A 56,598-nucleotide genomic window follows, 5' to 3' on the forward strand; every position below is an offset into this window, starting at 1 on the left:
CCAGGCGCTCCGCCGCGCCGTCCGTCCCCGCCCAGGCGCTCCGCCGCGCCGTCCGTCCCCGCCCAGGCGCTCCGCCGCGCCGTCCGTCCCCGCCCAGGCGCTCCGCCGCGCCGTCCGTCCCCGCCCAGCCGTGATCAACGCCCAGGAGTACCACGTGAGTCAGACCGGCACGCTGTCCCCCGACGACCTTCAGGAGGAAACCACCCCCGACCGTCGGCCCTGGCTGGTGCAACGAGGGTTACTCCTCGAGTCCGGCCCCCAGCGCAGGCTGGCACTCGGGGGCTTCATCAACCAGCTCGGCACCGCGGCCTTCCTGGCCACGGCGCCGCTGTACGCGCTGCGGGTGATCGGCCTGCCGATCGGTCAGGTCGGCCTCGGCCTCGGGGTCGCCGGCGTGGTCGGCCTGCTCGCCGGCCCGCCCGTCGGGCACCTCGCCGACCGGCGCGGCCCGGACGGCGTCTTCCTGGTCACGCTGTTGATCCAGGCCGTGGCCATGGTGTCGCTGCTGTTCGCCCACTCGTTCGTGGCGTTCATGGTGGCGGTGGCGGTGACCGACCTGGCCGGCGCCTCGGGGGGTGCGGCGCGCGGCCCGATGATCCGCCGGTTCGGCGGTGACGAGGTGCCGAAGTTCCGTTCCTACCTGCGCTCGGTCGCCTTCCTGGCCAGCACCTTCGGCGCGCTGGCCGCCGGTGCGGTGATCCAGCTCGACTCCGGCTCCGCCTACCGGGCGCTCATCCTCGCCAACGCCCTGACCTTCGTCGGCTGCGCGGCCGTCGTGCTCCGGCTGCCCAGGCTGGAGCCGCTGCCGGCCTCGACCGGGTCGGACCGGTGGCTCGCGCTGAAGGACAGGCCGTACATGGCGTTCGTCGTGCTGGACGGCATCCTGTGGATCCAGGGCGAGGTGGTGACCTACGCGCTGCCGCTGTGGGTGGTCCTGCACACCCACGCACCGCGCTGGTTCACCGGCGTCGCGCTCGCCGTCAACACCGTGATGGTGGTCCTCCTGCAGATCCGCACCAGCCGCGGGATCAAGGGCGGCCAGGTCGCCGGCCGGGCCACCCGGCGCGCCGGGCTGGCGTTCCTGGTCGGCATGGCGGTCATCGCGATGGCCCCGGGCCTGCCCGGCTGGGCCGCCGCGGCGATCATGACGGCCGGCGTCGCCGTCCATACCGTGGGTTCGCTGTGGCACGCGGCCGGGTCGATGGAGCTGCGGTTCCGGCTGGCCCCCGCACACGCGCAGGGACAGTACTCCGGCGTGTTCGGCATCGGCATGGGTCTCTGCTACACCGTCGCCCCCGGTCTGCTCGGCCTGCTCTGCCTGAGCTGGGGCGCCCCCGGCTGGCTGGTCATGGGCGGCGTCTTCGTCGCAGCCGGCCTGGCCATGCCGTTCGTGGTCCGGTGGGCCGGACAGTCCCGGGAACTCAACAGCTGACCTCGCGCACTCGGGCCCGGTCAGGGGCGGACGGCGCCCATGTACGGCATCACGTCCATGTCGACGATCTCGATGTTCTTGCCGGTGCGGGGGGCGTGCAGGAGCTTGCCGTTGCCGATGTAGATGCCGACGTGGTGCAGGTCGTTGTAGTAGAAGAGCAGGTCGCCGGGCTGGATGTCGGCCTTCGCGATGCGCTTGCCCACGTTCCACTGGTCCTGCGAGACGCGGGGGAGGCCGACGCCGCCGGCCCGGAAGGCGGCCTGGGTGAGGCCCGAGCAGTCGAAGGAGTTGGGGCCGGTGGCGCCCCAGCCGTAGGGCTTGCCGATCTGGGCGTACGCGAAGTCCAGGATCGCCTTGACCTGGCCGGTGGCGGGGCCGGTGTAGGTCTGGCCGCGGGCCGAACTGCGGGACGCCGCCTGGTTGTTGTCGCCGAGGACGCGGGCCCGGTCGGCGGCCTTGAGGCCGGCCAGGACGCGGCTCGCCTCGGCCAGGTTCTTCTGCACCTCGGTCTTCTTCGCCGCCATGGCGCTGCGGGCCTGCTCCAACTCGGCCAGCTTGTCGGCGGTTTCGGCCCGGTCCTGGTTGATCGACTGCTGGAGCCGCAGCGCGCTGCGCAGCGCGTCGGCCTGCTGTTCGCCGGCCATGTCCTGGAGTCCGGCCCGGCTCAGGTACTCGTCGGGGGAGGAGCTGAGCATCAGCTGCATGCTCGGGTCGATGCCGCCGCCGCGGTACTGGTCGGCGGCCAACGCGCCCAGGGTTTCCTGGAATTTCAGGATCTTCTCCTGCTGTTCGGCCAGCCGGTCCTGCAACTTCCCGGCCTGGTCCTGGAGTTGCTTGGCCCGCTCGTCCACCTTGTTGTACTGCTCGGTGGCCGCCTCGGCGTCCTCGTACAGGGCGTCGACCTTCGCCTTGACCTGGTCGGTGTTGCCGGTGCCGGGTTCGGCCCAGGCCGTGGTGGTGGGCAGCAGGACGGCGGCGCCGGCCGCCGCGCCGAGGACGGCCGTCCTGGTGCGTCCGGCGGGCCGGGGGCGGCGGTGCGTTCCCATCGCTGCGTCTCTCCTCAGAACTCCGGGGGCTGAACTACGAGACAACTTAGTAGTTCAGTAGAACGAGCGGCAAGCCACCCCGCGCCCACTACGATGAGCCGGACCACCCGGTGACCCGAAAAGGACGGAACGGCAGTGCGCAGACTCGGCGACCTGGAGGCGGAGATCATGGACCGCCTGTGGACCTGGGACCGCCCCGCCACCGTCCGCGAGATCGTCGACGACCTCAACCGCTCCCGGCCGCTCGCGTACACCACCGTGATGACGGTCGCCGACATCCTGTACCGCAAGGGCATGCTGCGCCGCGAGAAGTCCGGCCGGGCCTGGAACTACCGGCCCACCTGCACCCGCGAGGCGTACAGCGCCGCCCTGATGCGCGACGTCCTCGGCGAAAGCCCCAACCCCACCGGTGCCCTCGCCCACCTGGTCGAACAGCTCACCCCGGCCGAACTCGACGCGCTGCGCGCCGCCATCGACTCCGTCGACCGCGACCAGCCGGGCGCCAACGGCGCACCCGGGAGCGGCCGGTGACCGCCGCGTTCGCGCTGTTCGGGTACGCGCTGCTGGTCGGCGTGCTCGCCCCGCTGCCACTGGCCAGGGCGCGCTGGACGCACCGCGCGCCCCGGCTGGCCGTCGCGCTCTGGCAGGGGCTGGCGCTGTCCTTCCTCACCGCGCTGGTGCTGGCCGTCCACCACGTGGCCGTCCCGGGCGGCCACCTGCACCTCGGGCTGGTCGGCCTGATGCACCTGTGCGGCGTCGACCACCCCGCCGGGCCGACGCTCGACAGCGGCTGGCGGCTGCTGCTGCCCGCCGCGGCCGCGCTGTGGCCGCTCGGCCGGTTCGCCGCCGTGCTGGCCCGCGCCGCCCGGCACCGGCGCCGCCACCGCACGGTGCTCGACCTGGTCGCCGCCCGCGACCCGCGGCTCGGCGCGCACGTCCTCGACCACCACATCCCCGCCGCGTACTGCCTGCCCGGCCGCCGCTCCCGGATCGTGCTCACCCGCGGCGCCCTCGACGTCCTGACGGACGCTCAACTCGCCGCCGTCCTCGCCCACGAGCGCGCCCACGTCACCGGCCGCCACCACCTGGCCCGCACCGCCGCGGACGCGCTCGCCGCCGCGTTCCCGTTCCTCCCGCTGGCCCGCCTCGCCGCCCGGGAGACCCCGCTGCTGCTGGAGATGGCCGCCGACGACCGGGCCGTGCGCCGCCACCCGCGCGCCGTGCTCGCCGCCGCCATGTACCGGGTGGCCGGCGGCCAGGTCCCGCAGGCCGCGTTCGCCGCCGGCGGCCCCGCCGCGCTGCTCCGGGTCCGCCGCCTGCTCGCCCCCGCCACCGCCCCGCACCCCGCGCTGCGCGCCGCCGCCGCGCTCACCACGGCTGCCGCGCCCGTCCTGCCGCTGCTGTTCACCTGCGGCCCGGTGCTGCCCTGAACGCGGGAAAGCCGCCCGCCCCGGACGGACCGGGACGGGCGGCTTCCGGTGAGCGCGTCAGGACTGCATCGGCTTCGGCTTGATCATCGCGAACGGCGCGCCCTGCGGGTCGGCGACCACCGTCATCCGGCCGGCCATCATGTCGAACGGCGGGACCAGCACGGTGCCCTTGCGCTTGACCAGCGCGTCCACGGTGGAGTCGACGTCGTCCACCGCGAAGTACGTCAGCCAGTGCGCCGGAGTGCCGGGCGGGTCGTTCTTGAGCAGCGTGGCACCGCCGACCGCGCGGCCGCCGACCTCCAGCGCCCAGTAGTCCTTCGCGCCTTCCATCGGCTTGATCTCGATGCCGAACGCCTCGCCGTAGAAGGCGGTGGCCGCCGGGATGTCGCTGGTGTGCAGCTCGTTCCAGACCACCGCGCCGGCCTCGTTGACCACCTTGGCGCCGGCGAACTCGAGGGCCTGCCACACGCCGAACACCGCGCCCTGCGGGTCCTGGGCGATCAGCATCCGGCCGAGCTTGCCGACATCCATCACCGGGGCCACCAGCGTGCCGCCGGCCCGGACGATCGCGTCCTGGGTGGCCTGCGCGTCATTGGTGGCCAGGTAGCCGGTCCACACGGTGGGCGGCTCCGGCTGGCCCTCGGGCGCCATCGCCGGGCCGATCCCGGCGACGGCCCTGCCGTCCAGCTCGCAGACCGCGTACCCGCCGAACTCGGCCGGGCCGGGCTTGCCCTGCCAGCCGAACAGGTCGCGGTAGAAGTCCAGCGCCGCCTGCTGGTCCTTCGCCATCAGATCGACCCAGCACGGGGTGCCGGTCTTGTACGGTTCGGTGACTTCTGGCATCTCTCGCTCTTTCCGGTGAGGCGTTCCGGTGCTCCCCCGCAAGTCACCCTCGCCGCGCGGCCCGCGATCCGCCACCGGAGGGCGCGCCCGCCGGGCGGGTGCGGCGGCGGGGCCGTGCCGGGGATGGGCCGTCCGGGGGAGTGCCGGGCGTGGGGGCCGGACCGGCTGATCGCGCCGGTGCCTACCGTGGCGGGCATGTGGCAAGACATGTTCCAGGCGGGGATCTCGTACGGCGAGAAGACGCTGCGCACCGTGCTGGTGTACCTGGCGCTGCTCGCGCTGCTGCGGGTGGTCGGCAAGCGCGGGCTCGCCCAGCTGAACACCTTCGACCTGGTGGTCATGCTGCTGCTGTCGAACGTGGTGCAGAACGCGGTGATCGGGAACGACAACTCGCTGATCGGCGGCCTGTACGGGGCGCTGGTGCTGCTGGTCACGGACTGGGTGCTGGTGAAGCAGGCGGCCCGCTGGGACTGGTTCAACCGGCTGCTGGACGGGACGCCGACGGTGCTGGGCCAGGACGGCGGGTACGACCTGCGGGCGATCACCCGGGAGGGCATCCGGGTGCCCGATCTGGACGTGGCGATCCGGCACCAGGGCGGCGACGGGGTGGAGGAGACCTCGCTGATCGTGCTGGAGCCGGGCGGCACCCTGCTGGTGAAGCTGAAGGACGGCGACCAGGTCGCCGACAAGAACGACGTGGCGGCGATCAGGGCTGCGCTGGCCGCCATCGAGTCCCGGTTGCCGGCCGCGCGGTGAGTGTTTTGTCCCGGTTTGTGGCGGTACCGGCGAGACATTGACGAATCCTTAACGGCAGCCTTTACGGCCGAAATGCCTTCGATTCGATCATCTGCACGGCCTCTGGCCTGCGGAAATGCGGGAAATCCAGTCATCGGACAGGCTGCTTGTCTTAACGGCAGGGGCGCATACGCTCCCGTGCTGTGTTCAACCTCCCCCAGGCGCTCAAGCGCCTTGTGATCGGCCGGGCCATGCGCAGCGAGGAGCTCGGCGAGACGCTGCTCCCCAAGCGGCTCGCGCTGCCGATCTTCGCGTCCGACCCGCTCTCCTCGGTCGCCTACGCGACCGGCGAGATCCTGCTCGTCCTCACCGTCGGCGGCACCGCCTTCCTCTACCTCACCCCGTGGGTCGCCGCCGGCGTGGTCGGACTGATGGCCGTGGTGGTGATGTCCTACCGGCAGGTGGTGCACGCCTACCCGAGCGGCGGCGGCTCGTACGAGGTGGTCTCCCGCAACCTCGGCGCCAACTCCGGCCTGGTGGTGGCCGCTTCACTGCTGGTCGACTACGTGATGACGGTCGCCGTCTCGGTGGCGTCCGGCGTCGACAACATCATCTCCGCGTTCGGCTCGCTCGCCGACCACCGGGTGGCGCTGGCCGTCGGCTTCGTGGCACTGCTGACCGCGATGAACCTGCGCGGCGTCCGCGAATCCGGGCGGGCGTTCGCCGCCCCCACCTACCTGTTCATCGGCGGCATCCTGCTGATGGTCGTCACCGGCCTGATCCGGCTCGCCTTCGGCGACAGCCCGCAGGCCCCCACCGCGGCCCTCGGCGTCACCGCCGTGGACGGCAAGGACACCCTGCAAGGGCTCGGCCTGCTGATGCTCGGCCTGCGCGCCTTCGCCTCCGGCTGCACCGCGCTCACCGGCGTCGAGGCGATCTCCAACGGCGTGCCCGCGTTCCGCGCCCCCAAGTCCCGCAACGCCGCCGCCACCATGGCCGTGATGGGCATCGTCGCGGTGGTGATGTTCGCCGGCGTCACGCTGCTCGCCCTCACCTCGCACGTCCACTACGTCGAGGACGCCTGCCAGCTGACCGGCCTCGCCGGGGACTGCCACACGTACACCCAGCAGACCGTGATCGCCCAGCTCGCCGCGACCGTCTTCGGCGGCTCCGACACGCTGCTGTTCTACTTCATCCAGGCAGTGACGGCACTGGTGCTGATCCTGGCCGCGAACACCGCGTTCAACGGGTTCCCGCTGCTCGCCTCGATCCTCGCCCAGCACCGCTACCTGCCCCGGCAGATGCACACCCGCGGCGACCGGCTGGCCTTCTCCAACGGCATCATCGCGCTCGCGGTGGTGGCCGGCGGGCTGCTCTGGTTCTACAAGGCGGACGTCACCAGCCTGATCCACCTGTACATCCTCGGCGTGTTCACCTCCTTCACGCTCTCCCAGATCGGCATGGTCCGGCACTGGAACCGGGCGCTGGCCGAGGAACGCGACCCGGCGGTCCGGGCCGCCGCGCAGCGCTCCCGGCTGATCAACGGGCTGGGCGCCGTCACCACCGCGCTGGTGCTGGTCATCGTCCTGATCACCAAGTTCACCCAGGGCGCGTGGCTGGCCGTGGTCGCCGCACTGCTGCTCTGGCTCACCATGCGGGGCATCCGCCGGCACTACGACCACGTCGCGGCGGAACTCGCCGTCGAGGACGTCGCCGCGGAGAGCTCCCGCCCCCGGCAGGTGCACGCCGTGGTGCTGGTCTCCAAGCTCCACAAGCCGACGCTGCGGGCCCTGGGCTACGCGGAGGCGTTCCGGCCGGACACCGTCGAGGCGGTCACGGTGGACGTCGAACCCGAGGCGACGGCGGAACTGCGCGGGCAGTGGGAGACGAGCGGTCTGGACGTTCCGCTGCGGGTCCTGGAGTCGCCGTTCCGCGAGATCACCAAGCCGGTGGTCACGCACGTGCGGGAGCTCAAGGAGGCGTGGCCGGGGGACGCGGTGGCCGTGTTCATCCCCGAGTACGTGGTGGGCCGGTGGTGGGAGAACCTGCTGCACAACCAGTCCGCGCTGTGGCTGAAGAGCCGCCTGCTGTTCACGCCCGGCGTGATGGTCATATCGGTGCCGTGGCAGCTGACCTCGGCGAACCGGCGCGGCGACCGCCCGGCCGTCAGCGCGCCGGGCGCGGTGCGCCGGGGCGAGGGGCGGTAGTACACGCGGAGGAGCCCCCGTACCGCCGGGGGCTCGACTCGCGCGCGGGGATCAGGCCCCGCCGGGCCCGGTCGCCAGGTCGGCGATCAGCGACAGCGCGTCGTACTGGGCCAGTTCGGAGCGCAGGGCGTGCGCCCGCTCGCGGAAGGCCGGGTCGTCCAGCACCTTGTCCACGGCGGCGCTCAGCTGCTCGGCGCTCGGGCGGGCGGTGCGCAGGTTGACGCCGGTGCCGCTCCACTCGACGCGGGCCGCGACCTCCGGCTTGTCCTCGGTCTCCCCGGCGACCACCAGCGGGACGCCGTGCCCGAGTGCCGCCTGGACACCGCCGTAGCCGCCGTTGGTGACCAGCAGGTCGGCGAACGGCAGCAGGGCGTCGAAGGGGATGTAGCCGGTGGCGATGGCATTGGCGGGAATCCCCGGCAGATCGGACATCGCGCCGCGCAGCGCCTGCGCACCGTCCGGACGCGCGGTGGCGGCCACCACCAGGAGGTCCCGGCGTTCGGCGAGGGCCCGCACGGTGGGGGCGGCCAGTTCGGTGAGGTCGACGTTGGCCAGGGTGCCCTGGGTGACCACGACGATCCGGCGGCCCGCGGCGCGGGCGAAGGACAGGGCGGACCACCACTCGGGCTGCCACGGGTCGCGGCCGGCCGGCAGCGGAAGGGCGCCGACGAAGGAGACGTTGGCCGGCAGATCGCTGCGCGGGTACTCGAAACCGGGAACGGTCAGCTGGAGGTAGTGGTCGGCGGCCTCGGTCCGGACCCGCCCGCTCGGCCCCGCGGGCAGCCGCACCCCGGCCGCCGCGAAGACGCCGGACAGGTATTCATGGACCGGCCGGGTGCGCTCCTCCAGACCCTCCGCCAGCGCGGCGTACCGGGCACGCTCCTCCTCGTCGACGGGCGGCAGCAGGCCGAGCAGGTGCGGGGCGGTGTCCCTGCTCGGCACGCCGAGCGGGGAGACGCCGATGCTCAGGACGGTGGGCCGGTCGGCGGCGGGTGCGGAGAGGGCCAGTGCCACGCCGCCCAGGAAGAGGTTGTCGTGGATGACGGCACTGGCCGGGAATTCCGCCAACAACTGGCGCAGAGATCGGAGTTGGTCGGGCAGCGGGTCACCGAAGACATGCATGACATCCCAGGCCACCCGCGCAGGACCGGGCGGCACGGACCGGCGGGCCGGGAAACTCGCGTCGAAGTCCCGCTCGTCGTAGTCGGCCTCGGGCGGCAGCGGATGGAACACCGCACCGGCGGCGCCGGCCCGCTCGGCGAAACGCGCGCCACCGAGGAAGACCACCTCGTGACCGATCCCGACGAGGTGGGCGGCTATCCGCAGCAACGGGCCGGTGTGCCCGGTCACGGGCGTGGCGGCAACGAGGATCCTGCTCATCGGGTTTCAGCTCCTGGCAGTCGGAGTGGACATGGAAAGCGAGGCCGGGCCCGCCCCCGGAGGGCGCAGACCACGGCAGGGCCGGGCGAGGGACAGCCAGTCTCGGAGGCAGGACTCGACACTTGGTGAACACGGCGGGGCAGGGCCCGGAAGGCTCTGCCATCCTGGAACATGGCGAGTACGGTGCCTTGTATGGCATCCAAGAAGGTCACCGTCACCCTCCCCGAAGAGCTGCTGGACGAGATCCGCGCGGACACTGCGGAGCGCGGCCTTTCCGCGTACGTTGCCGACGCGCTCCGCGCCAAGCGTGACCGCGACCGGTTGGTGGAACTGGTCGCATGGCTGGAGGAGGAGCACGGGCCGGTTGGCGGTGACGAACGGGCTGCCGCCTATGCGGAGCTGGACGACCTGGATGCGGAGCACGACCGGCGCCGGCTCGCCCGCAGCGAGAGCGGCGGGGCGGCCGCGTGAAGAAGCGGGGTGAGGAAGCCCGGCGGCTGCGGGTCTTCGTGCTGGACTGTGAGGCCCTGTCGCTCGCGGTCCGTGGTGATCGCATGATGATCGCCCGGTTCGATCTCGCTGCCCGCGGCGAGGCGGAGATCGTCACCTCGCCCATGACTCTGGTCGAGGCGTACGACGCGCGGACCACGGAACAGCGCTGGGACTGGGTGCTGTCCCGGGTGAACGTCGCCGAACTGGGCCGGGACGAGGCGCGGCAGGCACGTCGGCTGCTCGCGGGCGCCGGCCTGCACGGGCACGAGTACACGATCGACGCCATGCTCGCGGTGGTGGCGCTGGGGCAGCGAGGCCAGGTGACGGTGTTCACGTCCGACCCGGAGGATCTGGAGAGGCTGCTGCCCGACCACGTCGTGGTGGTAAAGGTCTGACAAGTCCCCGCGCCCCTGGTGTCGCTTCCCCGTTTGCTCAGATTTTCCCGGGTTGTCACGTTCCCGATGCTTATGGTTGACCGCCGGGGAACCCAGGACGAGGACCGTATGGCCATGATCACCGATTCCGAGCCCGCATTGTTCCGTGCCCGCCCTGCGGGCCCGCCTCGGACGTTGGTGGATGTGTTGGCGGCGACGGCGGCCGCGTTTCCGCAGGAGCCCGCGTTGGACGACGGGCGGCAGGTGTTGAGTTATGCCGCGTTGCTGGGCGAAGTGGAGCGGGTGCGGGGGCAGTTGGCGGGGGCCGGGGTCGGGTCGGGGGACCGGGTCGGGGTGCGGGTGCCGTCGGGTGGGAACGAGCTGTACGTGGCGATCCTGGGGGTGCTCGCTGCGGGGGCGGCGTATGTGCCGGTGGACTTCGAGGATCCGGACGAGCGGGCCGAGCTGGTGTTCGGCGAGGCGGACGTCAACGCGGTGATCGGGGCGGACGGGCGGCTGGAGAAGGTGAAGCCGTCCGGTCACGAGGCCGTCCCGCCGGGGCCGGAGCACGACGCGTGGATCATTTTCACGTCCGGTTCGACGGGGAAGCCCAAGGGCGTGGCGGTGACGCACCGCAGTGCGGCGGCGTTCGTGGACGCCGAGGCGGCGATGTTCCTGCAGGAGGAGCCGATCGGGCCGGGGGACCGGGTGATGGCGGGGCTGTCGGTGGCGTTCGACGCGTCCTGCGAGGAGATGTGGCTGGCGTGGCGGCACGGCGCGTGCCTGGTGCCGGTGCCGCGCGCGCAGGTGCGCAGCGGCGCGGACCTGGGGCCGTGGCTGGCCGAGCAGGAGATCACCGTCATCTCCACGGTGCCGACGCTGGCCGCGCTGTGGCCGGCCGAGGCGTTGAACGAGGTGCGGCTGCTGATCTTCGGCGGTGAGGCGTGCCCGCCGGAGCTGGCGGAGCGGCTGGTCACCGAGGGCCGCGAGGTGTGGAACACCTACGGCCCGACCGAGGCGACCGTCGTCGCGTGCGGGGCGCTGCTGAGCGGTGCGGCCCCGATCCGGATCGGACTGCCGCTGGACGGCTGGGAGTTGGCGGTCGTCGACGAGGCGGGCGTGCCGGTGCCGATGGGTGGCAGCGGGCAGCTGGTGATCGGCGGGGTCGGCCTGGCCCGGTACCTGGACCCGGTGAAGGACGCCGAGAAGTACGCGCCTCTCACCTCGCTGGGCTGGGAGCGGGCGTACCGCAGCGGCGACCTGGTGCGGGCGGAACCCGAGGGGCTGGTGTTCCTCGGGCGGGCCGACGAGCAGATCAAGCTGGGCGGCCGGCGGATCGAACTGGGCGAGGTGGACGCGGCGTTGCAGGCGCTGCCCGCCGTGTCCGGTGCGGCGGCGGCCGTGCGGACGGCGCGCGGCGGCAATCAGCTGCTGGTCGGGTACCTGGTGGCTCAGGAGGGCTTCGACCGCGAGGCTGCGGTGGCGCGGCTGCGGGCCGAGCTGCCCGCCGCGCTGGTGCCGCTGCTGGCCACCGTCGAGCACCTGCCGACCCGGACGTCCGGCAAGGTCGACCGGGACGCGCTGCCCTGGCCGCTGCCGGATCTGGAGACGTCCGGTCCGGCCGAGGAGCTGTACGGCACGGAGGCGTGGCTGGCCGAGCAGTGGGCGCAGATCCTCGGCACGCCGGTGCGAAGTGCAGGCGACGACTTCTTCGCCATCGGCGGTGGTTCGCTCGCCGCCGCCCAGCTCACGACGCTGCTGCGCGGCCGCTACCCGGCGGTGTCGGTGCTCGACATCTACCAGCAGCCGACGCTGCGCAAGCTGGCCCGGCTGCTGGAGAAGTCCGCGCAGTCCGGGGGAGCGGTGCGCACCGTCGAGCCGACGCCGCGCCGCGCCCAGGCCCTGCAACTGCTGCTGATGCTGCCGCCGGTCACCCTGATCGGCCTGCGCTGGTCGCTGCTGCTGGCCGTGCTCGGCACCGTGCTGCACCTGGTCGGCGACTACCCGTGGGCCCCGACCGCGCCGTGGTGGCTGCTGGTGGCCGGTGTGGCGCTGCTGTACTCGGCGCCCGGCCGGCTGGCGATCGCCGCCGGCAGCGCACGGCTGCTGCTGCGCGGCGTCCGCCCCGGCACGTACCCGCGCGGCGGCAGCGTGCACCTGCGGCTGTGGGCCGCCGAGCGGATCGCCGAGGCGTCGGGGGCGGTGCAGCTGTCCGGGTCCTGGCTGGTGCGGTACGCCCGGGCGCTGGGCTGCCGGGTCGCCGCGGACGCGGACCTGCACTCGCTGCCGCCGGTGACGGGCCTGCTGCGGCTCGGCAAGGGCTGCGCGATCGAGAACGAGGTCGACCTGTCCGGCTACTGGCTGGACGGCGACCGGCTGGAGATCGGTGCGCTGCGGATCGGCGCGGGCGCGGTGGTCGGCACCCGGTCGACGCTGCTGCCCGGCGCGAAGATCGGCAAGCGGGCGGAGGTCGCGCCCGGCTCCGGCGTCACCGGGCACGTTCCGACCGGCCAGCGCTGGGCCGGCGCGCCCGCCGTGAAGACCGGCAAGGCCGAACGCGGCTGGCCGAAGGAACGCCCCCGCCGTTCGGCCCGCTGGGCGGCCGTGTACGGCGCGACCGGGTTCGTGCTGTCCGCGCTGCCGCTGCTGTCGGCACTGCCCGCGCTGCTGATCGCGAGCCGGTTCGTCCACCCCGGCGACGGTCTGGCGGAGGCCCTCAAGGGCGCGCTGCTCGCTCTCGTCCCGGCCACGCTCGCCTACGGGCTGGCGTACGCCGCGAAGGTGCTGATCGGGGTCCGCCTGCTGTCGCGGGGGCTGCGCACCGGGTACCACCCGCTGCACGGCCGGGTCGGCTGGCAGGCGTGGACGGTCAGCCAGTTGATGGACCTGGCCCGGGAGACGCTGTTCCCGCTGTACGCGGCGCTGATCACCCCGGTGTGGCTGCGGCTGCTCGGGATGCGGATCGGCAAGGGCGCCGAGGTGTCCACCGTCCTCGCCCTGCCCAGCCTGACCACGGTCGGCGACGGGGCGTTCCTCGCCGACGACACCCTGATCGCCCCGTACGAGCTGGGCGGCGGCTGGGTGCGGATCGGGCGGGCCGAGATCGGCGAGCGGGCGTTCCTCGGCAACTCCGGGATGACCGCGCCCGGGCGGGCCGTCCCCGACCGGGGGCTGGTCGGGGTGCTGTCGGCGACGCCGAAGAAGGCCAAGCGCGGCAGCTCCTACCTGGGCATGCCGCCGGTCAAACTGCCCCGGGCCGCCGACACCGCCGACCTGGCGCTCACCTACGAACCGCCGGCCCGGCTGCGCTGGGCGCGCGGCCTGACCGAACTGGGCCGGATCGTCCCGGTGTTCGCCTCCGCCGCCCTGGCCGTGCTGACCGCCGCCGCGCTGTGCGCGCTGGACCAGCCGCTGCTGTCCGGGCTGGTGCTGCTGGCCGCCGGGCTGGTGGCCTGCGTGGTCTCCGCCGCCGCGAAGTGGCTGCTGGTGGGCCGGTTCCGGGCGGTCGAGCACCCGCTGTGGTCCGGGTTCGTCTGGCGCAACGAGCTGGCCGACACCTTCACCGAGGTGCTCGCCGTGCCCTGGCTGATCGGCCGGGCCGCCGGCACACCGGTGATGACGCTGTGGCTGCGCTCGATCGGCGCGCGGATCGGACGCGGCGTGTGGTGCGAGACGTACTGGCTGCCCGAGGCCGACCTGGTCACCCTCGGGGACGGGGTGAGCGTCAACCGGGGCTGCGTGCTGCAGACGCACCTCTTCCACGACCGGATCATGCGGCTGGATACTGTGGAGCTCCGCGCGGGCTCCACGCTCGGCCCGGGCGGGATCGTGCTGCCCGGCAGCACCGTCGGCGAACGCACCACCCTCGGCCCGGCCTCGCTGGTGATGCGCGCCGAGACGGTACCCGCCGACACCCGCTGGCTCGGCAACCCGATCGAAGCGTGGCACTCAAGCCAGGAGGAACAGCACCGGTGAGCGGCGATCCCTACTTCCCCCGCCACGGGGACCCGCGCTACCGCGCCCACCGCTACGAACTCGCCCTCGACTACCGGCCCGGCCCCAACCGGCTGGCCGCCTCCGCCCGGATCTCCGCCATAGCGGGCCCGGAACCGCTGCGCGAGTTCACCCTCGACCTGGCCGCGTTCCGGATCGGAAAGGTGCTGGTCGACGGCAGGGCCGCGCACTACGCGCACCGCGAGGGCAAACTGCGGATCAAACCCGCCAAGGCCCTCGCCGCCGGTGCGCACTTCACCTGCGAGGTGCAGTGGTCCGGCAACCCGCGCCCGGTCCGCAGCCCCTGGGGCGGCCTCGGCTTCGAGGAGATCGAGGACGGCGCGCTGGTCGCCTCCCAGCCGATCGGCGCACCGTCCTGGTTCCCCTGCAACGACCGGCCCGCCGACAAGGCGGCCTACCAGCTGACCGTCACCACCGCGACGCCGTACACCGTGGTCACCGGCGGCCGGCTGCTCAGCCGCACCACCCGCTCCTCCGCCACCACCTGGGTGTACGAGCAGCCCGCGCCCACCGCGTCCTACCTGGTCGGGCTGGCCATCGCCCCGCTGCGCGAGTTCCCGCTGACCGAACGCGTCCCCGGCACCGTCCCGCAGATCGCCTGGGTGCCGCTCGCCCTGCAGACCGCGTTCGAGCACGACTTCGCCCGGCAGCCGCAGATGATGCGGCTGTTCGAGGAACTGTTCGGCCCGTACCCGTTCGGCGAGTACACCGTCGCCGTGGTGGACGAGGAACTCGACGTCCCCGTCGAGGCGCAGGGCATGGCCACCTTCGGCCGCAACCACGTCGACGGGCAGCGCGGCTGGGAACGCCTGGTCGCCCACGAACTCGCCCACCAGTGGTTCGGCAACAGCGTCACCATCGCCGACTGGCGGCACATCTGGCTGAACGAGGGCCTCGCCAAGTACGCCGAATGGCTGTGGTCCGAGCGCACCGGCGGCCCCACCACGCAGGCCAAGGCCGCCGAGGCCCACCGCCAACTGCGCGGCCTGCCACAGGACCTGGCCATCGGCGACCCCGGCAAGGCGCAGATGTTCGACGACCGGGTGTACGAACGCGGCGGCCTCACCGTGCACGCGCTGCGCCGCGCCCTCGGCGACGCCGCGTTCTTCCGCCTGCTGCGCGACTGGGCCACCGGGCACCGGCACGGCGTCGTCACCACCGACGACTTCGCCGCGCACGCCGCCCACTACACCGACCGCCCGCTGCGCCCGCTGCTGGACGACTGGCTGCACGTCCGCGCGCTGCCCGACCTCCCCGAGCTCTGACGGTTCGCGACCTGATCTACTGATCCCATGGCCGCGAAGCCAACGTGGTCTTCGAAGTCACCGGAGGAACGAGGAACATGAGCACGCACTACGACGTGGTCGTCCTGGGCGCCGGCCCCGGCGGCTACACCGCCGCTGTCCGCTCCGCCCAGCTCGGTCTGCGCGCCGCCGTGATCGAGGCCAAGTACTGGGGCGGCGTCTGCCTGAACGTCGGCTGCATTCCCTCCAAGGCACTGCTGCGCAACGCCGAACTCGCGCACACCGTGCTGAAGGAGGCCGACCTCTACGGCATCCAGGTCGAGGGCCAGGTCTCCTTCGACTACGGCAAGGCGTTCAGCCGCTCCCGGCAGGTCGCCGACGGCCGGGTCAAGGGCGTCCACTACCTGATGAAGAAGAACAAGATCACCGAGTACGACGGCTGGGGCACCTTCGTCGACGACCACACCCTGCAGGTCGCGCTGTCCGCCGGCGGGTTCGAGATGGTCACCTTCGACCACTGCATCATCGCCGCGGGCGCCACCACCCGGCTGCTGCCCGGCACCTCGCTCAGCGAGCGGGTCGTCACCTACGAGGAGCAGATCCTCACCGAGCAGCTGCCGGAGTCGATCATCATCGCGGGCGCCGGCGCGATCGGCGTCGAGTTCGCGTACGTGCTGCACAACTACGGCGTCAAGGTCACCGTCGTCGAGTTCCTGGACCGCATGGTGCCGCTGGAGGACGCCGACGTGTCCGCCGAACTCGCCAAGCAGTACCGCAAGTTGGGCATCCAGGTGCTCACCTCCACCCGGGTCGACGCGATCGACGACTCCGACCCGAACAAGCCGGTCCGGGTCACCGTCACCCGCGACGGCAAGCAGGAGGTGCTGGAGGCCGACAAGGTGCTCCAGGCGATCGGCTTCGCGCCGCGCACCCAGGGCTACGGCCTGGAGGTCACCGGCGTGCAGCTCACCGAGCGCGGCGCGATCGCCGTGGACGGCCGGGGCCGCACCAGCGCCGAGCACATCTTCGCGATCGGCGACGTCACCGCGAAGCTGATGCTGGCGCACGCCGCCGAGGCGATGGCCGTGGTCGCCGCCGAGACCATCGCCAAGGCCGAGACCATGGAGATCGACTTCGTCATGGTCCCGCGCGCCACCTACTGCCAGCCGCAGGTCGCGTCCTTCGGCTACACCGAGGCGCAGGCCCGCGAGCTCGGCTACGACGTGAAGGTGCAGAAGTTCCCGTTCACCGCGAACGGCAAGGCGCACGGCCTCGGCCAGCCCGTCGGCTTCGTCAAGGTGATCTGCGACAACACCCACGGCGAGCTGCTCGGCGCGCACCTGATCGGCCCCGAGGTCACCGAGCTGCTGCCCGAGCTGACGCTGGCCCAGCAGTGGGACCTCACCGTGCACGAGGTCGGCCGCAACATCCACGCCCACCCGACGCTGGGCGAGGCCGTCAAGGAGGCCGTCCACGGCCTCGCCGGTCACATGATCAACATGTAGTTCGAGTCTGTGGCGCCGCCCCGGTTCCCTTCGCTTCGCGGCGGAGGGGGCCGGGGCGGCGCCGCTTTCAGCTCTGCCGGAGCAGCACCGGCAGGCCGGACTCGAGGTGCTCGAAGAGCCGGTCGCCGTGCACGCCCGGCGCGTCGAAGATGTCGTCCTCCTCGTCGCCGCCGGTGCGCAGCACCTCCGGGACGAGGACCTCGGCGGCGGGCGGGGAGGCGACCTCGCGGCCCAGCTCGGCCAGCGCGTACGGTGCGGCGAGCACCGGGCCGGTCAGGGCGCCGCCGATCTCGTCGGGGAAGAAACCGGCCGAGAGGATCGTGACGCCGGCGTGCAGGTCGCCGCCGATCATCACCAGCTTGTCCGTCATGTGGCCGACGAACGCCCCGACCCGGACGCTCCCGCGCACCAGCAGCTTGGCGTCGCCCTCCAGGTGGATCGCCCCCGCCGTCAGGTCACCGAGCACGACCAGCGCCGGGCAGCCGTCGTCCACGTTGAGGATCGCGCCGTCCACCGTCAGATCGCCGTCGATGACGAAGCCGGTGCCGTACGGCTCGGTGGCGTCCAGGTCGAGCGCGCCCGGGACGGTCAGGCTGCCCGAGTGGACGTCGTAGGTCTCGTTGTAGAGGTTCTCGTAGCTGCTCAGCGGCAGGCCGCGGCGCTCGAAGAGCGCGACGGATTCGCCCCAACTGTGGGGCGTGGCAGTGATGTTCATGGTGCGGAGTGTGGCACGCGGAAGTGACGGCCGAGGCTTCGGAGCGCTCTCGGAGCGGGCTCGGAGCGGGCCCTGGTGTTCTTGTCTCACACCGCACCGGCCGACCGGACGGGCGGAGGGAAACCACACAGAAGAGGAGCACACCATGGCGAACGTCCTGAAGCTGCAGAAGATGGTCACCGTCGAGGGCAACCCGATCGAGGACCAGGAGTCCATCAGCGTCTCGTCCTGCGACTCGCACTCCTGCTGACCCGAAGGGGCCTGACGGGCCCCGCGGAGCACTGACGCCCCACCGCACCGGCCGACCGGACGGGCGGACGAAAGAACCCACACAGAAGAGGAGCACATCATGGCGAACGTCCTGAAGCTGCAGAAGATGGTCACCGTCGAGGGCAACCCGATCGAGGACCAGGAGTCGATCAGCGTCTCGTCCTGCGACTCGCACAGCTGCTGACCCGAAGAGGTCTCCTGGGCCCCGGCGGAGCCGCGCCGCCGGGGCCCGCCCCTTTTCCCCGCACCACCCGTACGGAAGGGAAACGCCCGTGCTCTCCTGGCAATCGCTCCAGTACTACCTCCAGTTCGACCGGCGCTGGTACGAGACCGCCGAGCGCCACCGCCCCGCCCCGGCGCACCTCGCGGCCTTCCGTGAACTCGTCCCCGACGGCTGGGCCACCCGGCGGCGCGGCCTGTGGTTCATCGCCGACCCGCCCGGCCGCAACACCCCCGCGCAGGGGTGGAAGCTGCACGTCACCGCGGCGGCGGGGGAGAGCGAGGAGGTGCTGCGGCTCGCCCTGCCGGTGCTGTTCGCGCACAACGTGGCGTTCAAGTTCCTGATCGACCCGTGGTCGGTGGAGCTGACCAGCGGCAAGACCTTCTCCCGCACCGCCAGCGGCAAGTTCATCACCGTCTACCCGGCCGACGACGCCGAATTCCACGCGGTGGGCAAGGAGTTGGCCGAGGCCCTGGAAGGCCGCACCGGCCCGTACATCCTCTCCGACCGGCGCTGGCCCGGCTCGACGGCCGTCTACTACCGCTACGGCGGCTTCGCCGCGATCAAGCGGCTGCGGGCCGACGGCATCAACGACCTGATGATCGCCACCCCGGACGGCACCCTGGTCCCCGATGTCCGCAACCCGTACTTCGAGACGCCGCCGTGGGTCACCGACCCGTTCCCGCCCGAACAGGCCGAGGAGGAAGACGCGCTGAACGGCCGTTACGTGGTGACGGGCGCGCTGATGTTCGGCAACCGGGGCGGCGTCTACCTGGCCACCGACCGGGAGACCGACGCGCAGGTGGTGCTCAAGGAGGCCCGCCCGGGCGTGCTGGTCGGGCGGCCCGGACGGGCGGCCACCGAGGTGCTGGAGAAGGAGTACCAGGTGCTGTCGGAACTCGCCGACACCGGGTACTACGTGAAGCCGCTGGACTTCTTCCACGAAGCCGGCCACGCCTTCCTGGTCGAGGAGTACGTCGACGGCCCGCACTACAGCCGCAACTGCATCGCCACCAACCCCGTGATCACCGGCAAGCTGGACGGCGAAAGCCTGCGCACCTACTACCGCACCCAGCGCGCCCTGTGGCGGCAGATCGCCGAGGCCGTCGCCGCCGCCCACCGCCGCGGCATCCTGCTCGGCGACCTCTCCTACACCAACGTGCACATCACCAAGGACGGCCGGGCCGTGCTGCTCGACCTGGAGGCCGCCGTCCGCGAGGGCATCGACCCGCACCTCGGCGTGCACACCATCGGCCTGGCCAGCCCCCGGCTGCGCGCCACCAACCGCTACGACCGGGCCAACGACTGGCACTGCCTCGGCGCGCTGATCTTCTCCTCCGTCATGGTGGTCAACAACACCATCGGCTTCCACCGCCCCGCCCAGGAACGGTTCCTGGACGCGCTCACCGAGGACCTCGCGCTGCCCGCCGAACTCGCCTCGCTGATCCGGGACCTGACCGACCCGGAGGCCGTGGACGGCGACTTCGACCCGGACGAGCTGCTGAAGCGGATCGACGCGCTGCCGTTCGACGACCCCGCGCTGTGGGCGTCCCCCGTCCCGCTCACCGAACCCGCCGACCGCCGCTACCGCGACCCCGAGGCCCTGCCCGGGCTGCGGGACGCCGACCTCGCCGCCACGGTCGAGGGAATCGCCGCCGAGATCGAGGCCGCCGCCGACGCGCAGCGCGCCGACCGGCTGTTCCCCAGCAACCCGCTGGTCCACCAGACCAACCCGCTCTCCCTCGCGTACGGCGCCACCGGCATCCTGTACGGCCTGCACCGGCTGCGCGGCAGCGTGCCCGACCGGCTGCTCGGCTGGGCGCTCGCCAAGGACGTCGACCCCGCCGCGTACCCGCCCGGCCTGTACCTCGGCCAGTCCGGCCTGGCCTGGGCGTTCGACGCGCTCGGCCACCCCGCCGTCGCCCGCGCCCTGATGGCCTCCGCCCGCCGCCACCCGCTGCGCAACGCCCTCCCCGGCATCCTGCACGGCACCGCCGGCCACGGCCTCGCCGCCCTGCACCTGTGGCACCGCCAGCACGACCCCGAACTGCTCGCCGACGCCGTCGCCGACGGCGAACACCTCGCCGCCACCGCCGTCCACGGCCCCGACGGCCCGCACTGGCCGCAGCCCATCGTCGGCGACGACCGGCTCCACACCCGGCTCGGCCACGGCCACGGCGGCAGCGGCATCGCCCTGTTCCTGCTCTACCTGCACCTCGCCACCGGCGAGGAACGCTGGTACACCCTCGGCCGCGCCGCACTCGGCCACGACCTCGCGCACGCCGCCACCCTCCCCGGCGGCACCCTCGGCTTCCCGTCCCGCACCGGCCCCGCCGAAGGCCGCACCATCCTGCGCAACTACTGGGACGAGGGCACCGCAGGCGTCTCGGTCGCCGTCGTCCGCTACCTCACCGTCCGGCCCGACGACGAGCAACTCGCCGCCGTCACCGAGGACCTGCTGCGCGACTCGGCCCGCCGCTACGCCGTCTTCCCGCACCTCGCGCACGGCCTCGCCGGACTCGGCAACGTCCTGCTCGACGCGGGCGAACTGCTCGGCGAACAGCGGTGGCTGGACGAAGCCCGCCGGGTCGCCGACGGCATCCTGCTCAGCCGGATCGAACAGGACGGCGAGATCCCCGGCGGGATCGGCTTCCCCGGCGAACAGGCCCTGCGGGAGAGCTGCGACCTGGCCACCGGCTCGATCGGCGTCGCGCTCTTCCTCGACCGGCTGCGCCTCGCCCGCCCCGGCACCCGCACCGACTTCCACTTCACCGTGGACGGACTGCTGCCGTGACCAGCGACGTGGCAACCGACGTACGACCGGCCCGGGACCGGCGCTTTCTGCGCCGGTTCCGGCTGGTCGGGGCGAACCCGAGGTTCCGGCGGCTGTGGATCGGCCAGTTCACCTCCGAACTCGGCAGCTCCATGAGCGTGCTGGCGGTCCCCCTGCTGGCCGTCGCGGTCACCGGATCGCCCGCCAAGGCCAGCCTGCTCGCCACCCTGGGCTTCCTCGCCACCTGGCTCACCGCCGCCCCCTGCGGCCAGCTCGCCGACCGGATCCCGCCGCGCCGGCTGATGCTCGCCTGCGACACCGTCCGGCTCACCGCCGTCACCGCCGTCGCCGTCACCACCTTCACCGGCGGCCCGCCGCTGTGGCTGCTCGCCGTCACCACCGTCGTCTCCGGCACCGCGATCACCGCGTTCGGGCCCGCCGCCGGGAAGATGCTGCGCACCATCGTCCCCGCCGAGCAGCTGCCCGAGGCGGTCGCCGCCAACCAGGTCCGCGGCTACAGCGCCTCCATCGTCGGCCCCGCCGCCGGCGGCGCCCTGTTCGGCCTGGCCCGGGCCGTGCCCTTCGTCGCGGACGCCATCAGCTACCTGGTCTCGCTGGCCTGCGTGCGCGGCCTGCCGTCCGGCGCCGGTGACGGCCCGACGGCCCGCGGCTGGCCCCGGCTGCGGGAAGGCCTCGCCGTCATCCGCCGCACCCCGTTCCTGCGGGCGTCCCTCGCCTACTCGGTGCCCGGCAACCTCGCCGTCTCGATGCTCATGTACATCCTGCTGCTGCGCCCCGGCGCGGCCGGCGGCGGCACCGGACTCGCGTTCAGCGCCGCCGCCGCCTGCGGACTGGTCGGCTCGCTGTTCGCCGCGGGCGCGCACCGCCGCTACGGCCTGTGGCGACTCATGGCCGGCACGGCCGCGCTGCGGCTGCTCGCCACGCTCGCCGTCGGCCTGAGCGCCGGCCGGCTCGGCCCCGCGGCGGCCCTCGCCCCCGTCCTGCTGCTCGCCCCCGTGGTCGGCGCCGCGCTCGGCACCACCACCCTGCTGGTCGTCGACTACGACGTCTACGGCCGGGTCAGCGGCACCACCTCGTTCATCGGCGGCGCGCTCCAGCCGATCGCCCCGCTGGCCGCCGGCGCACTGCTCCAACTCGGGGGCACCGGCGCGGCGCTGGGCGTGGTGGCCGCACTGTTCGGCCTGGTGCTGGTCGCGGTCCTGGCGGGACGGCAGAGCCTGGACATCAGGCTGGAGGGGAAGACCGTCGTCCCGGCGGGCCGGGGCGCGAAGCCCGCACCGGTGACATGACGACCACCCCGGCCACCGAGGTCGGCGGCCGGGGCGGTCAGGGTCTTTCAGGCGGGCTGCTTCGCCGCCCCGTGCAGTTCGGCGCTGAGCGTCGGGTCATGGATCAGGATGCGCTGGGTGAGGTGGGCGAGCTCGGGGCCGGGGTGGACGCCCAGCTCGTCGCGCAGGGTGCGGCGGGCGGTGTGCAGGACGGCCGCCGCCTCGGCCTGCCGGCCGCTGCGGTAGAGGGTGCGGGCGCGCAGGGCCCAGCCGGACTCGCGCAGCGGGGCCTCGGTGGTGAGCAGGGCGCACTCGGTGACGGCGAGATGGTGGGCGTCCAGGGTGAGCAGCGCCCAGGCGCGGATCTCCCGCGCGGTACATCGCAGTTCGGTCAGCCGCCAGCGCTCCGGGTCCAGGAAGGCCAGGTGGGCGAGGTCGGCGTAGGCCGGGCCGCGCCAGAGGACCAGGGCCAGGTCGGTGGCGGCGAGGGCCTCGGTGGGACGGTGGGCGCGATGGGCGGTGCCGGCCCGCTCGACGAGCGCGGCGAACTTCCGGGCGTCGAGCGCGTCCGGGGCGAGCCGCAGGCGGTAGCCGCCGGGCTCGTGGCGCAGCACGGCGGACTCCCGTCCGGCCGGGCGGTGGGGGTCCAGGGCGCGGCGCAGGTCGGCCACGCAGGTGTGCAGGGCGTGCCGCGGGCTGGCCGGCAGGCGGTCCTCCCAGACGGCGTCGATCAGATCCTGTTCGGGGACGACTGCGCCGCCCGCCGCGGCCAGCGCGGCCAGCACCGCGCGCGGCCGGGGCCCGCCGAGCCGCACCCGCACACCGTCGACCGTGGCGGCCATCGGGCCGAGAACCTGCACCGCTGTCTCTGTCGTGGTCGCATCCATGTACTGAGCCTGGCGCCGCCCGCCCCCTGCGCCCATTCGGCCGGACCCCCGTATTCCGCATCCCGCCCCCGGGTGCCCGCCCCCATTCCCCCGGGGGGTCGTCCGCCCCGCCGCCGGAATATGGGGGCCGGCCCCCATGTGGTGGGGGCGGCCGCCCGCCCATGCTTGCCACCATGACGGATTCCACAGCCACCTGGGGCCGGCACGGCGAAAGCGCCTGGTGGGCACCGGCGTTGACCCTGACCGAACGCGTGACCGGCCCGGCCGGCGCCGCGCCGGGCCCCGTGCCCGACGGGGCCGCGGCGTCGGTGGATCGCCGGCTCGCCGCCTGGGAGCGGGAGCTCGACGGCCGCCTGGACGCCTGGCTGGCCGACCTGGGCGCGGACCGGGACCGGCTGCGGGCGCTGCTGGCCGAGCCGGCGGACCGCCTGGCGGCACGCGCCGGGGAGCAGCCCGACTGGGCGGTCTTCGTCCGGCGCGCGGTGGCCGCCGCGCCCGTCGGCCCGGAAGCGTCCGGCGACGGCTCGCGGCCGCGGGCGGAAGGGTTCGCGGCCGTGGTGGCCCCGTTCACCGCCACCGCACTGGCCGCGCTGCGCGACGACCCGGACTGGAAGGCCGTCGGCGACCACGCGGAACTGGCCGCCCTCGAAGGGGACTTCGAGCAGAACCTGACGGCCCGGCTGGCGCGGATCGCCGGCCGGACCCTGGTCCTGGAACTGAACGTGGCCCGGATCGGCGGCGCGCTGCACGGGACGGACGGCACCGAGCGGTTCGCCGACTTCGTCCGGCAGGCCGCGACACCCGAACGGCTGGCCGCACTGGTCACCGAATACCCGGTGCTGGCCCGGCTGCTGGCGCACTGCTGCCAGGACACGGTGGCCGCCTGGACCGAACTGGCCGGCCGGTTCGCCGCCGACCGGGCCGCCCTGGTCGGCGAACTGTTCGACGGCGTCGACCCGGGCCGGCTGGTCCGGGTCCGGACCGGGGCGGGCGACCGGCACGCCCACGGCCGGACGGTGGCCGTCCTGCGGTTCGCCGACGGGCGGCGCGCGGTGTACAAGCCGCGCCCGCTCGGCGTCCACCGGCACTGGAACCGGCTGCTGCGGCTGCTCGGCGAAACGGCGCCGAACACCGCGCTGCGCACCCTCACCGTCCTGGACCGGGACGCCTACGGCTGGCTGGAGTTCGTCGAGCCGGGGCCCTGCTCGGACCGGCGCGGCGCGGAACGCTTCTACCGGCGGCTCGGCATGCAACTGGCGCTGCTGCACGTGCTCGGCGGCACCGACATCCACTACGAGAACCTGATCGCGGCCGGTGACCAGCCCGTCCTGGTCGACCTGGAGACGCTGTTCCACCCCGACCTCCGACCGGCCGAGCCGCTCGGCGACGACCCGGCGCGCCGGGTGCTCGCCGACTCGGTGCAGCGGATCTCGCTGCTGCCGTTCCCGATGTTCGGCGAGCACGGCGCACTCGACGTCTCGGGCCTCGGCGGGGACGACGGCGCGCCGCTGCCGATGTCCGTGCCCGGCTGGGCGGACGCCGGCACCGACCGGATGCGGCTGGTGCGCGAGCAGGGCCGGCTGCGGCGCGCCGACAACCGGCCCCGGCTCGACGGGGCGGACATCGACCCGCAGGAGTACACCGAGGCCCTGGTCGCCGGATTCCGGTCCGGCTACCGGGCGCTCGCCGACGCCGCGCCCCAACTCCTCGCCCCCGGCGGCCCGGTGGAGAGCTTCGCGGCCGACACCGTGCGCGTCGTGGTCCGCCCCACCCGGCGGTACGCGACGCTGCTGGAGGAGTCCACCCACCCCGACGCGCTGCGCGACGGCCTCGACCGCGACCGGCTGCTCGCCCTGCTCTGGCGCGAGTCCGCCGACGACCCGCACCGCCGCCCGCTCGCCGCCTCCGAACACGCCGAACTCTGGCGCGGCGACATCCCGCTGTTCACCGCCACCGTCGCCGACGGACGCCTGCACGCCGACGGCCGCCCCTGCGGCCCGGCCCCCGCCGACAGCGGACTCGACCGGACCCGGCGGCGGATCGCCGCCCTCGACCGCACCGACCTCTACGACCAGGAGTGGATCGTCCGGGCCGCGCTGGCCACCCGCTCCGCCGGACCCGGCGCGGCACCGGCCGCCCCGGCCGCGCGCTCGCGCCCGCCCGTCGCCCCCGACCCCGACCGGCTGCTCGCCGCCGCCTGCGACCTCGCCGACCGCATCCTGGCCCGCGCCCACGGCGACCGGCAGCGCGTCAACTGGCTCACCCTGGAACCGATCACCGACCGCCAGTGGGCCCTGATGCCGCAGGGCGCGGCCCTCGAAGGCGGCTACCTCGGCACCGCGCTGTTCCTCGGCCAGCTCTCCGCCCTCACCGGCACCGCCCGCTACGCCGAGACCGCGCGCCGCGCCGTCCGGGCCCTGCCCCCGCTGCTCGACGCACTCGCCAAGGACCCAGCCCACCTGGACGCCGTCGGCGCGGGCGGCTTCACCGGACTCGCCGGCATCGCCTACGGGCTGGCCCGACTGGACGCGCTGCACCTCGACGACACCGGCGTGCTCGCCGAGGCCGCCCGGGCGGCCGTCCGGCTCACCGCCCGCGCCGCGAACGCCGCACCGCCCGAAGACCCCGACCCCGATGGGCAGTTGCTCTCCGGCGACGCCGGATGCCTGGCCGCCGTACTGGCCGTCCACCGGCTCACCGGCGACCCGGCCGCCGCCGCCGTCGCCGACCACTGCGCCCAGCGGCTCGCCGCCACCCCCGACCCCACCCCCGACGGCGCCGCCTACCGCCGCTGGGCCCTGCACCGCTACGCCGCCACCGGCCGGAGCGTCCCGCTGCCCGAGCCCGCCCCCGCCGGGGCGCTCGGCCCCGGCGCCCGCCTGGCGGCCGCCCGCACCCCCGGGACGGCACTGCCCCCGGCGCCCGCCGGACCCGCCGCCGACCACAGCCTGCTGCACGGCGACAGCGCCACCCTGGAACTCCTGCTCACCGGCCACCCCACCCGCGCGGCCACCCGGGCCGCCACCCTGCTCGGCGAGCTCGACCACGCCGGGCCCCGCTGCGCCACACCGTCCGGCATCCCCACCCCGGCCCTGCTCACCGGCCTCGCCGGCATCGGCCACACGCTGCTGCGCCTCGCCCACCCCGCCGACGTGCCCTGCGTCCTGCTGCTGGAAGCACCCCGCAGCTGACCGCCCGCGAGCCGTCGCAACGCTCCCGCACCACCCCTGGTCCGACGCCCGTCGGACGGAACTTGCGTCACGGCAGCCCCACCCGGCCTGCCGATCACCTCACCACCCAGGAGGACCACCATGACCACCGCCACCCTCGTCGCCCCGTGGGAGCTCTCCGAGACCGCTGCCGCCGAGCGGACGCCGCACCCCGCCGGCGAGATCGCCTTGGCCCTGCGCGGAACCGAACTCCCGCGCATGCGGCGGGCGTTGGTGCTGGCCGGATGGGTCTCGCCGGACCTCGGCACGATCGACATCGGCACCAACGACACGACCAACCCGTCCACCCTCACCTCCCTCTCGTTCACCCAGGACTGACGGGGTGCGAAAAGTCCCCATGGCCCGATGACGGCGCGGGCGGCTAGCCTGCGTGAATGCTCACCTCCTCCCCTTATGTCGTGGGTCGCGCCGAGGAACTGCGGGTCCTGCTCGACGGGTTGATCGACGCCCGTCGGCGGCAGGGGCGCGCGGTGTTCGTCGGCGGCGAAGCCGGTATCGGCAAGACCCGGCTGGTGGCCGACTGCGCCTACCGGGCCGTCGCGGACGGGATGGCGGTGCTGCGGGGCCGGGGCAGCAGTGCCGGGGCGCCGGTGCCGTTCCGGCCGATCGCCGAGGCGCTGCTGTCGCTGTTCCGGGTCAGTGGGCCGCCGCAGGACCCGGCGCTCGCACCGTACCGGTCCGCGCTGGCGGCGCTGGTCCCGGACTGGCGCGGTGAGCAACGCCCCGCCGCACCACCGTCGTTGACGGACATCGCCGAGGCGCTGCTGCGGCTGCTCGGCGCGGTCGGCCGGGAGGACCCGGACCGGCCGCCGCGCGGCTGCCTGCTGATCGTCGAGGACCTGCACGAGGCGGACGCGGAGACCCTCGCCGTGCTCGACTACGTGATCGACAACCTCGACGGCCTGCCCGTCCTGCTGGTCGCGACACTGCGTCAACACCCGTGCCCCGCACTCGACCTGGCGCTCGACGCGGCCGCCCGCCGGCAGGCCAGACGGCTCGACCTGCACCCGCTGGACGGCGGACAGACCGCCGAACTCGCCGCCGCCTGCCTGTCCGCCGCACCCGGCGCACTGCCCGCCGCCGTGGTCGAACGGGTGGTCCGGGACGCGGGCGGAAACCCGTTCGTGATCGAGGAGTTGCTCAGCGGAATGGTCACCGCGGGGGCGCTGCGCCGCGACCCCGAGCGCGGGTGGGAGGTGTTCGGGGACCTCGGCATCGAGGTGCCCACCACCGTGGTGCGCAGCGTCGTGCAGCGCGCGGCCCGGATCGACCCGGCGGGCCGCGAGATGCTCAACGTCGCCGCCGTGCTCGGACGGCGGTTCGCGCTGCCGGTGCTGCAACTGGTCACCGGGCTGGACGACCGCAGCCTGCTGATCCACCTGCGGGCCGGGATCGACGCCCGGCTGCTGTCACCCAGCGGGCCGGTCGCCGACCGGTACGAGTTCCGGCACGCGCTGGTCGCGGACGCGCTGCTGGCCGACCTGCTGCCCGCCGAACGGGCCGCGATCGCCCGGCGCGCCGCCGGCGAGGTGGAGCGCGCCTACCCCGGACTGCCCGGCGAGTGGCGGCAGTTGGTGGCCGTGCTGCGCCAGTCGGCGGGCGAACCCGAGGCCGCCGCCCGGCTGTTCGCCGAGGCCGCCGAGGAGGCCCGGCAGGGCGGGGCGACCGAGTCCGCCGTCGCCCTGCTGGAACGCGCCCTGGAACTGGTCGGCGGGGACGGCGCCGCCACGGCCGCCGCCAGCGAGATCCGCGAGCAGCTGGCGCACGCCCTCGCCGACAGCGGCCGGTTCGACCAGGCCCGCGAGCTCGCCCGGACGCTCCCGCTGGGCGGCCCGGCCGCGCTCGGCGACGACCGCACCGCCGCCCTGCACCTGCGCCTGGCCCGCGCCGCCGTCACCGCCGGGCGCCTCGCGGACGCGGCCGAACAGGCCGCCCTGGTCCGCACCTTGCTCGGCCCGGCGGCCGGCTCCGAGCGGACCTGCGCACTCGAGGTGGTGGAGGCGCACCTCGCGCTGGCGGGCGTCGACGGCCCCACGGGCGACGGCGAGACCCGGACCGCCGTCGCGGAACGGCTGGCCCGCCGCGCCGCCGAGCGGGCCGAGGCCGCCGGACTGCCCGAAGTTGCCTGCCAGGCCTGGCAGTTGCTCGCCCTGCTGGAACGCCGGCACGGCTTCGACCGGGCCGACGCCTGCCTGCGGCGGCTGCTCGAGCTGGCCGCCCGGCACCGGCTCCCCGGCTGGCAGGTGGACGCCCAACTGCGGCTCGGCGTCAACGAGTTCATGCAGGTCGGTGAGTCCGTCCAACTGGAACGGGCGCACCGGGCCGCGCTCGACCTGGGCGCGCTCGACCTGGTCCGCTCCGCCGAGGCGACGCTCGCCATGCACGCCGTCCTGCGCGGCGACTACGCCCGGGCCCGCGCACTCACCGACCAGGGCCTGGAGGCCAGCGCCCGGTTGCGCAACGTCGACCACCACCAGTTCCTGCTGCTGACCCGGGCGATGGTCGCCGCCCACCAGGGCCGGCGGGCCGAAATGGCCGAGGTGCTGGCCGAGTTCGACCGCTGGGACGGCGCCGAGTCGCTGCAGCTGCCGCTCGCCCACGGCAACTGCCGGGCGGTGTGCGCGCTGCTGGAGGAGGACCGGGCGCTGGCCCTCGCCGAGTTCGACCGGGCCCGCCGCTGGGAGGCCCGGCACCCGTCCGTCTTCTACCTGAACGGCGCGCACGGCCTGCACCCGCTGCTGCGCGCACTGGCCGGCACCGAGACCGCCGAGGAACACGCCCGGACGGCCGCCGACCACGCCGCCGCGCTGGCCTGGAACCGGCAGTTCGAGCGGCTCGCGCACGCCGTCCACCTGGGCCGCGCCGGGCAGGCGGGCCCGGCCGCCGAGGCGGTCGCGGAGGCCGCGCGGGCGGCCCGCCCGTTCGAGATGGCCCGCCACCTGGGCCTGCGGCTGGTCGCGGAGGCCGCGCTCGCCGACGGCTGGGGCGAGCCGGTGGCGTGGCTGCGCAGCGCCGAGGAGTACTTCCACCGCGCCGGCGTACCGGCCGTCGGCGCCGCCTGCCGCCGACTGCTGCGCGAGGCCGGGGCGAGCGTCCCGCAGCGGCGCACCGGCACCGAACAGGTCCCGGAGCAGCTGCGCGGGCTGCGGGTGACGGTGCGCGAGTACGAGGTGGTGCTGCTGGTCGCGCAGCGGCTCGGCAACCAGGAGATCGCCGCCCGCCTGAGCATCTCGCCGCGCACGGTGGAGAAGCACGTCGCCAGCCTGCTGGAGAAGGCCGGCCGCCCGAACCGGGCGGCCCTGGCGGACTGGGCGGCCGGCGTCACCGCCCCGTGATCAGAGCTCCGCCGGGCGCCCGATCGAGCAGACCAGCTCGCCGTCCTGCGCGTCCGCGACGATGGTGTCGCCGGGCTGGAGGTCGCCGGAGAGCAGCATGGTGGCGAGCCGGTTGTCCAGCTGGGTCTGGATGGTGCGGCGCAGCGGCCGGGCGCCGAACTCGGGTTGGTGGCCGCGGTCGACCAGCCACCGCTTCGCCGCCTCGGTGACGTCGAGTTCGAGGCCCTGGGCCCGCACCCGCCGTTCGGAGTTGGCGAGCATCAGGTCGACGATCCGCAGCAGGTCGTACTCGCCGAGCGCGTCGAAGACGATGATGTCGTCGATCCGGTTGAGGAACTCGGGCAGGAAGCGGGCGCGGAGTTCGGCCATCAGCCGGTCGCGGATCTCCTCGGTCTCGCCGCGGTGGGAGAGGATCAGCTGCGAGCCGATGTTGGAGGTCATGATGACCACGGTGTTGCGGAAGTCGACGGTGCGGCCCTGGGCGTCCGTCAGCCGCCCGTCGTCGAGGACCTGGAGCAGCGCGTTAAACACGTCGGGGTGGGCCTTCTCCACCTCGTCGAACAGCAGCACGCTGTACGGGCGGCGGCGGACGGCCTCGGTGAGCTGCCCGGCCTCCTCGTAGCCGACGTAGCCGGGCGGGGCGCCGACCAGGCGGGAGACGGTGTGCTTCTCCTGGAACTCGCTCATGTCGAAGCGCACCAGCCGGTCCTCGTCCCCGAAGATCAACTCGGCCAGGGCCTTGGCGAGTTCGGTCTTGCCGACGCCGGTCGGGCCGAGGAACAGGAACGAGCCGACCGGCCGGTTCGGGTCGGCCATGCCGGCCCGGCTGCGGCGGACCGCCTCGGAGACCGCGACCACCGCCCTGTCCTGGCCGATCACCCGGTTGTGGAGTTCGTCCTCCAGCTTGAGCAGCCGGGCCTTCTCGTCCTCGGTGAGCTGGGAGACCGGGATGCCGGTCTGCCGGGACAGCACGTCGGCGATGTCGTCCACGGTGACGGAGACGACGCCCTCGCGGCGCTCCTCGATCTCGGCGTTCTGCGACTCCAGGTCGGCGATCCGGGCCTTGAGTTCGGAGGCGCGGGTGAAGTCCTCGGCGGCGACCGCCTCGTCCTTCTCCCGGCGCAGCTTGGCGAGTTCGTCCTCCCGGCCGATCACCTCGGTGGAGCGGCCCAGCCCGCGCAGCCGGACCCGGGCGCCGGCCTGGTCCATCAGGTCGATCGCCTTGTCGGGCAGGAAGCGGTCGGAGACGTACCGGTCGGACAGGTCGGCGGCGGCGCGCAGCGCGTCGTCGGTGAAACGCACCTGGTGGTGGGCCTCGTACGAGTCGCGCAGGCCCTCCAGGATCTGCACGGTCTCCTCGACGGACGGCTCCGGGATCAGCACCGGCTGGAAGCGGCGCTCCAGGGCCGCGTCCTTCTCGATGTGCTTGCGGTACTCGTCGATGGTGGTGGCGCCGATGACGTGCAGCTCGCCGCGGGCCAGGGCCGGCTTGAGCATGTTGCCGGCGTCCATCGCGCTCTCGCCGCCGGCGCCCGCGCCGACCACGGTGTGCAGTTCGTCGATGAACAGGATGGTCGAGTCGGCGGCCTCGCGGACCTCGTCGATGACGTTCTTCAGCCGCTCCTCGAACTCGCCGCGGTACTTGGCGCCCGCCACCAGCCCGGACAGGTCCAGGGCGACCACCCGGCGGTCCTTCAGCGTGGCCGGGACGTCCCCGGCGATCACCCGCTGGGCGAGGCCCTCGACGATGGCGGTCTTGCCGACGCCGGGCTCGCCGATCAGCACCGGGTTGTTCTTGGAACGGCGGGACAGGATCTCGATGGTCTGCTCGATCTCCTCGGCCCGGCCGACCACCGGGTCCAGCTTGCCCAGTTTGGCGTCCTCGGTCAGGTCGCGGCCGTACTCGTCCAGGGTCGGGGTCTTGCTGTCCTCCTTCGCCGGGACGCCGCGCTCGCCGCGGGCCGCCGCCGCCTCGGCCCCGCGCCGCATCCGGGAGGCGTCGGCGCCGTGCGCGGCCAGCAGGCGGCCGGCCCCCGAGTCCGGGTCGTCCAGCAGGGCGGCCAGGATGTGCTCCGGCCCGATGTACGAGACGCCGGCGGCCTGCGAACGGGCGTGCGCCCCGATCAGCACCCGCTTGGCGGCGGGCGTCAGGCCCGGCTCCACGGACGGGTCGGCCTCGCCGGCCGGCAGCGTGCGGTCGATGGTCTCGGCGAGCGCGTCCGGGTCCGCGCCGGCCTGCGCGAGCAGCGAACGGGCCGGGTCCGTCAGGGTGGCCGCCCACAGCAGGTGCGGGGTGTCGAGGTCGGCGCTGCCGTCCTCCTGGGCGCGCAGTTCCGCGCGGCCGATCAAGTCCCGGGCGGACTGGGTGAGCAGCCGCCCGATCGGCACCCGCTGCACTGCGGGCGGGGAAGCGGCCGGGTTCAGGCCGAAGAAGCGATTCAGCAGTTCGGAGAAGGCGTCGTTGGAGCCGAGCGAGCCGAAGCCGGGCATGGTCATCGAGGGCACTCCATGGGCGGACGGGCAGCGGTCTCCAGAACTATGTCAATCCGTGCTATATGCCGCAAAGCGGTGCGATCCGGACAGGCGGCGACCGCCGGGGACTCGCCCGCTCCCAGGAAGCTTCCAGGAACTTGGGACAGGCATTACCGGAGCATGGGACGCTGATGACCCGAAACTCCGACGGGCACCCCGGGCCGACCGTCCGGGGTGCCCGTGCGTGCACCGGCCGAGGGGGAAGCCATGCCGACCACGGATCGCGCCACCCGGCGCCGTGGGATCGACGCACTCCTGCGACACTCCCCGCTCCAACCCGTCTTCCGCGCCCGCGCCGCCCACCGCCTCGCCGTCCTCGCCTACCACGGCATCGACGACCCCGCCGCGTTCCGCGCCCAGATGGAACGCCTGGCCTCCACCGCCCACCCCGTCAGCCCCGAACAGGTCGCCCGCGCCGCCGAACACCGCCGCCCACTCCCGCCCCGCAGCGTCCTCGTCACCTTCGACGACGGCGAGCCCACCGTCCTCACCCACGCCCTGCCGGTCCTCACCCGGCTGCGCATCCCCGCCGCCGCGTACGTCATCACCGACCTGATCGACACCGACCGCCCCTACTGGTGGACCGAAGCCGCCCAGCTGATCCGGCGTGGCGGCCACACCCGCACCCTGCACGGACTCGACTCCGGCGCCGCCGTCCACCACCTGAAGACCGTCCCCGACACCGAACGCCTGCGCGCCCTCGCCGAGTTGCGCGCCACCGCGAAGCGACAGGCGCCCCCGCAACGGCAGTTGACCGCGGCCGAGCTCCTCGCGCTGGTGTCCGGTGGTCTGACGGTCGGCAACCACACCGCCTCGCACCCCTGCCTGGACCACTGCTCCGACACCCAGCTGGACGCTCAACTCGTCCGCGCCCACGGCCGGTTGACCGAATGGCTCGGCCACCCGCCGACCACCTTCGCCTACCCCAACGGCAACCACGACCCGCGCGCCGAGACCGTGCTGCGCACCCTCGGCTACCGCACCGCGTTCCTCTTCGACCACCGCCACACCGCACTCGCCCCCGCCGAACGGCTGCGGATCAGCCGCCTGCGCGTCAACTCCCACACCGGCCGCGACCGCTTCGACACCATCCTGTCCGGCCTCCACCCGGCCGTGCACCGCCTGCGCGGCGGGCGGTGAGAAGGTGGGTGCTCCGGAGGGACCGACCGGCGGGTGGATACGGGACAACTCGCCTGCGGGCCGGAGGCGTTGCGCACCCGGGCCCGCCGGCCGGCTGCGGGTCGACGCGCGATTGGTTCGGGATCGCTCCGACACCGTTCCGCCCGGGCCGCGTCGCCTGCGTGACGGCGACCGAAGAGAGGGGGCCACGTCGTGAAGGACGCGCCGGAGATCTTGCGCACACCCGAGCTGGACGACGAACTCGTGCGTGACTGGCGGCAGTTGATCGCCGACGACCCGGACGGCTCGTGGTTCGCCGGGCCGGACTGGGTGCTCGCCTGGTGGCGCACCCTCGGGGCCGGGCAGCGCGGCGAGATCGCCGTGTGGCGCGGAGCGGACGGGCGCGCCGAGGCGGTGGTGCCGCTGGCCGTCACCCGGCAGCGGCCGCACCACCGGGTGCCGCTCGCGCTGCCGGTGCTCACCCTGCTCGGCGCCGGGCCCGGCGCCGCCGACCACTGCGGGCCCGCCGTCCGCCCGCACCGGCGGGGCGAGGTCGCCGCCTGGCTCGCCGGTCGCGCCCGCCGCCGCACCCTGTGGCTGCCCGCGCTGGACCCCGCGCACCACGACCTGCTGCCGCCCGGCTCCCGGCCCGTCACCCGCACCGCCTGCCCGCGACTCGACCTCACCGCCGGACCCGACCGGCTCGGCTCGCGCGACTTCCGCGCCGCCAACCGCCGCGCCCACCGCCGCCTGGCCGCCGCCGGCGTCACCTTCGAGTGGCTGCCGCCCGCCGTCGCGCCGCCCGCCCTGCTGGACGAGCTGCTGCGCCTGCACCAACTCCGCCGCCAGGCCGCCGCCGGCGGGGTCAGCAGCTTCGACGCGAGCCGGCTGCCGCTGCACCGTGCGCTGCTCGACGCGGCCCGGACCGGCTGTGGCCCTGCCTTCCAACTCGCCCGTCACGACGGTGAGTTGATCGGTGCGCTGTACGGCTTCCGGTGGGCCGACCGGTTCGCCTACTACCAGATCGGCTGGGACCAGCGATGGGCCGCCGAGTCCCTCGGCACCGCCCTGATCGACGCGGCGATACGCAACTGCGCGGCGGACGGCGTGCGGGTCTTCGACTTCCTGCGCGGCGACGAGCCGTACAAGTACCGCTTCGGCGCGCAGGACCGCACCGACACCTCGTGGCTGCTGCCGCGCGGCCCCGGCGGGGCGCTGCTCGCCCTCAAGCACCGCCTGCTCAGGGCTGGATGACGCCGTCCACGTACGTCCACTCGCCCTGGTCGCGGACGAACCGGCTGTTCTCGTGCATCGATCCGGCCCGGCCGCGCTCCCGGTAGTGGGCGCGGAACTCGACCGTGCCGTCCTGGTGGAACGGCCCGCCGTCGGTGGCGCCCAGGATCTCCAGCCGCTCCCAGCGCAGCGACGGATCGAAGTCGACGGACGCCGGCCGGGTGTCCGGGTGCCAGGAGCGCAGCAGGTACGGCTCGTCCCGCACCGCGAAGGCACTGAACCGCGAACGCATCAACTGCTCGGCGCTGCTCGCGGCCGCCTCACCGCGGTGCAGCCGCCCGCAGCAGTCGGCATACGCGGCGGGCAGCCCGCACGGGCAGGCGGTCGGAGCGGCGGCGGGGGACTGGGATGCGGAGGGGGTGCGTCGGCGGGCCATGGCCACCATTATCGCCACCCGTGGGAACCGCCTCCGTCGCGGCCGGCCACGGTCAGCCCGAGGCGGGCGTTCAGGGCCTGTCCGGCCGATCTTGCCGGGCGCGCGACGCCGGATCATCCGCCCCCAGCCTGGCGGCTGGGAGGTGCCCCCACCCCCAGCCCCAAGGGGGGCTGGGAGGTGCCCCCACGGACGCACCGGCAAAACATCCAAGTACACCCAGTACGAGGACGTTTCGCCGGCACGCCCAGCCGGGCGCGAAATGGGGGCACCTCCCAGCCCGCAAGGGCTGGGGGAGGCGCGCGCTGATCCGACAAGATCGGCCGGACAGGCCCAAGGCGGGGATGCTCGGCGGGAACCCGCACGCGTCGATCAGATCGAAGATCAGCCCCTCGACGAACGGGTCCGCCCGCCTGGCCAGGACATCCGCGAGCGCCACCGGATCGGCGACGAAGCCGGCCTCGGCGGCCCACCGGGTGATGTGATCGGCGGCGCCGGGCTCCGGCTGGGGGATTCCGTAGTCGGCCGCCATGACGGGGTCGAGCATGGTCGACCACCGCGCCCCGGACGGCGCCAGGCCGACGACCTCGCACACGTCGCTGTCCATGACGTTCGCGAGCAGGACCGGGGCGCCGGAGGTGTCGACGAGCTGCCGGAACGGCCGAAGTGAGTTGTCCCGGAGGCCATGGAGGATCTGCAAGGTCTGCCAGCCGCCGGGGCGCGGCCAGCACTCGGTCAGGCAATCCGCGTGGCCCTCCGCGCAACCGGCCGCGAACACGGCAAGTTCGCGAAGTGGCCGGTCGCTGCGTGCCAGGACGAATTCTCCGCTGAAACCCATGTCTCCTCCTTGACCGATCCCGTGATCGATTCCTTGATCGATGCGCGGAGGCCAGGTGCTCGCAGTGACAGCCCGGTGCGCCGCGGCCGCGCTGCCACGCGGACGGGCGTGCCGGACGGGCGCGGCGCGGGCCCTGCGGGGCAGGATGGGCGGGTCCGCGTCCGGACGGTGCGGACGGCGACCGGTCGGCGAAGGGGACTGCGATGAGCGACCACCACCACAATGTGCTGCTGCTCGGGTTCACCGACCAGGCGGCGGGCCGGCGGGCGTACGAGGACGCGATGCACCTGCCGGGGCTGCGGCAGCTCGCGGTGCTGGAGCGCAGTGCCGAGGGGATCGTCGACATCCCGGAGAGCCACATTCGCGGTGCCGGTGTGCCGACCGTCGGCTCGGGGCTGGTGGGCGGGCTGGTCGGGCTGCTGGGCGGTCCGATCGGGGTGCTGTTGGGCTTCGCGGCGGGTGCGGCGATCGGCAATGCCGCCGAGCAGACCGAGATGACCGACGGCGGTGCGGGCCTGATCGTGCTGTCGTCGCGGGTGGAGAGCGGTCGGGCGCTGCTGGTGGCCGACCTGGTGGAGCACGACAGCGCACCCGCCGACGAACTGGCCGCGAAGTACGGGGCCTCGGTGGAGCGGATCACCGCCGAGGAGTTCGCCGAGCAGGTGCGCGCCGCGAAGGAACGCGCCCAGGAGGCGTAGGGCTTGGTCAGAAGTAGGGGCGGTAGCCGTCGCGGAGCTTGTCCAGGTCGCGGCGGTCGCGCTTGGTGGGGCGGCCGGTGCCGCGGTCGCGGAGGCCGATCTCGGCGGGGCGTTCGGTGCGGGGCGGCGGCGGGGGGCTGTGGTCGACGTAGCAGGTCTCGGCGACGGGGGCGCCGACCCGTTTGGCGATCGGCCGGACCACCTGGACGATCCGTTCCCGGCCCTCGACCCGCACGCGGACGTCGTCGCCCGCCTTGACGTGCTGCGCGGGCTTCGCGGTGGCCCCGTTCACCTTGACGTGCCCGGCCCGGCAGGCCGCGCCCGCCGCCGAGCGGGTCTTGATCAGCCGGATCGCCCAGATCCAGCTGTCGATCCGTACGCTCGCCTCGTCCGTACTCATGGGCCCGAGCCTAGCGCCGCGCGGTCCCCGCCATGGTTTCTGCAACTAGTTGCAGAGTTGGCCGGACGCCCCCTACCGTTGGGTAACAAATCCGGACCGGAGGCGTCGATGACTGCTGCGTACCCCCACCTGCTGGCCCCGCTCGACCTGGGCTTCACCACGCTGCGGAACCGGGTGGTGATGGGTTCCATGCACGTCGGCCTGGAGGAGGCCGCGAACGGCTTCGAGCGGATGGCGGCGTTCTACGCGGAGCGCGCCCGCGGCGGCGTCGGCCTGATCGTCACCGGCGGCATCGCGCCCAACGAGGCCGGGCGGCCGTGGGGCGGCGGCGCCAAGCTCACCACCGAGCAGGAGGCCGCCGAACACCGCGTGGTCACCGACGCCGTGCACGCCGAGGGCGGCAAGATCGCCCTGCAGATCCTGCACTTCGGCCGGTACGCGTACCACGAGGACCTGGTCGCCCCGTCCGCCCTGCAGGCCCCGATCAGCCCGTTCGTCCCGCACGAGCTGACCGAGGAGCAGATCGAGCAGACCATCGAGGACTTCGCGCGCTGCGCCGAACTCGCCCGCTCCGCCGGGTACGACGGCGTGGAGATCATGGGCTCCGAGGGCTACCTGATCAACGAGTTCATCGCCCGACAGACGAATCACCGCACCGACGGCTGGGGCGGCTCGTACGAGAACCGGATGCGCTTCCCGATCGAGATCGTCCGCCGGGTGCGCGAGCGGGTCGGCGCGGACTTCATCCTCGTCTACCGGCTCTCCATGCTCGACCTGGTCCCCGGCGGCTCCACCTTCGACGAGGTGGTGCGCCTCGCCGGGGAGATCGAGGCGGCCGGCGCCACCATCATCAACACCGGCATCGGCTGGCACGAGGCCCGCATCCCGACCATCGCCACCTCGGTGCCGCGCGGCGCGTTCGCCTGGGTCACCAAGAAGCTGATGGGCAAGGTCGGCATCCCGCTGGTCACCACCAACCGCATCAACACCCCGGAACTCGCCGAGGAGTTGCTCGCCACCGGCCACGCCGACCTGGTCTCGCTGGCCCGCCCGATGCTCGCCGACGCCGCCTTCGTCAACAAGGCCGCCGCCGGAACCCCCGAGGCCATCAACACCTGCATCGGCTGCAACCAGGCCTGCCTGGACCACACCTTCAGCGCGAAGATCACCTCCTGCCTGGTCAACCCGCGAGCCTGCCACGAGACCGAACTCGTCCTCGCCCCCACGCAGTTGCGCAAGCGCATCGCCGTGGTCGGCGCCGGCCCCGCCGGCCTCGCGTTCGCCGTCTCCGCCGCCGACCGGGGCCACCACGTCACCCTGTTCGACGCCGCGAGTGAGATCGGCGGACAGCTGAACGTCGCCCGCCGCGTCCCCGGCAAGCAGGAGTTCGACGAGACGCTGCGCTACTACCGGTACGAACTCGCCCGCACCGGCGTCGAGTTGCGCCTCGGTGCGATGGCCGACGCGGACGCCCTGACCGGCTGGGACGAGGTCGTGCTCGCCACCGGCGTCACCCCGCGCACCCCCGAGATCGACGGCATCGACCACCCCAGCGTGCTCGGCTACCTCGACGTGCTGCGCGACGGCGCCAAGGTCGGCGACCGCGTCGCCGTGATCGGCGCCGGCGGCATCGGCTTCGACGTCGCCGAATACCTCACCGACCCGGGCACCGACTCCGACTTCCTCGCCAAGTGGGGCGTCGACGCCGACCACACCACCCCCGGCGGCCTCGCCACCCCCGCCCGCCCCGCCGTCCCGCGCAGCGTCCACCTGCTCCAGCGCAAGACCGGCAAGGTCGGCGCCGGCCTCGGCAAGACCACCGGCTGGATCCACCGCACCGAACTGCGCCACCGCGGCGTCGTCATGGTCCCCGGCGTCGAATACCGCCGCATCGACGACGCCGGCCTGCACGTGACCGTCGACGGCACCGAACAGACCCTCCCCGTCGACACCATCGTCCTCTGCGCCGGCCAGGAACCCCGCCGCGACCTCCTCGACACCCTCCGCGAGCGCGGCATCACGCCGCACCTGATCGGCGGCGCCGACCTCGCCACCGAACTCGACGCCAAGCGCGCCATCGACCAGGGCACCCGCCTGGCGGCGGCGCTCTGAGCCGACGTCAGCTGGAGTGAGCGAGTGGGCCGGGACGCGACCGCGTTCCGGCCCACCGGGCGTTCCGGGGCCGTGGTTCGGGCGGTGGTTCGGCGCGCAGGGCGGTCAGCGGGCCGGGTCGTCGGCCGGGCGTTCGAGGATCAGGCGGCCGGCGCGGTCGAGGACTTCGGCGCGGGTGCGGCCGGGGTGATCGGCGGCGAGGAAGTGGTTGCCGATGGCGAGGCAGAAGGCGAGCAGGCTACGGGCCTCGACCTCGTCAGGGTCGGTGCAGACAGTGCCGATGGCCTCGCGCAGTAGGTCCATGCGCCTGTTGTCCACGCGGCGCAGGCGTTCGGCGACGGCCTGATCGCGGCGGGCCCAGTCGCGGACGGCCAGGTCGATGGGGCGCAGGCGGTCGGAGAAGGTGAGCTTCCCGGCGCGGCGGGCCCTGGCGCGGGGGTCCGCGTCCTCGTGCCCGATCCGTTCGAGGACGTCGTCGGTGGCCTCGCGTTCCCAGGTGTCCAGCATCTCGGCCAGCAGGGCGTCGCGGTCGGCGAAGTAGCCGTAGAACCCGCCCTTGGTCACGCCGAGGGACTTGGCCAGGGCCTCGACGCGCACGGCGTCCACGCCGCCCGAGGCCAGGGTCTGCAGACCGGTCTCGACCCACTTCTCGCGCGGTGTGCGCAGTGCGCCCATGGTGTGATCCACCTCATGATCTCCGCCGTTGTGCGGCGGCGTACAACGGGTCTAGCTTCGTTGTACGCCATCGTACAATCCGGGGAGGGCATCACCATGTCGTTCGGTTTCGTCGCCTACCACTACCCGAAGTCCGAGTACGTCGAGGAGTTCGTCGACCGCTGCCACCAGGTCTGCGAGGTGCTGACCCGGCAGCAGGGATTCCTTCGGGCCGAGGTCTGGGTCACCCCCGAGGGCGACGCCGTCGTCACCACTGGCGCGCTCGAGTCCCCGCAGGCGTTCCAGGGCGCGTTCGCCGCCGTGGGCCGTGAGTGCCCCGAGGTGGTCGTGTTCGACGAGCGCGAGCTCAAGCCCCGCCAGGTCCACACCCTGCTGTCGCGTCAGCAGTAGCTGAGCGGGCGCCCCTGTCGCAGGCAGGCCGCGCCGGGAAGCCATGCCCGCGGCCCCTCGGGCCGGCAGGTCCGAGGGGCCGCGGGTGTGCGGTCAGTACAGCGAGACGCCGTACGCGGCGGCGGCCGCCGTGACGGGCTGGAAGAAGGTGGTGCCGCCGGAGGTGCAGTTGCCGCTGCCGCCGGAGGTGAGGCCGAGGGCCTTGGTGCCGTCGTAGAGCGGGCCGCCGGAGTCGCCGCCCTCGGCGCAGACGTTGGTCTGGATCAGGCCGCGGACGGTGCTGCCGTCGGAGTAGCGGACGGTGGCGTTCAGGGCGGTGACGGTGCCGCCGTGGGTGCCGGTGGTGGAGCCGGTGCGCTTGACGGATTCGCCGACGTACGCGCTGGCCGCGGAGTAGCCGCCGGGGTGGCTGGCCGAGGCGCTGCTGTACTTCACGAGCGCGTAGTCGGTGCCGGGGAAGCTGGAGCTGACGGTGGATCCGAGCGTGGTGGTCTGGGCGGAGTTGCTGTACCAGGTGCTCGCGATGTTGCCGCAGTGGCCGGCGGTCAGGAAGTAGTAGACGCCGCCCTTGACCACGTTGAAGCCCAGCGAACAGCGGTAGCCGCCACCGTAGATGGCCGCGCCGGCGGACAGCAGCGGGGTGAAGGTGCCGGCGGTCCGCTCGATCTTGAGGTGCTTCGTGCCGGCGGCCTTGCCGAGTTTGGCGAGCGCGGCGGGGCCGACGCTGCTGTCGGCCGTCACGACGACCTGGCCGGTCGCTTGGTCGGTGTGCCAGGCGATGCCGTTGACGCCGGCCTGCTCGACCGCGGTGCTGACCTGGGCCAGCGTGCCGGCGTCCGCGACGCCGTCGGCCGCGACGGCGCTGGGCGCCGCGAGCGCGGTCGCCGCGGCGAGGGCGACGGCGACGGCGAGCAGGCGGCCGCGGGTGCGGGACGGCGACGTGGGGGTGGTGCGCATGGTCCTCACAGTTCTCCTCCTGAGGGGTGGGGGAGGCCCGGGCAAGTGACGGGCCGTGAGGCGCGGGCAGGCGGCGATCGCGGACCGGTCGACTCGTGGCCCCAGTTCTGATCTGCCCCTGACAAGCGCTATCCCGGGAGTATTCGCCAGGAGTTGGAGCGGCACAAGACCCCCGACCGAGCTTTCCGGCCACCCGCACCGGCTGCGCACCGCAGCGCATCGCCGCGCACCGCCGCGCACCGCGGCCCGCCAAGGCGCCGAGGATCGCCCAGCGAGTCGCGGCCCGTACGATCGCCGCATGTCACTGCCGCACGCGATCCTCACCGCCCTGCTGGAGAAGCCGTCCTCGGGGCTGGAGTTGACCCGGCGGTTCGACCGGTCGATCGGGTTCTTCTGGTCGGCGACGCACCAGCAGATCTACCGCGAGCTGGGGCGGCTGGAGCGCGAGGGGCTGGTGCGGGCGTCGGGGCCGGGGGCGGGGCGTGGGCAGCCCAAGGAGTACGAGGTGCTGCCGGCGGGGCGGGAGCGGCTGTGCGAGTGGGTCGGGCAGGCGCAGGACCCGAAGCCGATCCGGGACCCGCTGCTGCTGCGGCTGCGCGCCGCGGCGGTGCTCGGTGTGGACGGCCTGGAGGAGGAGCTGGCGCGTCACCGGGAGCTGCACCGGGCGCAGTTGGCCGAGTACCTGGAGATCGAGCGCCGCGACTTCCCGCCGGAGCGGGCGGAGACGGAGAACCGCCTGCAGCACATGGTGCTGCAGGCGGGCGTCCAGCTGGAGTCGTTCTGGCTGGCCTGGCTGGACCAGGCGCTGGAACGGAGTTGAGCGAGGCCCGGGCGCCGGACGGCAGTTGGGCGCAGGTCAGACCAGTCGCGCCAGGTACCCGTTGTCGACCAGCCACCCGACGTTGATCCGCTCCGGCGCGCCGGGCACCAGTGCGGCGTCCAACTGGTACTGGAGGCCGAGGCCGGGCTGCCCGAACCAGGGGGCGATCGGGCCGGAGTGCACGGTGAACGCCTTGAGCACCCGGTAGTCGTGGTAGTTGCAGCCCGCGGCCGGGTTGCCGTCGAGGCTGGACGGCGGGATCGAGCGGGCGGCGTACGGCAGGCCCTCGGGGGCGAGGAAGGAGCCGTACTCGCTGCCGTAGCGGTCGATCGCCTGGCCGGGGTCGAGGGTGGTGTTGTACTCGATCGGGGTGCCGTCGGGCATCAGCACGTAGCCGTTGGACGGCGGGTACTTCCAGCTGCCGGCCGCGCTGTCGTAGTACGTGTTGAGGAACTGCTGCTCGCTCATCAGCCCGGTGCGCAGGTAGCCGAACAGCTGGCGGCCGACCGCTCCGGCGTTGGGCAGTTGGGCCGGGCCGAGCCGGGAGTCGCCGTGCCGGAAGTCGGCGGAGCACTCGGTGGTGACGGTGATCCGCAGCTCGGCGGGCGTCGCGGCGGACGCGACGGGGGCGGCGGTCGCGAACAGGGCGACGGTGGCGACGAGCGGGGCGAGGAACTTGCGCAGGCGCACGGTCACTCCGGTGGGGGCGGCTGGACGGCAGGGGCGCGGCCGGTGACGGTCCGCACCTGAAGGCGTGCACCAGGTAAGCGGAATGTCTGACCATCAGTCAACTCTGCGTATCCGATCAACTGCCGAGAGTGTTGGCGTTTCGGTCAACCGCCGAGGAATCCTGGCGGGAATAGGCCGGGGTGGCATCCCGTTGCACCGGCTGGTTGAATGTTGAATCAACCGAGAAGGAGTTGAGAGCGGTGCAGTTCGGCATCTTCAGCGTCGGCGACGTGACCACCGACCCCACCACCGGTCGGACCCCCAGCGAGCACGAGCGGATCAAGGCGATGGTCGCCATCGCGCTCAAGGCCGAGGAGGTCGGCCTCGACGTGTTCGCCACCGGCGAGCACCACAACCCGCCGTTCGTCCCGTCCTCGCCGACCACCATGCTCGGCTACATCGCGGCCCGTACCGAGAAGCTGATCCTCTCCACCTCCACCACGCTGATCACCACCAACGACCCGGTGAAGATCGCCGAGGACTTCGCGATGCTCCAGCACCTCGCGAACGGCCGGGTGGACGTGATGATGGGCCGCGGCAACACCGGCCCCGTCTACCCGTGGTTCGGCAAGGACATCCGCCAGGGCATCCCGCTCGCCATCGAGAACTACGCGCTGCTGCACCAGCTCTGGCGCGAGGAGAACGTCGACTGGCAGGGCCGCTTCCGCACCCCGCTGCAGTCCTTCACCTCCACCCCGCGCCCGCTCGACGACACCCCGCCGTTCGTCTGGCACGGCTCGATCCGCAGCCCCGAGATCGCCGAACAGGCCGCCTACTACGGCGACGGCTTCTTCGCCAACAACATCTTCTGGCCCAAGGAGCACTTCCAGCGCCTGGTCAACCTCTACCGCGAGCGGTACGCGCACTACGGCCACGGCACCGCCGAGCAGGCCGTCGTCGGTCTCGGCGGGCAGGTCTTCATGCGCAAGAACTCGCAGGACGCGGTGCGCGAGTTCCGCCCGTACTTCGACAACGCCCCCGTCTACGGGCACGGGCCCTCGCTGGAGGAGTTCACCGAGCAGACGCCGCTGACCGTCGGCAGCCCGCAGGAGGTCATCGAGAAGACCCTGAGCTTCCGCGAGACCTTCGGCGACTACCAGCGCCAGCTGTTCCTGATGGACCACGCCGGACTGCCGCTGAAGACCGTGCTGGAGCAGCTCGACCTGCTCGGCGAGGAGGTCGTTCCGGTACTGCGCAAGGAGTTCGCCAAGAACCGCCCCGCCGAGGTCCCGGACGGGCCCACCCACGCCGCGCTGGTGGCGGCCGGGCAGCAGGAGGCGGTCGCCAAGTGAGCGCGCTGAAACTGGTCGTGGTGACGGCGGGGCTCTCCGTCCCGTCCTCCACCCGGCTGCTCGCCGACCGCCTGGCCGGCGCCGCCGCCCGCGAACTGGGCGACGCCGGGCGGGAGGTGGACGTCCGGGTGGTCGAACTGCGGGAGCTCGCCCGGGACATCGCGGACAACCTGGTCACCGGCTTCCCGCCGCCCGCGCTGCGCGACGCCGTGCGGGCGGTCGAGGAGGCGGACGGGCTGATCGCCGTCACGCCGATCTTCTCCGCCTCCTACAGCGGGCTGTTCAAGTCCTTCGTCGACGTGCTCGACAAGGACGCGCTGACCGGCACCCCCGTGCTGATCGCCGCCACCGGCGGCACCGCCCGGCACAGCCTCGCCCTCGAACACGTGATGCGGCCGCTCTTCGCGCACCTGCGCGCGGTGGTGGTCCCCACCGCGGTCTTCGCCGCCTCCGAGGACTGGGGTGCGAACGGGGCGGACGGCTCGCTGGCCGGCCGGATCGACCGCGCCGCCCGCGAACTCGCCGCCCTGCTGGCCGGGCGGCCCGCCGCGGCGCACCAGGCCGAGCAGGTTGTGCCCTTCGCGCAACAACTCGCTGCGCTACGAGGACAGTGACGGGCCCTCGATGCCCTATCTTCCGACCGAGAGCCTCGACACCCAGGAACCCCGACACCCAGGAGCGTGCGCCATGGAACCCCAGGTCACCGACAACACCGAACAGTCCCGCTTCGAGATCACCACCGACGCCGGACTGGCCGGATTCGCCGAGTACCAGCTCCGCGACGGCGGGCAGATCGCCTTCGTCCACACCGTCATCGACCCGGCCTTCGAGGGCCAGGGCCTGGGCGGCAAGCTGGCCCGCGCCGTCCTCGACACGGCGCGCGAGCGCGGCCTGGGCGTCCTGCCGTACTGCCCGTTCATCCGCGGCTGGATCGCCAAGCACCCCGAGTACGTCGACCTGGTGCCGGAGGACAAGCGCGCCAAGTTCGACCTCTGAGCCGTCGCGCGGACGGCGGACGGCGGGTGCCGGGGACGAGACCGGCGCCCGCCGCGGCATTTCGCCCGTCGCGCGCGACCCTGTATGCCGCTATGCCGCTATGCCGCTATGCCGCGGAACTTGACGGAATGTGCCAAACCGGGACTCACCGTGGACGAAACGTTCCTGCACAGCTATCGTCGCCGCTCGTGACCTTCTCCATCGTCGCTCGGCACGGAAACGCCTATGGCGTGGCCGTGGCCAGCAAGTTCCTCGCCGTCGGCGCCCTCGTTCCGGCCGCCGAGATCGGCACCGGCGCCCTCGCCTCCCAGGCCTGGGCCAACCTCGCCTACCGCCCGCAGGGCATGGCCATGCTGCGCAGCGGCGCCTCGCCCGCCGACACCGTCGCGGCGCTGCTCGCCGCGGACGACGGGCGGGTGCACCGCCAGCTCGGCGTGGTCGGCCCGGAGAGCGCCGTCAGCTGGACCGGCGAGGAGTGCCTGCCCTGGGCGGGCGGGGTGTCCGGCCCGGACTACGCGATCCAGGGCAACATCCTGACCGGGCCGGAGGTGGTCGGCGAGATGGAGGCCGCCTGGCTGGCCTCCGCCGAACTCCCGTTCGCCGAGCGGCTGTTGGCCGCCCTCACGGCGGGTGACGCGGCCGGTGGCGACTCCCGCGGCCGGCAGAGCGCCGGGCTGTACGTGGTCGAGCCCGGCAAGGGCGTCGGCGGCTGGGGCGACACCTCGCACGACCTGCGGGTCGAGGACCACGCGGACCCGGTCGGCGAACTGCGCCGCCTGCTCGCCCTGCACGAGATCCTGCACGGCACCCCGGACCCGGACTCGCTGCTCGCGCTCGACGGCGAACTCGCCGACGAGGTCGGCGCGTTGCTCGCCAAGCTCGGCTACGACGAGCTCGACCGCTGGGCCGGGGTGGAGAACCTCGAGGGCCGCCTGGTCGAGGGCCGGATCGACCCGCTGGTGCTGAACCACCTGCGCACCGCCGCCGCCGGCTGACCGCGGCCGGGCTGGGGCGCAGCCGGGTCGGGGCGCAGCCGGGTTCAGGGCGTCAACTCCCTTGCGGCCGTCACCTCGTGCAGGTGGACCAGGACGTCGTAGGCCGCGCCGACGGCGAGTTCCCGCAGGGGCGTGGTGAAGGTGGTCCCCGCGTCGTACGTCGGGCGCGGGGTCGCCAGCCAGTTGCCCGCTGCGGCGGGCAGCCGGCGCAGCGGCACGTAGTAGTCGACGTGGCGGACCTGGTCGAGGACGTACTCGACGCTGCCGGGCGCGGCGGCCGGGAGGCTGACCGGCCCCCACGCGCCGCCCGCGCCGTCGCGGGTGGTGAGGAAGGTGCCGCGGTCGAAGGTGGTGCCGATCGCGGTGTAGCGGTCGCCGAGGGCCTGGCGCAGCTGCGCGCCCTGTGGGACGGGGTAGAGCTCCGGCATGGTGGAGGCGTAGCCGGCATGGCCGTTGTGCGCGGAGACCAGGATGCGGTGGCCGGTCCGCCGCTGCCACCACAGGACGTTGTGCGCCATGGCGCGGTCGCGGAGCTGCTCGGCGGCCGCGACCGTCGCCGGGTCGCCGGCGTCCATGGTGAGGAAGGCGAAGGTGTCGGCGATCACCCGGGCGTGCTGCTCGGCCCACGGGTCGCCCGCCGAGGGCGCCAACTCGAAGGCCTTGCGGGCGAGTTCGGCGTTGGCGCGGCGCTCGGCGACCGGTCGGCCGAGGTAGCCGAAGACGTCGTCCAGCGGGCGCAGCGGCGCGTACAGGTCGGTGAGCCGGGCCAGATCCTGGGGGCGGGCGAGGTCGAGGACGCGCTGGAAGACCCGGTCGCCGAGGGCGGGCAGGCCGAGGTCGTCGCCGAGGAAGTGGACGGGGCGGCCGGGGTGGCGGCGGTTGTGGTCCCGCATCCAGCCGATCAGGTCGGCGAACTCCTCGCGGTGCCACGGCGATCCGGCGAAGGCGCGGTCGGCGACCTGGCGGGCGTCGCCCTCGCCGCCCTGGAGGAACTCGTCGATCTCCAGGCCCGCCGTCCAGCTCGCCTCCAGGGCGAAGGTGGTGAAGCCGCGCTCCTCGACCAGGTGGCGGAAGAGCCGGTGCTTGAGCGTGAAGAACTCGTGGGAGCCGTGGGTGGCCTCGCCGAGGCCGACGACCAGGGAGTCGCCGATCAGGTCGCCGAGCGCCGCCAGGTCGGTGCTGCGGCCGCCGGGCGTGGTGGTGCGCAGCGGGTGCGCGGCGGCCTCCAGCTGCTTGACCACGAGCAGTTCCTGGCGGTCCGTGCGGTCGGCCGCAGCGGCGGCCGGGATGCGCAGCGCGGGGACGGCGAGGGCCGTGGTGGTGGCGGCGAGCAGGCCGCGCCTGCTGAGGTGCCGGTGGTGAGCCGTCATGGTCGTGTCTCCGTGTCCGGGCCGCCGGGTGCGGCCCTGGTAACGATCATGGTTCGGCGGGGCGGTGCGACGCGCTGGGGCGTGCCACCGGAAGGGTGCGGGGGAAATCCCCCGCACCGGGGGGTGGCTGCCCGGTGGGCCGACGTCACCGGCTCGGGGATGGCCGACGTCGGCCCGGGGGCCGTGCTACCGGAGCAGCGCCTTGGCGAGGTCCGCCTCCAGGTCGGCCGGGTCCTCCAGGCCGACCGACAGCCGCAGCAGGGCGGGGACGGGCTTGTGGGCGGCGGCGACCGGGCGGTGGGTGAGCGAGGCCGGGTGCTGGATCAGGGTGTCCACGCCGCCGAGCGAGACCGCGTGGGTGATCAGCTCGCAGTGCTCGGCGATCGCCGCCGCGTGCTCGAAGCCGCCCGCCGCCTCGAACGCCAAGGTGCTGCCGCCGCCGAGGAGTTGACGTCCGAGCAGCGGGGAGCCGGAGCGGCCGGGGTAGTGCACGGCCGTCACCTCGGGCTGCTCGGCGAGCCAGTCGGCGAGCCGGGCGGCGCTCTCCGAGGCGGCCCGCACCCGCAGCGGCAGGGTCTGCAGGCCGCGGTGCAGCAGGTAGCCGGCCAGCGGGTGCAGGATCGCGCCGGTGACGGCGCGGACCCGGCGCAGCCGCTCGGCCCACTCGGTGGTGCAGGCGACGGCGCCGGCCAGCACGTCGCCGTGGCCGCCGATCGACTTGGTCGCGGAGTGCAGCACCAGCGCGGCGCCGAACTCGGCGGGGCGCTGCAGCACCGGGGTGGCGAAGGTGTTGTCGACCATCAGCGGTGCGTCGCCGCACTGGTGGGCGATCGCGGCCAGGTCGACCAGGTCCAGGGTGGGGTTGCCGGGCGTCTCCACCAGGACGAGCCCGGTGTCGGGGCGGACGGCGGCGGCGACGGTGTCCGGGGTGGCCCAGGTGACTTCGGTGCCGAGCAGGCCGGAGTCCAGCAGGTGGTCCGAGCCGCCGTACAGCGGGCGCACCGCGACCACGTGCCGGCGGCCCTCCGAGGCGGCGGCCAGCAGGCAGGCGGTGAGCGCGGCCATGCCGGAGGAGAACGCCACCGCCTGGGCGCAGCCCTCCAGTTCGGCCAGCGCGTTCTCGAAACGGGCGACGGTGGGGTTCCACAGCCGCTGGTAGACCAGCCCGCCCTCGGCGGGCGGCCGTCCGCCGGTGGCCAGCGCCTGGTAGGCGTCGCCGCCGGCGGCGAGGTCGGGCACCGGGTAGGTGGTGGACAGGTCGAGCGGGGGGACGTGCGTGCCGAGGCCGGCGAGGTCGTCGCGGCCGGCGTGCACGGCTCTGGTGTCGAGTCGGCTCATGGCCGTTGATGGTGAAGTTGATGCCGCAAGAAGGCCAGAGGGACAATCGATCATTCGGTTCGGAGGGGGTGCGGTCTTGCGAATGTTCGACCCGGGCCGCCACGCTGGTGGCGTGCCGAACATTCCACGGGCCCGCGCGGCGCTGGACGAGACCGACCGGGCGATCGTCCGGGCGCTGCTGGCGAACGCCCGGATGGCCAACAACGCGCTGGCGGAACTGGTCGGGATCGCCCCGTCCACCTGTCTGACCCGGGTGCGGGCGCTGCGCGAGCGCGGGGTGATCCGCGGCTACCACGCGGAGGTCGACCTGCCGGCCGTCGGGCTGTCGCTGCAGGCGATGATCTCGGTGCGCCTGCGAGCGCACACCGTGGAGCAGAACGGCAGTTTCCGGGCGGCGGCGCCCCAACTGCCCGGGGTGCTGGCGGTGTTCCACATGGCGGGCAGCGAGGACTACCTGCTGCACGTGGCGGTGGCCGACCCGGAGGCGCTGCGCTGCTTCGTGGTGGAGCACCTGACGACGCATCCGGCGGTCGCCCAGACCCGCACCAACCTGGTGTTCGAGCGGATCCCGGGCGCCACGCCCGCGATCTGAGGTCCGATACCACGCGCCGTCGGTCGCCCCCGCCGCAGGAGCCGTGCGGGGGTGGCGAGTTGTGGCCACTGTCCACCATCCGCCGCCGCATCCGGGGCCTTTCGGCCTTACCGTACTGGTTGACGGTAATCTGTCCGGTCCGTCCGGACGGGGCAGGGCTGCCGAGCCCCCACGCGGCCGGACGACGGCGCTCCCGCTCCGACCCCGGTCGCCCCCGCTGTGAAGGGACCGACCATGGCTGTCGCGGACCCACCCCAGACCGTGCGGTACTGCCTGAGCCTGGCGACCGTACCCGCGTCCGTGCCCGAGGCGCGGCGCGGTGTGCGCGCCGAACTGGCCGCCCGCGGCCTGGACGCGGACCATCCGCTGACCGACACCGTGCTGCTGGTGGTCAGCGAACTGGTCACCAACACGGTCCGCCACGCGGCAGTGCGCTCGCCCCGTACCACCCTCCAACTGGACTTCGCGGCGGACGAGTTGACGGTCCGGGTGCACGACCGGCACCCGCACTGCCCGCACCGCCGGGAGACGCCGCACCCGGACGGCAGCGGCGGCTGGGGCCTGAACCTGGTGCACGAGCTGGCGCAGCTCGCCGGCGGCGGCACCGCGACGCTGGCCGACGCGGACGGCGGCGGCAAGACCATGCTGGTGCGGCTGCCGCTCGGCTGAGCCCGGGGGAGGGGAGTTGGCGCGGGGCCGGCGCCGTGTCCCGGCGGACGCCGGTTGGGAAGACGATCGGAGGACGACCCCGCGGCCCCACTCTGCTGCATGCTCTCTGTTATTGCAAGTAAGTCGCAATAAGGACCGTGACTTGCGACGGCCTCAGCAGCGGCGCAGCGCCCCCGGCACCCGCAGCGACTCCAGCGACGGATAGCCGTCCACCGCCATCAGCAGATCCGCCTCCGCCAGCAGCGACCGCAGCACGTGCACCACCCCCGCCTCGCCGCCCAGCGCCAGCCCGTACACGTACGGCCGGCCCACCCCCACCGCCGTCGCACCCAGCGCCAGCGCCTTCACCGCGTCCGCGCCGCTGCGCACCCCCGAGTCGAACAGCACCGGCAGGCCGTCCGCCGCCGCCACCGCCTCGGCCAGCGACTCCAGCGCCGGCAGCCCGCCGTTCGCCTGCCGGCCGCCGTGGTTGGAGCAGTAGACGCCGTCCACGCCCGCGTCCTTCGCCCGCCGGACGTCCTCCGGGTGGCACAGGCCCTTCAGGATCAGCGGCAGCGAAGTCAGCGAACGCAGCCATGGCAGGTCGTCCCAGGTCAGCGGGTTGCCGAAGATCTGCACCCAGTCCATCACCGCGCCGCGCGGATCCCCGTCCGGGTCCTTGAGCCTCGCCCGGAACACCGGGTCCGAGGTGTAGTTCGCCAGACAGTGCCCGCGCAGCTGCGGGAAGCTGCCACTGCCCAGGTCGCGCGGACGCCAGCCCGTCACCCAGGTGTCCAGCGTCACCACGATGCCCTTGAACCCGGCCGCCTCCGCCCGGTGCACCAGCGACTCCGCGAGCGCCCGGTCGGTCGGCGTGTACAGCTGGAAGAACCCCGGGGTGTCGCCCAGCTCCGCCGCCACCCGCTCCATCGGATCCACCGACAGCGTCGACGCGACCATCGGCACCCCCGTGCGGGCCGCCGCCCGGGCCGCCGCCAGATCCCCGTGCCCGTCCGGCGCGCACAGCCCCAGCACCCCGACCGGGGCCATGAACAGCGGCGACGCCAACTCCAGACCGAACAGGTCCACCCGCAGGTCCCGCTCCTTCGCGCCCACCAGCATCCGCGGCACCAGCCCCCAGCGCTCGAACGCCGCGACGTTCGCCCGCTGGGTGTGCTCGTCGCCCGCGCCGCCCGCCACGTACGACCACACGTCCGGCGCCAGCGCCTGCTGCGCCCGCTCCGCCAGGCTCGCGAACGTCATCGGGAGCTTGGGCGCGACGCCGAACAGCGCCTCGAAGTAGATCTCGTTCTGGTAGTCGCCGAACTGCGGGGCCATCCGCGCTCCTCAGGGCTGGTTTCCGGTGGCGGCCACCCTCCATCCGCTACCGGCGGGTAGTCAAGGGCTCGCCGTCACGGGCTTGCCCTCACGGACTCGCCGTCACGGGGTTGCCGCGCAGCACCAGCCGGGTCGGGACCGTCTCGGTGCGCGGCGGCGAATCGTCCCCGTCCAGCCGGGCCAGCGCCAGCCGCACCGCCGCCGCACCCAGCTCCGCCGGGGCCTGCGCCACCGCCGACAGCGGCGGATCCAGCACCTCTGCCAACGGCAGGTCGTCGAACGCCAGCACCGCCACCTCGCGACGGCCCGCCCGGCCCAGCGCCAGCACCGCACCCGTCGCCGCGTTCACGTTCGACGCGAACAGCGCCGTCGGCGGATCCGGCAGCGCCAGCAGCCGCAGCACCGCGTCCGCCGCGTCCGCCGCCGTCCGGGCATCCGCGACCAGCACCTCGTCGACCGGGACGCCGGCCTCCGCCAGCGCGTCCCGGTAGCCCGCCAGGCGCTCCCGGCGGGTGTACAGCTCCGGCGGCAGATCACCCAGGAACGCCACCCGCCGGTGCCCCGCGCCCAGCAGCTGGGCCACGCCCTCGCGGGCACCCGCCCGGTTCGACGACACCACACAGTCCGCGTCCGGCCCCGGACGGTCCACGAACACCAGCGGCACCCCCGCCGCCCCCGCCTGCGCCAACGCCTCCCCGCCCGCCGCCGGCACCACCAGCAACGCCGCCGTCCGACGCGCCAGGAAAGCGCCCACCACCTCCGCCTCACGCACCGGATCACCGCCCGAACACCCCAGCAGCACCGTCAGCCCACGCGCCCGCGCCGCCTCCTCCACCCCGCCCGCCAGCGCCCCGAAGAACGGATTGCCCAGATCCGGCACCACCAGCCCCACCGTCGAATCCGGGCCGCCCGTCCGAATGCTCCGCGCCAACAGGTTCGGCCGGAAACCCAACCGCTCCGTCACCGCCAGCACCCGCGCCCGGGTCGCCGCCGCCACCGGACCGTCCCCGTTCACCACCCGCGACACCGTCTTCGCACTCACCCCCGCCTCACGCGCCACATCGTGCAACGTCGAACGCCGCTCCATCCCCACTCCCCGTTCCCGTCCCGCCGGCCCCACTGTCCCGCTTTCCCGCCGACCGTACCGCCGCCCTCCCGGCGGAAGATCCACCGGAGGTAGCCTGGCTGCGGGTGGTGACCATGCGAGCCAGCGACAACCCGACGTCCGGGACGACGATCCCCGAGGTCCCCTTCGCCGCGCCACCCGGCACACCGGCCGGCGTCGAAGTACTGACCCTCGCCGAACTGCGCGCCCGCCGCGACACCGCCGCCGACCGCGCCTTCCACCGCCCCCAGCGGCCCGCCTTCCACCACCTCCTCACCCTCGACAGCGGCACCCTCCACCACACCGTCGACTTCACCGAACACGCCGTCCACCCCGGCAGCTGGCTCTGGGTCCGGCCCGGACAGGTCCAGCAATGGGGCGAACTCGGCGACGCCGACGGCACCCTCGTCCTCTTCGAACCCGGCTTCCCCGACCCCGCGACAGTCGCCGCCGCCCGCCTCGACGACCCCTTCGCCGCCGCCGTCCTGCACACCACCGGCACCTCGCGCGACGCCCTCCGGCACGCGCTCCGCCACCTCGAACACGAATACGCCTCCGGCGCCGACCTCCCCGCCGACATCCACCACGCCCTGCTCCGCCACCTGCTCGCCGCACTCCTGCTGCGCCTCGCCAACCCCGCCACCCCCTGCGGCAGCGCGACCGCCGAACCCGGCGAGACCTACCGCCGCTTCCGCCACGCCGTCGAACACCACTTCACCCGCACCCGCCGCGTCGAGGACTACGCCAAAGCCCTCGGCTACTCCCCCCGCACCCTCTCCCGCGCCACCCTCGCCGCCGCGGGCATCGGCGCCAAGGAATTCGTCGACCGCCGCGTGGTCCTCGAAGCCAAACGCCTCCTCGCCCACAGCGACACCCCCGCCGCCCGCATAGCCGACCACCTCGGCTTCGCCGACGCCGCCAACTTCGCCAAGTTCTTCCACCAACGCACCGGCACCACCCCCATTGCCTTCCGCACGGCGGTCCGTGGGACCGCGGAAGAGGCGTAACGGCATGCCTTCGGCGGGGTGGGGGATCGGGGAGTTGTGCGCCTTCCGCACGGCGGTTCGGGGCACTGCGGAAGAGCTGTAACGGCATGCCTCCGGCGGGGTGGGGGATTGGGGAGTTGTGCGCCTTCCGCACAGCGGTCCGTGGGACTGCGGAAGAGCCGTGAGCGGCACCAGCCAGACCTTGCCCGCGCAGCGTTGTCTTTCCGGTTCTCGACGGCGGTGGGGTGCTCGGGTGGGTGGGTGGGGTCAGAGGGCAGCGCGGATGCGGGCCGCCGTCTCCGCCGCGTGAGCGTTGTCGCGGTAGTGGGTGCGGGGCCAGAAGAAGCCGCGCAGGCCGTCCTTGGGGTTGCGGGGGACGATGTGGGTGTGCAGGTGGGGGACGGACTGGCTGATCCGGTTGTTGGCCGCGACGAAGCTGCCGGCGGCGGCCGTGCCGCGTTCGACGGCGGCGGTGAGCTGGCGGACGCGGGTGTAGTAGGGGCCGGTCTCCGCGTCGGTGAGGTCGGTCAGGGTGGGGACGTGGCGGCGCGGGATGACCAGCAGGTGGCCGGGGAACAGTGGCCGGTGGTCGAGGAAGGCGTGGACGACGTCGTCGGCGAGGACGGTTTCGACAGTGACTTCGCCGGCCACGACACGGCAGAACAGGCAGTCCATCGTCCCAGCATCACGGCCGGGGCGCGCCGCCGCGGGAAACGGCGCGCCCCGGCAGGACGTGCCGTCAGGCGTGTGCCCAGGACGGGGCGCTGACCAGCGCGACCAGCTGTTCCTGGCTGAGTGCCGGGGCGTCGCGGGTGACCTGGTAGTTGGGCCCGTACGTCCAGAGTTTGGCGGTCACCATGGTGCCGTCGGGGAGCAGCGCGCCGGCGATCACCTCGGCGCCCTGGGTGTCTTTGGTGCCGTCGGGCCCGGGGACGGGGATCTCCTTGACGTAGGACCGGGTTCCGTCCGGGTGCTCCTTGAAGCGCCCGTCGAATCCGGTGCTGCGGAACCTGGTGTCCGGGTCGGCGGGGAAGCCCCGCTGCCAGCCGTGTTCGACGGAGACGACCAGCTGGCTGGTGAGATTGGCGAGGGAGACGGTTCCGTGCACCCGTCCCGGGGTGTCCTGGGTGCCCGGGCCCGGGTCGAAGGTGGCGTCGGCGGGCAGCGTGGCGCGCAGGGCGGCGAGTACGGCGGGGCTGCCGACGGGTGCGGCGGGCGGCACGGTGGAGGCGCGGAGGACGGTGAAGGCCGGCCGCCAGGCGTCGGAGGTGGCCACGTCCAGCAGTCGTTCCTGGGTCAGCGGCGGCTGCTCGCGGGCCGGGTGGCCCGGGCGGCCGGAGGCGACCTCGGTGGCGTTGACGATCCGGCCGTCGGTGGTGGCGTACGTGACGGTCCAGACGCGGTCGCCGGCCTCCCAGCGCGGGGCGATGGTGGTGGTGATCAGGCGGGAACCGTCGGGGCGGGTGGTGAGTTGGCAGGTGGCGGTCGGCTGGTTGAGGGTGTCGGGGCACTGCAGGGCGGCGGCGCTGTCGCTGAGCGGGGTGGCCAGCCGGTCGATGGTCAGCAGGACCCGGGCCGGGCCGTTGCCGTCGTCGTACTCCAGCCAGCCCATCGGGGTGCGGCCGGGCTGCAGATCGTCGGGGGAGGTGCCCGCGGGGTCGATGATGCGGCCGTCGGCGGGCACCAGTGAGCTCAGAGTGTCGGACATGAAGGTCTGGCCGAGGGGCGATGCGGCCGGTGCGGGACGCGCCGGGGAGCGGTCGGGCAGCAGGGCCAGCGCGCACCCGGCCGCGGCGACCAGGGCGAGCGCGGAGGCACCGGCGGCCCGGCGGCGGCGCACCCGGGTGCGGCCGCGGCGTTCGGCGGCCAGCGCGAACAGTTCGGTGGACGGTTCGGGGGCGGTGGCGGCGGAGGCCCGCAGGGCGCGGGTGAAGTCCTCTTCGGAAGTCATCGGCATGCTCCAGAAACGGTGCGGAGGGAACGTCAGGGGTGAAGGAGCGCGTAGATGCGGCTCCGGACAAGAAAGGAGCGTCAGGGCCGGACGAGCTCGTCGAACTGCCCGCCGAGCCGGGTGCGCAGGCGGCTGAGCGCGCGGGAGGCGCGGGAGCGGACGGCGCTCGGGGTGAGGCGCAGCGCGGTGGCGGCCTCCTCGACTCCGAGGTCCTCCCAGTAGCGCAGGACGAGCACGGCCCGGTCCTGCTGCGGGAGTTCGGCGAGTGCCTGGAGCAGGGTGACGCGCAGTGCGGGGTCGGCGGTGGGTGCGGCGGATTCGGCGAAGGTGTCGGTGACGTGTTCGCGGCTGCTGCGCCGGCGCCGGTGGCTGAGGAAGGTGTTGACCAGGACGGTCCGGGCGTATCCGGCGGGGTTCGCCATCCGGGAGACCCGCCGCCAGCTGCCGTAGAGCTTGCCGAGCGCCTCCTGCGCGAGGTCCTCGGCGAGGTGGGCGTCGCCACCGGTCAGCAGGTAGGCGGTGCGTACCAGGTCGCGGCCGCGGGCGGCGGCGAAGTCCCGGAACTCGAGGGGTCCGCCGTCGGCCCCGATCGTCGTGGTGCTGTCCATGCCCCTCTAACGCGGTGGGCCGGTGTTCTTGTCGCACCGTCGAATAATCGGCAGCCGATTGGCAGTTGAGCACGACAGGGCCGCGCGGGGTGTCGAAAACGGACACTGGTGGGCAAAGTGTGACGATGTCGCGGTGACCACCACCAGCGAGCCCAGTCAGGCGGCGGCCCCGCCCGTTCTCGACCGGCGGCAGCGGAACGTCGTGTTCGGCACCATCGTGCTCGGCATGCTGCTGGCCGCCCTCGACCAGACCATCGTCGGCACCGCGCTGCCCACCATCGTCGCGGACCTCGGCGGCGCCGCGCACATGTCCTGGGTGGTGACGTCCTATCTGCTCGCGGAGACCGTCACCACCGCGCTGGTCGGCAAGTTCGGCGACCTGTTCGGCCGCAAGGTGGTCTTCCAGGTCTCCGCGATCGTGTTCATCACCGGCTCGTTCCTGTGCGGCCTGGCCACCAACATGACGCTGCTGATCGCCTGGCGGGCTGTCCAGGGCGTCGGCGCGGGCGGCCTGATGGTCACCTCGATGGCGCTGATCGCGGACGTCATCCCGCTGCGCGAACGCGGCAAGTACCAGGGCGCGATCGGCGCGGTGTTCGGCGTCGCCACCGTGATCGGACCGCTCCTGGGCGGGCTGTTCACCGACCACCTGTCCTGGCGCTGGGCGTTCTACGTCAACGTGCCGATCGCCGTCCTGGTGGTGATCGCGGCGGCCCGGAACATCCCGGTGGTCCGCTCCGCAGCCCGCCCCGTCATCGACTACGCGGGCATCGCGCTGGTCGCGGTCGGCGCCAGCTCCCTGATCCTGGCGACCAGTTGGGGCGGCAACGAGTACGCGTGGAGCTCGCCCGTCATCATCGGCCTGTTCGTCGGCGGCGTGGTCGCGCTCGGCCTGTTCTGCTGGGTGGAGACCCGCGCCGCCGAACCCACCCTGCCGATGCGGCTGTTCCGCAACCCGGTGTTCACGGTCTGCTCGGTGCTCAGCTTCATCGTCGGCTTCGCCATGCTCGGCGCGATGACCT

The 56,598-nt window shown here is 73.7% G+C and carries 48 protein-coding genes (1 of these 48 cut by a window edge); 29 read left to right on the top strand and 19 right to left on the bottom strand.

Annotation, left to right across the window (positions count from 1 at the left end; translation table 11 throughout):
• Positions 1-1,432 (top strand): MFS transporter (locus ACIHEI_RS30170; protein ID WP_396608929.1); only part of this gene is annotated, 1,432 nt, incomplete at its 5' end.
• 20 nt (positions 1,433-1,452) lie between these two features.
• On the opposite strand, the gene ACIHEI_RS30175 is transcribed toward ACIHEI_RS30170, so the two are convergent.
• Positions 1,453-2,478: an NlpC/P60 family protein gene (locus ACIHEI_RS30175; RefSeq protein WP_396608930.1), complete on the bottom strand. Its 1,026-nt coding sequence runs from the start codon at positions 2,476-2,478 to the stop codon at positions 1,453-1,455.
• Positions 2,479-2,613: 135 nt separating this feature from the next.
• Between ACIHEI_RS30175 and ACIHEI_RS30180 the strand changes: the two genes are divergently transcribed.
• Positions 2,614-3,009: a BlaI/MecI/CopY family transcriptional regulator gene (locus ACIHEI_RS30180; RefSeq protein ID WP_392944895.1), complete on the top strand. Its 396-nt coding sequence runs from the start codon at positions 2,614-2,616 to the stop codon at positions 3,007-3,009.
• A complete protein-coding gene (locus ACIHEI_RS30185) occupies positions 3,006-3,908 on the top strand; it encodes a M56 family metallopeptidase (protein ID WP_387635347.1) in 903 nt (300 codons plus the stop codon). The genes ACIHEI_RS30180 and ACIHEI_RS30185 overlap by 4 nt, the downstream gene beginning before the upstream one ends.
• Before the next feature lie 57 nt (positions 3,909-3,965).
• On the opposite strand, the gene ACIHEI_RS30190 is transcribed toward ACIHEI_RS30185, so the two are convergent.
• A complete protein-coding gene (locus tag ACIHEI_RS30190) occupies positions 3,966-4,751 on the bottom strand; it encodes a VOC family protein (protein WP_396608931.1) in 786 nt (261 codons plus the stop codon).
• A 195-nt stretch (positions 4,752-4,946) separates the two neighbouring features.
• Here ACIHEI_RS30190 and ACIHEI_RS30195 point away from each other — a divergent pair, with 195 nt between their 5' ends.
• Both ACIHEI_RS30195 and ACIHEI_RS30200 read left to right on the top strand, forming a co-directional pair.
• On the top strand, positions 4,947-5,507 hold the full coding sequence (locus ACIHEI_RS30195) for a DUF421 domain-containing protein (RefSeq protein ID WP_396608932.1): 561 nt from the start codon (positions 4,947-4,949) through the stop codon (positions 5,505-5,507).
• A 230-nt stretch (positions 5,508-5,737) separates the two neighbouring features.
• Positions 5,738-7,693: an APC family permease gene (locus ACIHEI_RS30200; protein ID WP_396608983.1), complete on the top strand. Its 1,956-nt coding sequence runs from the start codon at positions 5,738-5,740 to the stop codon at positions 7,691-7,693.
• A gap of 51 nt (positions 7,694-7,744) precedes the next feature.
• Here ACIHEI_RS30200 and ACIHEI_RS30205 read toward each other — a convergent pair whose 3' ends face one another.
• Complete coding sequence (locus ACIHEI_RS30205; RefSeq protein WP_396608933.1) at positions 7,745-9,073, bottom strand: glycosyltransferase; 1,329 nt, start codon at positions 9,071-9,073, stop codon at positions 7,745-7,747.
• Positions 9,074-9,265: 192 nt separating this feature from the next.
• Here ACIHEI_RS30205 and ACIHEI_RS30210 point away from each other — a divergent pair, with 192 nt between their 5' ends.
• The 5 genes from ACIHEI_RS30210 to lpdA all read left to right on the top strand — a co-directional run bounded on the left by ACIHEI_RS30210 (position 9,266) and on the right by lpdA (position 16,702).
• Positions 9,266-9,544, top strand: a complete 279-nt coding sequence (locus tag ACIHEI_RS30210) for a CopG family transcriptional regulator (protein ID WP_396608934.1) — start codon at positions 9,266-9,268, stop codon at positions 9,542-9,544.
• On the top strand, positions 9,541-9,960 hold the full coding sequence (locus ACIHEI_RS30215) for a hypothetical protein (protein ID WP_396608935.1): 420 nt from the start codon (positions 9,541-9,543) through the stop codon (positions 9,958-9,960). The genes ACIHEI_RS30210 and ACIHEI_RS30215 overlap by 4 nt, the downstream gene beginning before the upstream one ends.
• A 108-nt stretch (positions 9,961-10,068) precedes the next feature.
• Positions 10,069-13,914 carry a Pls/PosA family non-ribosomal peptide synthetase gene (locus tag ACIHEI_RS30220; protein WP_396608936.1) on the top strand — a complete coding sequence of 1,282 codons (3,846 nt, stop codon included), beginning with the start codon at positions 10,069-10,071 and terminating at the stop codon, positions 13,912-13,914.
• Complete coding sequence (locus tag ACIHEI_RS30225; protein ID WP_396608937.1) at positions 13,911-15,218, top strand: M1 family metallopeptidase; 1,308 nt, start codon at positions 13,911-13,913, stop codon at positions 15,216-15,218. The genes ACIHEI_RS30220 and ACIHEI_RS30225 overlap by 4 nt, the downstream gene beginning before the upstream one ends.
• 77 nt (positions 15,219-15,295) lie before the next feature.
• Positions 15,296-16,702 (top strand): dihydrolipoyl dehydrogenase, encoded by a 1,407-nt coding sequence (gene lpdA, locus ACIHEI_RS30230; protein ID WP_392944878.1) that lies wholly within the window; start codon positions 15,296-15,298, stop codon positions 16,700-16,702.
• 67 nt (positions 16,703-16,769) lie between these two features.
• Here lpdA and ACIHEI_RS30235 read toward each other — a convergent pair whose 3' ends face one another.
• Positions 16,770-17,417 carry a hypothetical protein gene (locus ACIHEI_RS30235; protein ID WP_396608938.1) on the bottom strand — a complete coding sequence of 216 codons (648 nt, stop codon included), beginning with the start codon at positions 17,415-17,417 and terminating at the stop codon, positions 16,770-16,772.
• A gap of 542 nt (positions 17,418-17,959) precedes the next feature.
• Here ACIHEI_RS30235 and lanKC point away from each other — a divergent pair.
• Complete coding sequence (lanKC, locus tag ACIHEI_RS30240) at positions 17,960-20,701, top strand: class III lanthionine synthetase LanKC (RefSeq protein ID WP_387635324.1); 2,742 nt, start codon at positions 17,960-17,962, stop codon at positions 20,699-20,701.
• Positions 20,698-21,990: an MFS transporter gene (locus ACIHEI_RS30245; RefSeq protein WP_396608939.1), complete on the top strand. Its 1,293-nt coding sequence runs from the start codon at positions 20,698-20,700 to the stop codon at positions 21,988-21,990. Before lanKC ends, ACIHEI_RS30245 begins: the two co-directional genes overlap by 4 nt.
• A 47-nt stretch (positions 21,991-22,037) precedes the next feature.
• On the opposite strand, the gene ACIHEI_RS30250 is transcribed toward ACIHEI_RS30245, so the two are convergent.
• Positions 22,038-22,856, bottom strand: a complete 819-nt coding sequence (locus ACIHEI_RS30250) for a BTAD domain-containing putative transcriptional regulator (RefSeq protein ID WP_392944870.1) — start codon at positions 22,854-22,856, stop codon at positions 22,038-22,040.
• A 173-nt stretch (positions 22,857-23,029) separates the two neighbouring features.
• Here ACIHEI_RS30250 and lanM point away from each other — a divergent pair, with 173 nt between their 5' ends.
• The 3 genes from lanM (at position 23,030) to ACIHEI_RS30265 (ending at position 29,421) form a co-directional block, all read left to right on the top strand.
• Positions 23,030-26,047, top strand: coding sequence for a type 2 lanthipeptide synthetase LanM (gene lanM, locus ACIHEI_RS30255; RefSeq protein ID WP_396608940.1), 3,018 nt, complete (start codon positions 23,030-23,032; stop codon positions 26,045-26,047).
• A 120-nt stretch (positions 26,048-26,167) separates the two neighbouring features.
• Complete coding sequence (locus ACIHEI_RS30260) at positions 26,168-26,404, top strand: hypothetical protein (RefSeq protein ID WP_396608941.1); 237 nt, start codon at positions 26,168-26,170, stop codon at positions 26,402-26,404.
• Positions 26,405-26,460: 56 nt separating this feature from the next.
• A complete protein-coding gene (locus tag ACIHEI_RS30265; protein ID WP_396608942.1) occupies positions 26,461-29,421 on the top strand; it encodes a helix-turn-helix transcriptional regulator in 2,961 nt (986 codons plus the stop codon).
• Here ACIHEI_RS30265 and ACIHEI_RS30270 read toward each other — a convergent pair whose 3' ends face one another.
• Positions 29,422-31,917: an ATP-dependent Clp protease ATP-binding subunit gene (locus ACIHEI_RS30270; protein ID WP_396608943.1), complete on the bottom strand. Its 2,496-nt coding sequence runs from the start codon at positions 31,915-31,917 to the stop codon at positions 29,422-29,424. It abuts the gene before it with no gap.
• A gap of 243 nt (positions 31,918-32,160) precedes the next feature.
• Here ACIHEI_RS30270 and ACIHEI_RS30275 point away from each other — a divergent pair, with 243 nt between their 5' ends.
• The gene (locus ACIHEI_RS30275; RefSeq protein ID WP_396608944.1) at positions 32,161-33,093 is read left to right on the top strand and encodes a polysaccharide deacetylase family protein; all 933 of its coding nucleotides are present in this window, start codon (positions 32,161-32,163) and stop codon (positions 33,091-33,093) included.
• Between the two features lie 213 nt (positions 33,094-33,306).
• Positions 33,307-34,326 carry a GNAT family N-acetyltransferase gene (locus tag ACIHEI_RS30280; RefSeq protein ID WP_396608945.1) on the top strand — a complete coding sequence of 340 codons (1,020 nt, stop codon included), beginning with the start codon at positions 33,307-33,309 and terminating at the stop codon, positions 34,324-34,326.
• Here ACIHEI_RS30280 and ACIHEI_RS30285 read toward each other — a convergent pair.
• Both ACIHEI_RS30285 and ACIHEI_RS30290 read right to left on the bottom strand, forming a co-directional pair.
• Positions 34,313-34,741, bottom strand: coding sequence for a YchJ family protein (locus ACIHEI_RS30285; RefSeq protein ID WP_396608946.1), 429 nt, complete (start codon positions 34,739-34,741; stop codon positions 34,313-34,315). The genes ACIHEI_RS30280 and ACIHEI_RS30285 overlap by 14 nt on opposite strands.
• Before the next feature lie 70 nt (positions 34,742-34,811).
• The gene (locus ACIHEI_RS30290) at positions 34,812-35,576 is read right to left on the bottom strand and encodes a hypothetical protein (RefSeq protein WP_396608947.1); all 765 of its coding nucleotides are present in this window, start codon (positions 35,574-35,576) and stop codon (positions 34,812-34,814) included.
• A 203-nt stretch (positions 35,577-35,779) separates the two neighbouring features.
• On the opposite strand from ACIHEI_RS30290, the gene ACIHEI_RS30295 reads away from it, so the two are divergent.
• Complete coding sequence (locus tag ACIHEI_RS30295) at positions 35,780-36,274, top strand: hypothetical protein (RefSeq protein WP_396608948.1); 495 nt, start codon at positions 35,780-35,782, stop codon at positions 36,272-36,274.
• A 7-nt stretch (positions 36,275-36,281) separates the two neighbouring features.
• On the opposite strand, the gene ACIHEI_RS30300 is transcribed toward ACIHEI_RS30295, so the two are convergent.
• The gene (locus ACIHEI_RS30300) at positions 36,282-36,674 is read right to left on the bottom strand and encodes an RNA-binding S4 domain-containing protein (RefSeq protein WP_387635285.1); all 393 of its coding nucleotides are present in this window, start codon (positions 36,672-36,674) and stop codon (positions 36,282-36,284) included.
• A 108-nt stretch (positions 36,675-36,782) separates the two neighbouring features.
• Here ACIHEI_RS30300 and ACIHEI_RS30305 point away from each other — a divergent pair, with 108 nt between their 5' ends.
• Entirely contained in the window at positions 36,783-38,786 is a 2,004-nt protein-coding gene (locus tag ACIHEI_RS30305; RefSeq protein ID WP_396608949.1) for an FAD-dependent oxidoreductase, read from the top strand.
• 105 nt (positions 38,787-38,891) lie between these two features.
• On the opposite strand, the gene ACIHEI_RS30310 is transcribed toward ACIHEI_RS30305, so the two are convergent.
• Positions 38,892-39,461 carry a TetR/AcrR family transcriptional regulator gene (locus ACIHEI_RS30310; protein WP_396608984.1) on the bottom strand — a complete coding sequence of 190 codons (570 nt, stop codon included), beginning with the start codon at positions 39,459-39,461 and terminating at the stop codon, positions 38,892-38,894.
• Between the two features lie 96 nt (positions 39,462-39,557).
• On the opposite strand from ACIHEI_RS30310, the gene ACIHEI_RS30315 reads away from it, so the two are divergent.
• Complete coding sequence (locus ACIHEI_RS30315; protein WP_396608950.1) at positions 39,558-39,851, top strand: hypothetical protein; 294 nt, start codon at positions 39,558-39,560, stop codon at positions 39,849-39,851.
• Between the two features lie 93 nt (positions 39,852-39,944).
• Here ACIHEI_RS30315 and ACIHEI_RS30320 read toward each other — a convergent pair whose 3' ends face one another.
• Positions 39,945-40,817, bottom strand: a complete 873-nt coding sequence (locus tag ACIHEI_RS30320) for a S1 family peptidase (RefSeq protein ID WP_396608951.1) — start codon at positions 40,815-40,817, stop codon at positions 39,945-39,947.
• A gap of 289 nt (positions 40,818-41,106) precedes the next feature.
• On the opposite strand from ACIHEI_RS30320, the gene ACIHEI_RS30325 reads away from it, so the two are divergent.
• Positions 41,107-41,628, top strand: a complete 522-nt coding sequence (locus tag ACIHEI_RS30325; RefSeq protein ID WP_396608952.1) for a PadR family transcriptional regulator — start codon at positions 41,107-41,109, stop codon at positions 41,626-41,628.
• 36 nt (positions 41,629-41,664) lie between these two features.
• On the opposite strand, the gene ACIHEI_RS30330 is transcribed toward ACIHEI_RS30325, so the two are convergent.
• The gene (locus tag ACIHEI_RS30330) at positions 41,665-42,318 is read right to left on the bottom strand and encodes a TNT domain-containing protein (RefSeq protein ID WP_396608953.1); all 654 of its coding nucleotides are present in this window, start codon (positions 42,316-42,318) and stop codon (positions 41,665-41,667) included.
• A 239-nt stretch (positions 42,319-42,557) separates the two neighbouring features.
• Between ACIHEI_RS30330 and ACIHEI_RS30335 the strand changes: the two genes are divergently transcribed.
• The 4 genes from ACIHEI_RS30335 (at position 42,558) to ACIHEI_RS30350 (ending at position 45,640) form a co-directional block, all read left to right on the top strand.
• Positions 42,558-43,649 (top strand): LLM class flavin-dependent oxidoreductase, encoded by a 1,092-nt coding sequence (locus tag ACIHEI_RS30335; protein WP_392944840.1) that lies wholly within the window; start codon positions 42,558-42,560, stop codon positions 43,647-43,649.
• Positions 43,646-44,263 carry an FMN reductase gene (locus tag ACIHEI_RS30340; RefSeq protein ID WP_396608954.1) on the top strand — a complete coding sequence of 206 codons (618 nt, stop codon included), beginning with the start codon at positions 43,646-43,648 and terminating at the stop codon, positions 44,261-44,263. Before ACIHEI_RS30335 ends, ACIHEI_RS30340 begins: the two co-directional genes overlap by 4 nt.
• Before the next feature lie 73 nt (positions 44,264-44,336).
• Positions 44,337-44,645: a GNAT family N-acetyltransferase gene (locus tag ACIHEI_RS30345; protein ID WP_387635246.1), complete on the top strand. Its 309-nt coding sequence runs from the start codon at positions 44,337-44,339 to the stop codon at positions 44,643-44,645.
• Positions 44,646-44,833: 188 nt separating this feature from the next.
• A complete protein-coding gene (locus tag ACIHEI_RS30350; protein ID WP_396608955.1) occupies positions 44,834-45,640 on the top strand; it encodes a DUF1028 domain-containing protein in 807 nt (268 codons plus the stop codon).
• A gap of 44 nt (positions 45,641-45,684) precedes the next feature.
• Here the strand turns inward: ACIHEI_RS30350 and ACIHEI_RS30355 are convergent, their stop codons facing one another.
• Positions 45,685-47,010, bottom strand: coding sequence for an erythromycin esterase family protein (locus ACIHEI_RS30355; protein ID WP_396608956.1), 1,326 nt, complete (start codon positions 47,008-47,010; stop codon positions 45,685-45,687).
• A gap of 186 nt (positions 47,011-47,196) precedes the next feature.
• Entirely contained in the window at positions 47,197-48,348 is a 1,152-nt protein-coding gene (locus tag ACIHEI_RS30360; protein WP_387859428.1) for a trans-sulfuration enzyme family protein, read from the bottom strand.
• A gap of 112 nt (positions 48,349-48,460) precedes the next feature.
• Here ACIHEI_RS30360 and ACIHEI_RS30365 point away from each other — a divergent pair, with 112 nt between their 5' ends.
• Together ACIHEI_RS30365 and ACIHEI_RS30370 are read left to right on the top strand one after the other, a co-directional pair.
• Positions 48,461-48,940 carry an Lrp/AsnC family transcriptional regulator gene (locus ACIHEI_RS30365; protein WP_387635235.1) on the top strand — a complete coding sequence of 160 codons (480 nt, stop codon included), beginning with the start codon at positions 48,461-48,463 and terminating at the stop codon, positions 48,938-48,940.
• Positions 48,941-49,174: 234 nt separating this feature from the next.
• The gene (locus tag ACIHEI_RS30370) at positions 49,175-49,609 is read left to right on the top strand and encodes an ATP-binding protein (RefSeq protein ID WP_387635233.1); all 435 of its coding nucleotides are present in this window, start codon (positions 49,175-49,177) and stop codon (positions 49,607-49,609) included.
• A gap of 153 nt (positions 49,610-49,762) precedes the next feature.
• Here the strand turns inward: ACIHEI_RS30370 and ACIHEI_RS30375 are convergent, their stop codons facing one another.
• Positions 49,763-50,926 carry an alpha-hydroxy-acid oxidizing protein gene (locus ACIHEI_RS30375; protein ID WP_396608957.1) on the bottom strand — a complete coding sequence of 388 codons (1,164 nt, stop codon included), beginning with the start codon at positions 50,924-50,926 and terminating at the stop codon, positions 49,763-49,765.
• A gap of 88 nt (positions 50,927-51,014) precedes the next feature.
• Positions 51,015-52,019: a LacI family DNA-binding transcriptional regulator gene (locus ACIHEI_RS30380; protein ID WP_396608958.1), complete on the bottom strand. Its 1,005-nt coding sequence runs from the start codon at positions 52,017-52,019 to the stop codon at positions 51,015-51,017.
• 107 nt (positions 52,020-52,126) lie between these two features.
• On the opposite strand from ACIHEI_RS30380, the gene ACIHEI_RS30385 reads away from it, so the two are divergent.
• Positions 52,127-53,038 (top strand): helix-turn-helix domain-containing protein, encoded by a 912-nt coding sequence (locus ACIHEI_RS30385; RefSeq protein WP_396608959.1) that lies wholly within the window; start codon positions 52,127-52,129, stop codon positions 53,036-53,038.
• A 246-nt stretch (positions 53,039-53,284) separates the two neighbouring features.
• Here the strand turns inward: ACIHEI_RS30385 and ACIHEI_RS30390 are convergent, their stop codons facing one another.
• The 3 genes from ACIHEI_RS30390 to ACIHEI_RS30400 form a co-directional block, all read right to left on the bottom strand.
• Positions 53,285-53,692, bottom strand: coding sequence for an HIT family protein (locus tag ACIHEI_RS30390; protein WP_396608960.1), 408 nt, complete (start codon positions 53,690-53,692; stop codon positions 53,285-53,287).
• Between the two features lie 64 nt (positions 53,693-53,756).
• Positions 53,757-54,968, bottom strand: a complete 1,212-nt coding sequence (locus tag ACIHEI_RS30395) for a hypothetical protein (RefSeq protein ID WP_396608961.1) — start codon at positions 54,966-54,968, stop codon at positions 53,757-53,759.
• A gap of 80 nt (positions 54,969-55,048) precedes the next feature.
• Positions 55,049-55,576: a SigE family RNA polymerase sigma factor gene (locus ACIHEI_RS30400; protein WP_387635220.1), complete on the bottom strand. Its 528-nt coding sequence runs from the start codon at positions 55,574-55,576 to the stop codon at positions 55,049-55,051.
• A 133-nt stretch (positions 55,577-55,709) separates the two neighbouring features.
• On the opposite strand from ACIHEI_RS30400, the gene ACIHEI_RS30405 reads away from it, so the two are divergent.
• On the top strand, positions 55,710-56,598 hold the 5' portion of the coding sequence (locus ACIHEI_RS30405; RefSeq protein ID WP_396608962.1) for an MDR family MFS transporter. The gene runs 1,178 nt beyond the window's last position; the window shows 889 of its 2,067 coding nt (coding positions 1-889); the start codon lies at positions 55,710-55,712; its stop codon lies beyond the right edge, outside the window.

Origin of the sequence: Kitasatospora sp. NPDC051984, assembly GCF_044593455.1 — a bacterium.
GTDB lineage: Bacteria > Actinomycetota > Actinomycetes > Streptomycetales > Streptomycetaceae > Kitasatospora.

Excerpts from the sequence above, each read along its gene's own strand:
- ACIHEI_RS30175 (WP_396608930.1), bottom strand. The coding sequence starts at position 2,478 with ATGGGAACGCACCGCCGCCCCCGGCCCGCCGGACGCACCAGGACGGCC.
- ACIHEI_RS30190 (WP_396608931.1), bottom strand. The coding sequence starts at position 4,751 with ATGCCAGAAGTCACCGAACCGTACAAGACCGGCACCCCGTGCTGGGTC.
- ACIHEI_RS30195 (WP_396608932.1), top strand. The coding sequence starts at position 4,947 with ATGTGGCAAGACATGTTCCAGGCGGGGATCTCGTACGGCGAGAAGACG.
- ACIHEI_RS30200 (WP_396608983.1), top strand. The coding sequence starts at position 5,738 with ATGCGCAGCGAGGAGCTCGGCGAGACGCTGCTCCCCAAGCGGCTCGCG.
- ACIHEI_RS30205 (WP_396608933.1), bottom strand. The coding sequence starts at position 9,073 with ATGAGCAGGATCCTCGTTGCCGCCACGCCCGTGACCGGGCACACCGGC.
- ACIHEI_RS30210 (WP_396608934.1), top strand. The coding sequence starts at position 9,266 with ATGGCATCCAAGAAGGTCACCGTCACCCTCCCCGAAGAGCTGCTGGAC.
- ACIHEI_RS30220 (WP_396608936.1), top strand. The coding sequence starts at position 10,069 with ATGGCCATGATCACCGATTCCGAGCCCGCATTGTTCCGTGCCCGCCCT.
- lpdA (WP_392944878.1), top strand. The coding sequence starts at position 15,296 with ATGAGCACGCACTACGACGTGGTCGTCCTGGGCGCCGGCCCCGGCGGC.
- ACIHEI_RS30235 (WP_396608938.1), bottom strand. The coding sequence starts at position 17,417 with ATGAACATCACTGCCACGCCCCACAGTTGGGGCGAATCCGTCGCGCTC.
- ACIHEI_RS30250 (WP_392944870.1), bottom strand. The coding sequence starts at position 22,856 with ATGGATGCGACCACGACAGAGACAGCGGTGCAGGTTCTCGGCCCGATG.
- lanM (WP_396608940.1), top strand. The coding sequence starts at position 23,030 with ATGACGGATTCCACAGCCACCTGGGGCCGGCACGGCGAAAGCGCCTGG.
- ACIHEI_RS30260 (WP_396608941.1), top strand. The coding sequence starts at position 26,168 with ATGACCACCGCCACCCTCGTCGCCCCGTGGGAGCTCTCCGAGACCGCT.
- ACIHEI_RS30265 (WP_396608942.1), top strand. The coding sequence starts at position 26,461 with ATGCTCACCTCCTCCCCTTATGTCGTGGGTCGCGCCGAGGAACTGCGG.
- ACIHEI_RS30270 (WP_396608943.1), bottom strand. The coding sequence starts at position 31,917 with ATGACCATGCCCGGCTTCGGCTCGCTCGGCTCCAACGACGCCTTCTCC.
- ACIHEI_RS30275 (WP_396608944.1), top strand. The coding sequence starts at position 32,161 with ATGCCGACCACGGATCGCGCCACCCGGCGCCGTGGGATCGACGCACTC.
- ACIHEI_RS30285 (WP_396608946.1), bottom strand. The coding sequence starts at position 34,741 with ATGGCCCGCCGACGCACCCCCTCCGCATCCCAGTCCCCCGCCGCCGCT.
- ACIHEI_RS30290 (WP_396608947.1), bottom strand. The coding sequence starts at position 35,576 with ATGGGTTTCAGCGGAGAATTCGTCCTGGCACGCAGCGACCGGCCACTT.
- ACIHEI_RS30295 (WP_396608948.1), top strand. The coding sequence starts at position 35,780 with ATGAGCGACCACCACCACAATGTGCTGCTGCTCGGGTTCACCGACCAG.
- ACIHEI_RS30300 (WP_387635285.1), bottom strand. The coding sequence starts at position 36,674 with ATGAGTACGGACGAGGCGAGCGTACGGATCGACAGCTGGATCTGGGCG.
- ACIHEI_RS30305 (WP_396608949.1), top strand. The coding sequence starts at position 36,783 with ATGACTGCTGCGTACCCCCACCTGCTGGCCCCGCTCGACCTGGGCTTC.
- ACIHEI_RS30310 (WP_396608984.1), bottom strand. The coding sequence starts at position 39,461 with ATGGGCGCACTGCGCACACCGCGCGAGAAGTGGGTCGAGACCGGTCTG.
- ACIHEI_RS30315 (WP_396608950.1), top strand. The coding sequence starts at position 39,558 with ATGTCGTTCGGTTTCGTCGCCTACCACTACCCGAAGTCCGAGTACGTC.
- ACIHEI_RS30325 (WP_396608952.1), top strand. The coding sequence starts at position 41,107 with ATGTCACTGCCGCACGCGATCCTCACCGCCCTGCTGGAGAAGCCGTCC.
- ACIHEI_RS30345 (WP_387635246.1), top strand. The coding sequence starts at position 44,337 with ATGGAACCCCAGGTCACCGACAACACCGAACAGTCCCGCTTCGAGATC.
- ACIHEI_RS30355 (WP_396608956.1), bottom strand. The coding sequence starts at position 47,010 with ATGACGGCTCACCACCGGCACCTCAGCAGGCGCGGCCTGCTCGCCGCC.
- ACIHEI_RS30360 (WP_387859428.1), bottom strand. The coding sequence starts at position 48,348 with ATGAGCCGACTCGACACCAGAGCCGTGCACGCCGGCCGCGACGACCTC.
- ACIHEI_RS30370 (WP_387635233.1), top strand. The coding sequence starts at position 49,175 with ATGGCTGTCGCGGACCCACCCCAGACCGTGCGGTACTGCCTGAGCCTG.
- ACIHEI_RS30375 (WP_396608957.1), bottom strand. The coding sequence starts at position 50,926 with ATGGCCCCGCAGTTCGGCGACTACCAGAACGAGATCTACTTCGAGGCG.
- ACIHEI_RS30385 (WP_396608959.1), top strand. The coding sequence starts at position 52,127 with ATGCGAGCCAGCGACAACCCGACGTCCGGGACGACGATCCCCGAGGTC.
- ACIHEI_RS30390 (WP_396608960.1), bottom strand. The coding sequence starts at position 53,692 with ATGGACTGCCTGTTCTGCCGTGTCGTGGCCGGCGAAGTCACTGTCGAA.
- ACIHEI_RS30395 (WP_396608961.1), bottom strand. The coding sequence starts at position 54,968 with ATGACTTCCGAAGAGGACTTCACCCGCGCCCTGCGGGCCTCCGCCGCC.
- ACIHEI_RS30400 (WP_387635220.1), bottom strand. The coding sequence starts at position 55,576 with ATGGACAGCACCACGACGATCGGGGCCGACGGCGGACCCCTCGAGTTC.